This window comes from Bradyrhizobium sp. JR4.1, assembly GCF_040548605.1.
In the GTDB taxonomy this organism is placed as follows: domain Bacteria; phylum Pseudomonadota; class Alphaproteobacteria; order Rhizobiales; family Xanthobacteraceae; genus Bradyrhizobium; species Bradyrhizobium canariense.
Genome location: NZ_JBEPRY010000021.1, coordinates 1 through 57,671, shown reverse-complemented (window position 1 = coordinate 57,671; position 57,671 = coordinate 1). Strand labels below are relative to the sequence as shown.

At 61.2% G+C, this 57,671-nt stretch carries 44 protein-coding genes and 5 pseudogenes (1 of these 49 running past the window's edge); 17 read left to right on the top strand and 32 right to left on the bottom strand.

Translation table 11 applies throughout. The features are described from left to right. The 4 genes from ABIB90_RS31070 to ABIB90_RS31055 form a co-directional block, all read right to left on the bottom strand. Positions 1-681, bottom strand: the 5' portion of a protein-coding gene (locus ABIB90_RS31070; protein ID WP_354167159.1) for a hypothetical protein. The gene continues 342 nt to the left of window position 1, outside the view; only the first 681 of its 1,023 coding nucleotides appear in the window; it begins with the start codon at positions 679-681; its stop codon lies off the left edge, out of view. Between the two features lie 234 nt (positions 682-915). After that, a complete protein-coding gene (locus ABIB90_RS31065; protein WP_009859394.1) occupies positions 916-1,317 on the bottom strand; it encodes an SPW repeat domain-containing protein in 402 nt (133 codons plus the stop codon). Between the two features lie 296 nt (positions 1,318-1,613). Continuing rightward, positions 1,614-4,787, bottom strand: coding sequence for an efflux RND transporter permease subunit (locus ABIB90_RS31060; RefSeq protein ID WP_009859395.1), 3,174 nt, complete (start codon positions 4,785-4,787; stop codon positions 1,614-1,616). Further along, positions 4,784-6,025, bottom strand: a complete 1,242-nt coding sequence (locus ABIB90_RS31055; protein WP_009859396.1) for an efflux RND transporter periplasmic adaptor subunit — start codon at positions 6,023-6,025, stop codon at positions 4,784-4,786. Before ABIB90_RS31055 ends, ABIB90_RS31060 begins: the two co-directional genes overlap by 4 nt. Positions 6,026-6,775: 750 nt before the next feature. Here ABIB90_RS31055 and ABIB90_RS31050 point away from each other — a divergent pair. From ABIB90_RS31050 to ABIB90_RS31030, 5 genes are all read left to right on the top strand, one after another. Then, the gene (locus ABIB90_RS31050; RefSeq protein ID WP_157158507.1) at positions 6,776-7,267 is read left to right on the top strand and encodes an OsmC family protein; all 492 of its coding nucleotides are present in this window, start codon (positions 6,776-6,778) and stop codon (positions 7,265-7,267) included. 245 nt (positions 7,268-7,512) lie between these two features. Beyond that, entirely contained in the window at positions 7,513-8,433 is a 921-nt protein-coding gene (locus ABIB90_RS31045; protein WP_354202045.1) for an NADP-dependent oxidoreductase, read from the top strand. A gap of 188 nt (positions 8,434-8,621) precedes the next feature. Next, positions 8,622-9,239, top strand: coding sequence for a nitroreductase family protein (locus ABIB90_RS31040; RefSeq protein WP_009859398.1), 618 nt, complete (start codon positions 8,622-8,624; stop codon positions 9,237-9,239). 34 nt (positions 9,240-9,273) lie between these two features. Beyond that, a complete protein-coding gene (locus tag ABIB90_RS31035; RefSeq protein WP_009859399.1) occupies positions 9,274-9,819 on the top strand; it encodes a carboxymuconolactone decarboxylase family protein in 546 nt (181 codons plus the stop codon). A gap of 773 nt (positions 9,820-10,592) precedes the next feature. After that, positions 10,593-10,964 (top strand): hypothetical protein, encoded by a 372-nt coding sequence (locus ABIB90_RS31030; RefSeq protein ID WP_009859400.1) that lies wholly within the window; start codon positions 10,593-10,595, stop codon positions 10,962-10,964. 623 nt (positions 10,965-11,587) lie between these two features. Here ABIB90_RS31030 and ABIB90_RS31025 read toward each other — a convergent pair. Then, positions 11,588-12,952: an MFS transporter gene (locus ABIB90_RS31025; protein WP_157158508.1), complete on the bottom strand. Its 1,365-nt coding sequence runs from the start codon at positions 12,950-12,952 to the stop codon at positions 11,588-11,590. 1,899 nt (positions 12,953-14,851) lie between these two features. Between ABIB90_RS31025 and ABIB90_RS31020 the strand changes: the two genes are divergently transcribed. Continuing rightward, positions 14,852-15,289, top strand: a complete 438-nt coding sequence (locus ABIB90_RS31020) for a hypothetical protein (protein WP_009859402.1) — start codon at positions 14,852-14,854, stop codon at positions 15,287-15,289. A gap of 106 nt (positions 15,290-15,395) precedes the next feature. Here the strand turns inward: ABIB90_RS31020 and ABIB90_RS31015 are convergent. After that, a pseudogene (locus tag ABIB90_RS31015) lies at positions 15,396-16,237 on the bottom strand (transposase). 207 nt (positions 16,238-16,444) lie between these two features. Here ABIB90_RS31015 and ABIB90_RS31010 point away from each other — a divergent pair. Next, entirely contained in the window at positions 16,445-16,846 is a 402-nt protein-coding gene (locus ABIB90_RS31010) for a hypothetical protein (protein WP_354202001.1), read from the top strand. A 930-nt stretch (positions 16,847-17,776) separates the two neighbouring features. Here ABIB90_RS31010 and ABIB90_RS31005 read toward each other — a convergent pair. The 7 genes from ABIB90_RS31005 to ABIB90_RS30975 all read right to left on the bottom strand — a co-directional run bounded on the left by ABIB90_RS31005 (position 17,777) and on the right by ABIB90_RS30975 (position 25,017). After that, positions 17,777-18,319: a cytochrome b gene (locus ABIB90_RS31005; protein WP_354202044.1), complete on the bottom strand. Its 543-nt coding sequence runs from the start codon at positions 18,317-18,319 to the stop codon at positions 17,777-17,779. A 363-nt stretch (positions 18,320-18,682) separates the two neighbouring features. Further along, a complete protein-coding gene (locus ABIB90_RS31000) occupies positions 18,683-18,892 on the bottom strand; it encodes a hypothetical protein (protein WP_354202000.1) in 210 nt (69 codons plus the stop codon). Between the two features lie 1,674 nt (positions 18,893-20,566). Further along, entirely contained in the window at positions 20,567-21,601 is a 1,035-nt protein-coding gene (hemE, locus tag ABIB90_RS30995; RefSeq protein WP_354201999.1) for a uroporphyrinogen decarboxylase, read from the bottom strand. Positions 21,602-21,899: 298 nt separating this feature from the next. After that, complete coding sequence (locus ABIB90_RS30990; protein WP_354201998.1) at positions 21,900-22,730, bottom strand: FTR1 family iron permease; 831 nt, start codon at positions 22,728-22,730, stop codon at positions 21,900-21,902. A gap of 11 nt (positions 22,731-22,741) precedes the next feature. Then, positions 22,742-23,074: a cupredoxin domain-containing protein gene (locus tag ABIB90_RS30985; RefSeq protein WP_157158512.1), complete on the bottom strand. Its 333-nt coding sequence runs from the start codon at positions 23,072-23,074 to the stop codon at positions 22,742-22,744. A gap of 38 nt (positions 23,075-23,112) precedes the next feature. Continuing rightward, entirely contained in the window at positions 23,113-23,985 is an 873-nt protein-coding gene (locus ABIB90_RS30980; protein WP_354201997.1) for a DUF6662 family protein, read from the bottom strand. Positions 23,986-24,603: 618 nt separating this feature from the next. Beyond that, complete coding sequence (locus tag ABIB90_RS30975) at positions 24,604-25,017, bottom strand: cupin domain-containing protein (RefSeq protein ID WP_009859413.1); 414 nt, start codon at positions 25,015-25,017, stop codon at positions 24,604-24,606. A gap of 333 nt (positions 25,018-25,350) precedes the next feature. Between ABIB90_RS30975 and ABIB90_RS30970 the strand changes: the two are divergent. Next, positions 25,351-25,717, top strand: a pseudogene (locus tag ABIB90_RS30970) (hypothetical protein). A gap of 846 nt (positions 25,718-26,563) precedes the next feature. Here the strand turns inward: ABIB90_RS30970 and ABIB90_RS30965 are convergent. Beyond that, positions 26,564-27,418, bottom strand: coding sequence for an SDR family NAD(P)-dependent oxidoreductase (locus tag ABIB90_RS30965; RefSeq protein ID WP_009859414.1), 855 nt, complete (start codon positions 27,416-27,418; stop codon positions 26,564-26,566). Positions 27,419-27,706: 288 nt separating this feature from the next. Between ABIB90_RS30965 and ABIB90_RS41680 the strand changes: the two are divergent. Together ABIB90_RS41680 and ABIB90_RS30950 are read left to right on the top strand one after the other, a co-directional pair. After that, a pseudogene (locus ABIB90_RS41680) lies at positions 27,707-28,415 on the top strand (ABC transporter substrate-binding protein); the annotation flags it as partial. A 347-nt stretch (positions 28,416-28,762) separates the two neighbouring features. Then, positions 28,763-34,291: a trifunctional serine/threonine-protein kinase/ATP-binding protein/sensor histidine kinase gene (locus ABIB90_RS30950; protein ID WP_354201995.1), complete on the top strand. Its 5,529-nt coding sequence runs from the start codon at positions 28,763-28,765 to the stop codon at positions 34,289-34,291. 1,045 nt (positions 34,292-35,336) lie between these two features. Here the strand turns inward: ABIB90_RS30950 and ABIB90_RS30945 are convergent. The 15 genes from ABIB90_RS30945 to ABIB90_RS30875 form a co-directional block, all read right to left on the bottom strand. Then, entirely contained in the window at positions 35,337-36,947 is a 1,611-nt protein-coding gene (locus tag ABIB90_RS30945; RefSeq protein ID WP_247480437.1) for an OprO/OprP family phosphate-selective porin, read from the bottom strand. A 376-nt stretch (positions 36,948-37,323) separates the two neighbouring features. Beyond that, on the bottom strand, positions 37,324-38,496 hold the full coding sequence (locus tag ABIB90_RS30940) for an LPD7 domain-containing protein (protein ID WP_354167207.1): 1,173 nt from the start codon (positions 38,494-38,496) through the stop codon (positions 37,324-37,326). Then, on the bottom strand, positions 38,480-40,078 hold the full coding sequence (locus tag ABIB90_RS30935; RefSeq protein WP_502918247.1) for a type IV secretory system conjugative DNA transfer family protein: 1,599 nt from the start codon (positions 40,076-40,078) through the stop codon (positions 38,480-38,482). Before ABIB90_RS30935 ends, ABIB90_RS30940 begins: the two co-directional genes overlap by 17 nt. 313 nt (positions 40,079-40,391) lie before the next feature. Continuing rightward, positions 40,392-41,423, bottom strand: a complete 1,032-nt coding sequence (gene virB11, locus ABIB90_RS30930) for a P-type DNA transfer ATPase VirB11 (protein ID WP_354201993.1) — start codon at positions 41,421-41,423, stop codon at positions 40,392-40,394. Continuing rightward, the gene (gene virB10, locus ABIB90_RS30925; RefSeq protein ID WP_354201992.1) at positions 41,420-42,562 is read right to left on the bottom strand and encodes a type IV secretion system protein VirB10; all 1,143 of its coding nucleotides are present in this window, start codon (positions 42,560-42,562) and stop codon (positions 41,420-41,422) included. The genes virB11 and virB10 overlap by 4 nt, the downstream gene beginning before the upstream one ends. Before the next feature lie 11 nt (positions 42,563-42,573). Then, complete coding sequence (gene virB9, locus ABIB90_RS30920; RefSeq protein ID WP_354167217.1) at positions 42,574-43,425, bottom strand: P-type conjugative transfer protein VirB9; 852 nt, start codon at positions 43,423-43,425, stop codon at positions 42,574-42,576. Then, positions 43,422-44,093 (bottom strand): VirB8 family type IV secretion system protein, encoded by a 672-nt coding sequence (locus ABIB90_RS30915; protein ID WP_354201991.1) that lies wholly within the window; start codon positions 44,091-44,093, stop codon positions 43,422-43,424. Before ABIB90_RS30915 ends, virB9 begins: the two co-directional genes overlap by 4 nt. Positions 44,094-44,443: 350 nt before the next feature. Further along, positions 44,444-45,430, bottom strand: coding sequence for a TrbL/VirB6 family protein (locus ABIB90_RS30910; RefSeq protein ID WP_354201990.1), 987 nt, complete (start codon positions 45,428-45,430; stop codon positions 44,444-44,446). Positions 45,431-45,441: 11 nt separating this feature from the next. Then, the gene (locus ABIB90_RS30905; RefSeq protein WP_009859425.1) at positions 45,442-45,687 is read right to left on the bottom strand and encodes an EexN family lipoprotein; all 246 of its coding nucleotides are present in this window, start codon (positions 45,685-45,687) and stop codon (positions 45,442-45,444) included. Then, positions 45,684-46,406, bottom strand: coding sequence for a TrbJ/VirB5 family protein (locus ABIB90_RS30900; RefSeq protein ID WP_354201989.1), 723 nt, complete (start codon positions 46,404-46,406; stop codon positions 45,684-45,686). Before ABIB90_RS30900 ends, ABIB90_RS30905 begins: the two co-directional genes overlap by 4 nt. Further along, positions 46,403-48,769 (bottom strand): VirB4 family type IV secretion/conjugal transfer ATPase, encoded by a 2,367-nt coding sequence (locus ABIB90_RS30895; protein ID WP_354201987.1) that lies wholly within the window; start codon positions 48,767-48,769, stop codon positions 46,403-46,405. The genes ABIB90_RS30900 and ABIB90_RS30895 overlap by 4 nt, the downstream gene beginning before the upstream one ends. Next, complete coding sequence (locus tag ABIB90_RS30890) at positions 48,762-49,100, bottom strand: VirB3 family type IV secretion system protein (protein ID WP_009859428.1); 339 nt, start codon at positions 49,098-49,100, stop codon at positions 48,762-48,764. Before ABIB90_RS30890 ends, ABIB90_RS30895 begins: the two co-directional genes overlap by 8 nt. After that, the gene (locus tag ABIB90_RS30885; protein ID WP_009859429.1) at positions 49,100-49,396 is read right to left on the bottom strand and encodes a TrbC/VirB2 family protein; all 297 of its coding nucleotides are present in this window, start codon (positions 49,394-49,396) and stop codon (positions 49,100-49,102) included. The genes ABIB90_RS30890 and ABIB90_RS30885 overlap by 1 nt, the downstream gene beginning before the upstream one ends. Positions 49,397-49,474: 78 nt before the next feature. Next, a complete protein-coding gene (locus tag ABIB90_RS30880; protein WP_354201986.1) occupies positions 49,475-50,044 on the bottom strand; it encodes a lysozyme family protein in 570 nt (189 codons plus the stop codon). 39 nt (positions 50,045-50,083) lie between these two features. Next, a complete protein-coding gene (locus tag ABIB90_RS30875) occupies positions 50,084-50,719 on the bottom strand; it encodes an acyl-homoserine-lactone synthase (RefSeq protein ID WP_354201985.1) in 636 nt (211 codons plus the stop codon). Between the two features lie 426 nt (positions 50,720-51,145). Here ABIB90_RS30875 and ABIB90_RS30870 point away from each other — a divergent pair, with 426 nt between their 5' ends. Continuing rightward, positions 51,146-51,877, top strand: a complete 732-nt coding sequence (locus ABIB90_RS30870) for an autoinducer binding domain-containing protein (RefSeq protein WP_354201984.1) — start codon at positions 51,146-51,148, stop codon at positions 51,875-51,877. 78 nt (positions 51,878-51,955) lie between these two features. On the opposite strand, the gene ABIB90_RS30865 is transcribed toward ABIB90_RS30870, so the two are convergent. After that, on the bottom strand, positions 51,956-52,156 hold the full coding sequence (locus tag ABIB90_RS30865; protein WP_502918246.1) for a WGR domain-containing protein: 201 nt from the start codon (positions 52,154-52,156) through the stop codon (positions 51,956-51,958). A 703-nt stretch (positions 52,157-52,859) separates the two neighbouring features. On the opposite strand from ABIB90_RS30865, the gene ABIB90_RS30860 reads away from it, so the two are divergent. After that, positions 52,860-53,036, top strand: coding sequence for a hypothetical protein (locus ABIB90_RS30860; protein ID WP_354201982.1), 177 nt, complete (start codon positions 52,860-52,862; stop codon positions 53,034-53,036). Positions 53,037-53,242: 206 nt separating this feature from the next. Continuing rightward, a complete protein-coding gene (locus ABIB90_RS30855) occupies positions 53,243-54,202 on the top strand; it encodes a DUF3991 and toprim domain-containing protein (RefSeq protein ID WP_354202042.1) in 960 nt (319 codons plus the stop codon). 147 nt (positions 54,203-54,349) lie between these two features. Here ABIB90_RS30855 and ABIB90_RS30850 read toward each other — a convergent pair whose 3' ends face one another. Continuing rightward, the gene (locus ABIB90_RS30850; protein WP_354202050.1) at positions 54,350-54,562 is read right to left on the bottom strand and encodes a hypothetical protein; all 213 of its coding nucleotides are present in this window, start codon (positions 54,560-54,562) and stop codon (positions 54,350-54,352) included. On the opposite strand from ABIB90_RS30850, the pseudogene ABIB90_RS30845 reads away from it, so the two are divergent. The 3 genes and pseudogenes from ABIB90_RS30845 (at position 54,458) to ABIB90_RS30835 (ending at position 56,490) form a co-directional block, all read left to right on the top strand. Continuing rightward, positions 54,458-55,004 (top strand): annotated as a pseudogene (locus tag ABIB90_RS30845) (DUF1419 domain-containing protein). The gene ABIB90_RS30850 and the pseudogene ABIB90_RS30845 overlap by 105 nt on opposite strands. 103 nt (positions 55,005-55,107) lie before the next feature. Further along, positions 55,108-55,512, top strand: coding sequence for a hypothetical protein (locus tag ABIB90_RS30840; RefSeq protein ID WP_354201981.1), 405 nt, complete (start codon positions 55,108-55,110; stop codon positions 55,510-55,512). Between the two features lie 390 nt (positions 55,513-55,902). After that, positions 55,903-56,490 (top strand): hypothetical protein, encoded by a 588-nt coding sequence (locus ABIB90_RS30835; RefSeq protein ID WP_354201980.1) that lies wholly within the window; start codon positions 55,903-55,905, stop codon positions 56,488-56,490. A 36-nt stretch (positions 56,491-56,526) separates the two neighbouring features. Here ABIB90_RS30835 and ABIB90_RS30830 read toward each other — a convergent pair whose 3' ends face one another. Further along, positions 56,527-56,748: a hypothetical protein gene (locus tag ABIB90_RS30830; protein ID WP_354201979.1), complete on the bottom strand. Its 222-nt coding sequence runs from the start codon at positions 56,746-56,748 to the stop codon at positions 56,527-56,529. Between the two features lie 82 nt (positions 56,749-56,830). On the opposite strand from ABIB90_RS30830, the pseudogene ABIB90_RS30825 reads away from it, so the two are divergent. Next, positions 56,831-57,460: pseudogene (locus ABIB90_RS30825) on the top strand (ArdC family protein); the annotation flags it as partial. Between the last annotated feature and the right edge of the window lie 211 nt (positions 57,461-57,671).

Genomic DNA, 57,671 nt, shown 5'->3' with positions numbered 1-57,671 from the left:
AAATGTCCGATGGAAGCCCTGCGGGGCGGCACTCCAATGCCATGCCAGAAACAGCCCGGTGCCAATCTGGAAAAGCATCGCCACGACCAACAGCGGTTCACCCACGCCAGAGCGGTAGACAAGGCGGCCGATCTTCATGACGGCCGCATGTGCGTCGGGGCCGATCAAGCCAAACAGATGATTGGCTAGATGGAAAGCCACGTATAGGCACAAGACCCCCGCCGTTATTCCGTGGACAATGCGCCAGCGCCCCACGGTTGGCCCCGTTGCCGCGGCGCGATTGCCGGCGGTCTGTGGCCAAATGGCGATCGTAAGCCAAAGCGCGCACCACACGAGTTCGTCAGGGAATGGGCTATGAATCAGGACCTGAACGACGCCAAGAAAGACGAAGAGCGTTGGGGTCGCCACGCCGGCATAGGCGAGCCGCCGCGTCACGGGATCGGCGTCAGGCCGGCAAGCGAGCGCGAACGCGAGGAACGGCACGACGAACGCCATGGCCAGAATCAAGGTCGCGCCGGCAATTGCGAATGGCGAGGGCGTTGCGGCCTGCGTGACGACGACGGCATGAAAGGCCCGGAGTAGAAAAGGGTAGCAAACGGCCGCCGCTGCGGGAGTCAGCGCCAAATGGTCAAGGCGTGGCCCGAACGCGGCGCTTCGGTCCGGCGGCTGAGCAAACGCCATCTTGAGTCTCCTGAATATCAAGCGCGCGATGCGGCCGAACCGCCCGAAGGCTTGCAAAGTGCAAGCCCCCACCATCGGCGTTATGAAGAATGACCCCAGCCCAGGTTCCAAGCGTATCGCTCTCGGGAGAATCGCTAGGGCGGCTGTGAATACCACGCTCCGCGCGGGTTCGTGACGGACTGCCGCAGACCAACACCGGCAACATTTCGACTCTCAACCACGGAGCCGCCGCCTTCACGCCGCTGTGCGCCTGCCCAATCTCGAACGGACCGTGACCGGATCCTCAGGTGCGTTCAAGACCGACGTCGTGAACAGGACAGCGGCAGCGAGGATCCAATAATACCAGGCGTCGATCCCATCGAATTTGCAGGCAAAGGGTGCGATGACAAACACCACCCCGACTGCGCGATCCACCCAAAGGTGCAGCCAGTAGGGAATGATGCGGACGAACCCGGTGGGATGGTCGGTCAGGCCGGCCAAGAGCAGCGCGGCCACACCGACGACAGCCGAAAGCCACATTGCGAGCGGTCCGCTCTGGCCGAGGTTCAGCACGAACGGCATTGCAATTAACACGATCGCGACGGGATAATCGATGAGGTAGGCGTGGATAGACTTGGTGATGAAGCGGAATGACATCGGTGTCTCCTACGTGTTTCGTTGCTACAGTGGGTCCTTGCGACGCGGAGAGTGCATCGACCCAAGCGGACGACTCGGCGGTCCTCTGCTGGCGAGCGCTCGCTAAAACAGTCACGGGACAGCTCAGCTGAGGAACGGTAAGCCAGCACGCCAACCATTAGGAATGCCGGGTCGTTATCGTTTCCATTCCACTCGCCTGGTGCAATAGAAGCGGGTTAGTCGGCAGAAGTGAACGCATCCGCTCCTCGCATGCGCTGAAAAGTTGCAGCTTCGTCGCGGATTGGCGCCACTGCCTGTCACCCTGCCCCAGCCGCGGTTATCTGAGTCGGCTTGCCTTCGTTCTTTCCTTCCGCGAGGTTGCGGACCACCACATAGAAGATGGGTGTGAAGATCAGGCCGAACAGCGTAACACCTAGCATGCCGAAAAAGACCGCAACCCCGACCGCCTGGCGCATCTCCGAGCCGGAACCGGTTGACACCACGAGCGGCAGCACGCCTAGGATGAAGGCGAACGAGGTCATCAGGATCGGCCGCAGGCGGAGCCGGCAGGCCTCGATCACCGCCTCCAGCCGCGGCTTGCCCTCGAGCTCGATATCACGCGCGAACTCGACGATCAGGATCGCGTTCTTGGCGGCCAGGCCCACCAGCACCACAAAGCCGATCTGTGTCAGGATGTTGACGTCCTGGCCCAGGATACGCACACCGATCGTCGCGGCAAACAGGCACATCGGCACGATCAGGATCACCGCAAACGGCAACGTCCAGCTGCCATATTGCGCGGCGAGCACGAGATAGACGAACAGCACGCAGATCGGGAACACATAGAGACCGGCATTGCCGCCCGTCACTTGTTGATAGGATAGATCGGTCCATTCGAGGGAAAAACCGCTCGGCAACGTTTCGTCGGCGACCTTCTGGATGGTGTCGAGCGCGGTCGTCGAGCTCACACCTGGCGCGGGCTCACCTTGTACCTCGGACGCTGAGTATAGATTGTACCGCGCGACACGGTCGGGCCCGGAAATGTCCTTGAAGTCCACGATGCTACCGAGCATCACCATGTCGCCGACAGCGTTGCGGGTGCGCAGCCGCGCAAGATCGCTGGTCTCCTTCCGGAACGGCAGGTCGGCCTGCGCCGTGACGTGGTAGGTCCGCCCGAACAGGTTAAAGTCGTTGACATAGGTCGAGCCAAAGTACGTTTCAATCGTGTCGGTGATGCTGGCGATGGGCACGCCGAGCTTCTGCGCCTTTACGCGATCGACATCGACGAACAGCTGCGGTGTGTTCGCCGAATAAGGCGAGAACACGGAGGTCAGCTTTGGCGACTTCTGCGCGGCTCTGACGAGTTCGTTGGTCGCAGCCGCGAGCAGTTCGGGACCGCGCCCTTGTCGATCCTGGATGCGGATAGCGAAGCCGCCGCCGGTGCCAATGCCCGGCACCGCGGGCGGTGGAATGACGATGATGAAAGCGCCCTGGAGCGTCGACAGCCGCTTGCGCAGATCGGCCGTGATTGCAATCGCCGTCAACCCCTTCTTCTGCCGTGCCTCCGGCTCGTCGAACACCGGGAACAACGCCGCGGCGTTGCCGGCCTGCGTGCGAGTTGCGCCGGAAAAGCCGCTGAACGCCGCGACCCGGACGACACCCGGCGTATCCAGTGCAATCCGCTCGATCTCGCGCACGATCGCAGCGGTTCGCGCAAGCGACGCGGCGCCCGGCAACTGCACCGAGATGATGAGGTAACCGCGATCCTGCGCAGGGATAAAGCCCTGCGAGGTGGTCGCGAGCAGCCAGCCGGCGCTGCCGATCAACGCGACATAGAGCAACAGCATCGGCGCGGAATGCCGGATCCCCAGGAATGCCACAGCCGCATAGCCATTCGACAGCCAATCGAACACACGGTTGAAGACACCAGTGAAGGCCGACCAGCCGCGCGCGATTAGGTTCCAACGCGCAGCCGACCGCTTCTCCTCATGCGGGACCAGGATCTGCGAGGCTAGCGCGGGTGAGAGCGTCAGGGAGCAGAAGCAGGAGATCGCGGTTGCGACCGCGATGGTGACAGCGAACTGCTGGAAGAACTGCCCGGAGATGCCACCGAGGAAAGCTGTCGGCACGAACACCGCGCAGAGCACCAGTGCGATCGAAACCAGTGCGCCGCCGACCTCCCCCATGGTCTTAAGCGCCGCCTCGCGCCGGCTCATACGATTCCGGAGATGTCGCTCGACATTCTCGACCACCACGATCGCGTCATCGACCACGATGCCAACGGCGAGTACAAGCCCGAACAGCGTCAGATTGTTGATTGAGAATCCGAGCGCGGCCATTACCGCGAAGGTACCTACCAGAGACACCGGGATCGCGATGATCGGGATGATCGCAGGTCGCCAGCCCTGCAGGAATACCAGCACCACGATGACGACGAGCGCCATCGCCTCGTAGACCGTCTTGATCAGCTCGTGTACCGACTGGGCGATGAATTCGGTGGGGTTGTAGCCAATATTGTAGTCGAGCCCCTTCGGGAACCTCTCCTTCAGCTTTACCATAGTCGTAGAGATTGCCTTCGCCGTGGCAAGCGCGTTCGATCCGGGCCGTTGGGTCACTACCATTGCAACCGCCGGCTTGCGCAGGATGCGGCTGCTGGTGGCATAGGAGAGCGCACCGAGTTCGACGCGGGCAATGTCGCGCAGCCGCACCGTGCGGCCGTCCGAGCCGGCCTTCACCACGATGTCCTCGAACTGCCTGATGTCCTTGAGGCGGCCGGTGAAGACGAGATTTGGCTGGAACGCGCGATCGGCGATCGGCGGCTCCGCGATCTGGCCGCCAGCGATCTGCAGGTTCTGCGCCCGAATCGCCGCCATTACTTCGGTCGAGGTCAGGCCGAGATTGGCGATCCTCTCCGAGTCGAGCCACAGCCGCATCGAGTAGTCGCGCGCACCGAACATCTGAATGTCACCGACGCCGTCGAGCCGCAACAGCTGGTCGCGGACCTGCAGCAGCGTGTAATTTGAGATGTAGAGCTGGTCGAAACTCTCGTCGGGGGACAGCATGAACACGACCATCAGGATGTCGGGCGAGTTCTTGCGGGTGACGACGCCGTTGCGCTGGACTTCCTCCGGCAAACGGGGCTGCGCGATTGCGACCCGGTTCTGCACCAGCACCTGGGCCTTGTCGAGATCGGTGCCGAGCTTGAAGGTGACGGTAATCGTGAGCTGACCATTAGAGGTCGCCTGGCTGTAGAGATAGAGCATGTCCTCGACCCCGTTGATCTCCTGCTCGATTGGAGCAGCAACGGTGTCGGAAACGGTCTGCGCCGAGGCGCCAGGATATTGCGTGGTCACAGTGACGGTCGGTGGCACTGCTTGCGGATATTCCGACACCGGCAGCGTCTGATAGGCGATCGTGCCGACGATCAGAAGCACGATCGACAGCACCATCGCGAGGATAGGCTGGTTGATGGAAAGTCTTCCGAGATTCATGGCGTGGCACCTGGCGGAGTCTTGTCGCCCCCCAGCGTTTGCGACATGATTGGCGTCACCTTGGCGCCGACGCGGGCGCGCTGAATGCCGTTGATGATGACGTGGTCCTCCGGGTTCAGGCCCTCGCGAATCACCCGCAGGCCGTCATCTAGAGGCCCGAGCACCACCGGCCTTGCCTCCACCCTATTGTCGTCCTTGACCACGAACACGATCTTCCGCGACTGGTCGGTTGCGACCGCGACGTCCGGAATCAGCAGCGCCTCATAGGGCGCGCTGCCGATCAGGCGAACGCGGCCGAACTGGCCGGGTAGGATCGAGAGATCTTTGTTGGGGATGATGGCGCGGCTGCGCAGCGTCGCGGTGGAGACGTCGAGCCGGTTGTCCAGGAAGTCCATCTTGCCCTCATGTGAGGGTTTCGTTTCGCCGGTCAACGACACCTGCACCGGGTTCGCGGTGTCGCGCGAACTCGGCCGCCTGCCTTGAAACCACAGTTTGCTGTTGCGTTGATAGGTCGGCTCGTCGACATCGAAATAAATGTAGATCGGATCGAGCGACACGATCGAGGTCAGCAGGGTCGCGCCGCTTTCGCTCCCCTGCACCAGATTGCCCGGGGTCACTAGATGACGGCTGACGCGGCCGGTGATCGGCGCCAGCACATGGGTGAATTCGACGTTGAGCTGGGCGGCCTTCAATGTACCCTCGGCCTGCGTCTCAGCCGCATGAGCCGCCTGCAACGCCTGACGGCGCTGGTCGACGACCTGCTGCGAGACCGCGCTAGTTTGAACCAGGGTCAGGCCACGGTCGAGTTCACGCTTCGCAAGCTCTTCCTTGGCCCGCGCGTCGTCGAGTTGACCCTGGGCTTGCAACGCGACCGCCTCAAACGGGCGTGGATCGATGATGTAAAGCAGATCGCCTGCATGAACGATCGCACCATCCGTGAACGCGACCCTGTCAATGAAGCCGCCGACGCGAGCGCGGACCTGAACCTCCTCGATCGCCTCGAACCGGCCGGTGAACTCATCCCAGTCGGTGACTGTTCGTTTCACCGGTTGCGCGACTGTCACCGACGGTGGCGGAGGCGCGGCCGCCTGCGATTGCGCCTTGTCTTGGCAGCCAACGAGCGCCAACGCAAGCAGCAGAACGATCGGCGCGCCGCTGCACCGAAGGCGACGAAACGAACTACACACGGGAGGTTCCGCCGCCGCTAAGGACGGAGGTCGCAGTGTCAGCGTGCCCATGGAGCGAGGATTTCGAATACATCGTTGCTTAGCATGTCGACCCACTCTCAAAGATTCCCATGTTGGTCCGGGTGCCGAACCTCGAAACCGTAAATATCCCTCGACGATACTTTGGAGAGTGACCTTGCAACGTCGGCGACTGAAATCACCTCTTGCTATGGAGTTGATAAACGGCCGTTATTGCCGCTCGACCCGCGAGCACGACGCCTAGCGAGGGACCTCAGAAGCCGCACCGCACTCGAGGGCGCCGCGTTACTCTGCAGAGGCTTCCAGGCCGCGTGCAGTCATCGGGTATCGATGCCGCCGCGAAGTCGCGTCAAGGGCTCCGAGCAAAGCTCGTACGACGGGCTTCGTTGCGTCCTCCTGAGACTTAACTGGCGCAACCATCACTGAAGAAGGTCACGCATCGTTTGAGGACCGAGTGTGGAAAGCGGTGTGCTCGTCCACGTTCTGGGACTTCGGCTGACTGGAACTTAATGCATTCTTCGTGACCGGACGGACCCTAGGCCCGCCACGCGCATTGATGCAGTTGTTCACCCGGACGTCGATACGCTCGACGGAGCATTCCTGGCGATTATGGAAATGATAACTTTACCTGAAGGACCTTCGGACTTACCTGCTGAACGCGCTCGCTTGCGTGGACGCAAGGCTGGGATCTCCCACCACAGCTAACATCTATTTCCTGCGGTCACTGGCGGACAAGCTCGTCGAAGTCGATGGATCAATCATTCGAAGGATCGGGACCTAATCGTGACCAAGATTCGCGAAGTTGTTGTCGCAACCGACCCCACCAATCATAGCGCGCTGATTTGCCATGTCGGCGAATCTCGGTTTGCTGTCGGCGGCCCAGATGGCATCGGCCACAATTCTTGTGGACCCAATCCTTACGACCTTCTCAGCGCGTCTCTTGCCGCATGCAGTGCTATGAGCGTTCGTTTCCAGGCTCAGCGCCAGAAACTACCGCTGGAGCGCGTGAAGGTGGGTGTCAGCTTCCATCACGGCTCCCGAGGCAAAAAGGATTCGTTCGAGCGCACCGTGGTGCTTGAAGGAGACCTCGACGCGCAGCAGCGCACATTCTTGCTGGAAGCCGCAAACCTCTGTCCCGTAGGCCAAATTCTCGGTTCTGGTGCGGATATTACCACACGTCTGGACGTTACAACCTCCGGCCACCTAGAAAGCCCTCAGGCCAGCTACGAGGATGACGTGGCTCTGCTCCCGATTCCGAATATTACTCCGGATTGACCGTCTCTCGTGCCGTCGATCACAGCACCGGGGCATCGCAGTCTGTCATACCCGCAGGGTCTTCAATTCGCGGCGCGCGATGCCCCGCGGGGCATTCGCTCCGCCGACGCGCTCTGGGCTTTCGCGTCCATGGCATCGATTGCATAGCCACCCGTCATTAGACCATCGATTTTTCACGACCGTACTTTTGCTCGTCAGCAAGAGAACTTGAAAATGACGACACACCACACACAGGGAGGCCGATGATGAAGGCAATTGTCGTAACGGACCAGGCGGCGGGAACTGCGGGTATGAGGCTCGTGGATCGGCCCCAGCCGCGAGCGGCGATCAACGACGTCATCGTTCAAGTTCATGCGTCGGGATTCGTCCCGACTGAGCTGGAGTGGCCCTCTACATGGACCGACCGCCTCGATCGTGACCGAACACCGTCGATTCCCGGACACGAGCTGGCCGGAGTGGTCGCCGCCCTCGGCTATGGCACAACGGGGTTGTCGGTTGGACAGCGGGTGTTCGGCCTCGCCGACTGGTATCGCGATGGCACCCTGGCGGAGTATGTAGCAATGGAGGCGCGCAACCTCGCCCCGCTCCCCGGTGACGTCGACTTCATAGTAGGCGCGAGTCTGCCAATCTCGGGCCTCACGGCGTGGCAGGGGCTCTTTGTGCACGGCCGCCTTCAGGCAGGGCAGAGCGTTCTCGTGCACGGCGCGGCCGGCGCAGTCGGATCAATCGTGACACAGCTCGCACGAGAGGTCGGCGCTTACGTCATCGGCACCGGGCGTGGCGCTCATCGTCAGAAGGCGCTCGACTTCGGCGCGAATGAGTTCGTTAGCCTCGACAACGACGTCCTGGAAGACGTCGGCGGAGTCGATCTGGTGTTCGACGTAATCGGTGGCGACATCGGGAAGCGTTCCGCCCGCCTGATCCGAGCCGGAGGAACGCTGGTGTCCATCGTCGGGCCGAGCGAGGCGTCGCGCGCTGCCGACGCCTTGGCGGTCGACTTCGTCGTCGAATCCGATCGTGCCCAACTGATTGAAATCGTCCAGCGGGTGCGGGACGGGCGACTGCGGACGAACATCGGCACCGTCTCGATCCTCGATGACGCCGTCGCCGCTTTCAATCCGACCGAGCGCATCGACGGGAAGACGATCATCCGCACTCGCCCCTGAACGACGTGCGCCTTCGATGCACGTGGCCGGGCGCGTCCTATCGGAAGAGCCGGAGCAACGTGGGAAACTACCGAGCGGGCTCCGTAGCATTTCCAGTAAAAGGAGCAAAAGCCCTCATTATCTCAGCCTATTCCCTCACGCAGAACAACAACTTGACCAACGGAATCACTATGACCAGCAGAAGAACTATGACCAATGAGGTCATCGAATGCATCCTGAGCCGCCGGGCCACGAAGTACTACGACCCTGCCGCCACGTTGAGCGACGACCAAATCCGCGAGTTGGTTCGAATCGGGACCACCGCGCCGACATCCTTCCACTTGCAGAACTGGCGCTTCATCGCGGTGCGCACGCCGGAAGCCAAGGCTCGCCTCAGTCCGATCGCTTGGAGCCAGCCCGCGATCACCGAGGCGGCTGTTACTTTCATCATCTGCGGCCAGTTGGCCGACTCTAGCGTAGTACCCGACCGTCTGGCACCGCTGGTAAAAGAGGGCATCATGCCGGCAAAGATGGTGCCGGAATGGGAGATCCCCGCACGGGACCTGTACATGGAATACCCGCAGCGCCAGCGCGACGAGGCCGTACGCACCGGCACCTTCGGCGCGGCGGCGATGATTTATGCGGCCCGCTCGCTAGGCCTGGGTTCGACCCCGATGATCGGTTTCGATGCGGAAGCAGTGCACCGCGAGTTCGCGCTTACGAAGGATGAAGTACCGGTCATGCTGTTGTCCGTAGGGGCCGAGCGTCCGGGAAACTGGCCACAGAAGCCGCGGCGGCCTTTGGCTGAAGTGTTGAATCTGGTCTGATTATTAGTGAAGCCACCGAAATACAGAGAACATGATGCCCAGGATTGCAGCTCTAAAGCCGGAACAAGTGCCACCCGAATCGAAACCGACCCTCGACATGTTCACCAAGAACATCGGGTTCACGCCGAACATGATGGCGACTTTCGCGGCAAGCCCGATCGCGTTCAACGCATGGGCCGCCCTGCTCGGCTCCTTGAGCAAGTCGCTCGACGTGAAGACGCGTGACAGCATCGGTCTCGCTGTGTCCGAAGTGAATGGCTGCGACTATTGCCTGACGGTTCATAGTTTTACGGCCGATCATATGGCCAAGCTGCCGGCCAATGAAATAATTCTCGCTCGGATGGGTCACGCCAGCGACCCGAAGCGGGACGCCGGGATCCAGTTCGCGCGCAAAGTCGCCGAGACCCGCGGCAAGATCAGCGACGCCGATCTGAAGACCGTCCGCAATGCCGGCTACACGGATGCGAATGTCATTGAGATCGTCGCGCTCGTGGCCATGTACTCCCTGACGAACTTTTTCAACAATGTGTTCGATCCCGAGAAGGACTTTCCCGCCGTTGCGCCGGCTGGCTCGGTCTAAACTCCATCCGGTCGTATCGAACACCTCCGAGAGTGCTCGGAGCGTTCATGTGATGCGAACGCAACACCACTGCCCGGATGCGCCCAGGAAAAATGGTGGGAGCGCCTCCGGGCGTTTTGGTACGTGCCGACGAGGAGTTTACGAAAAGCCAGAACGGCGATTGTCACTATGAGGGACAGCTTGGCAAGTGCGAAGGAACACAGGATCGGCGCGATACCGAGAAGAGGCCGGGCTCGCTCATAGGATCGGAATTGTTATCAGCTCGAAGCCTTAGCGAAACGGCAAACTGGCACTCGCGACATGAAGCGAAGGAACGATAGCAGAATCGGAGAAGACCGTTGATGTGAAACAGTACGTCTCGTCCGCCTCCCTCAATAGGCAATATCTTAGGCCGAGCAAGATGGGCGTAACCCTCAACAGCGGCACAAAAGCGGAAAACGCGGGAGGTGGCCGAAGGGCCGAGTGCGACGTAACGTCCGGGTCTGCTCGGATCGAGTGGTGGGTCGGGGACCTAGCTCCGTGCTACCGCTAGACCTGGGTATGAAAGAACAGCTTCATTGTTAACCGCGTCACCGCAATATGCAGAGTTAAAAATGGGACTCGATCGCGGCAATGGAAGTATTTGCAGACGCAGTCGTTGAGAGTCCTCGTTCGGGCATCATGCGGCGCGGCGGCAATAATGATCGTCTATCGACTCTATGGCCAGAGGTGATTTCCCTCGCCGGCCTTGCAACGTCATTCTTGCCGGGGGGTAGAACGAACAGGAGCTACTCATGAAGATTCAAGTCCGCAGCCTCGCGATTGCCCTCGCGATTGCTGTACCTCTTGCAGTGACCGCCACCGCCCAGTCGTCTGCTGCGCCGATTAATGGTACGTCGATTAGAGCGGCGGGACCGGCCCTGACGATGGACGTGCGCTATCAGGCGCGGCGGGGTCATCCTGATCCTTCGTACTCGGGCTATCCGACCGATGATGCGAACTGGGGTTATCCCGCCTATAGTTCGTATTGGGGCGATCCAATCTATAATTCATATTATCGAGCCTACGGCTACGGATATTACAGGTCAGGTTGTGCGCCCGGACCGCGCGTCGGCGCCTTTGCGACAGCCCCCTGGGCCGACTTGCCGACTTGTCCGCCGTATTGACAAAGTCCTCTGCGCTCCCGAGGGTTTGCGCCTGCAGGTAAGGAAGTCGGCGCCGACCTCCGGACGATCCACGATCAGATCACCGCCGTCGATGACACCCCAAGGATTGGCGATGATATTGGAGCTATCCTACCATTACTGTCCGAGCTTCTCTTAGGGTCCGGCTGGCCACGCTCGTCGTGACCCCAAAGCTTGGCGGCGTGCGGCTCCTCACGCCGCCGCTGGCCAACATGTATTTGAAAGAGTTTAGCGTCCCTCGGTCATCCAGATGACTAACTAGGAAGGCAACTGCCACCCCTCTATGATCGTTCAGCATTCCCCCTGAGGATGCGATGGCGTGAGTGCATCTGCCCGTCAACGCACCGATCTTCTTGAAGTCCAGCAGACCTTCCGGCCGAGGCCTGCGGCTAACGAATCCGGTAATCAAGTCCGAGGATGGCGTTCACGGCGCCAGCGTCAAAGGCTCGCGGCGTCGCGAACATCGCGATAGTCCGGCTTCCGGGCAACTCGTGTTCCAGCGCCTGGTGCGTCTGAGCCTGGATCGAGACACTCCGCTCCGAATGGCTCGGCGAACTTGAGGGCATCTGGCAAGCCAATATCGAATCTAGTTGAATTCCATGGGTCTAGACGCCTCCCGAGCCGGCCGCTTTCGTGTCGGCCGGCATGGCGATTATTGCGGCTGTAAAAGCTCCGCAGATTGAGGTCCCAGCGGCTACGGCGAGACCGATCTCGTAGCCGGAGTCGAAAGACGCGGCACCGGCGGCTAATGCCGCACCTGCAAGCTGCGCAACCCGGCTCGCTGCATTGTTGATGCCGGAGGCGAGCCCTTCATCCGTCTGGTCAACGCTCGACATGACGGACGCGGTGAGCGGTGCCACGAGCACCGCGAAGGACAGGCCAAGCAGCGTCATGGGTACGATCACGCCGAGCATCAAAGATTCTTTCTGACCGAGCGCCAACCAGACATAGGCGAGCGCGGCACCTGCCGGTCCCGCGATAAGCATGGTCCGCGTGCCAATCTTGTCGGCCAACCCGCCGAAGACATTCGACAACAGCCCCACGCCGAGCGTGAAAGGCAGGAACGCCAGCCCGGCATCGGTCGACGACAGGGCGCGGCGGTCGACGAGGTCAAAAGGTAGAAGGAAGAACACGATCGAAATCCCCATATAGATCATCAGCGTCGCAACGTTCAGCCCGAGAAAGGTGCGGTTCTCCACCAGGCGGGGTGGCGTCATCGGATGCTCGCTTCTGCGCTCCCACAACGCGTAGACGGCGAACCCGAGAACGCCGAACCCGGCGACTATCGTGAGCACCGTCACGGATTGGGCTGGTGCGTTTGCAGCGGCCCGAGCTTGACTTGGTCCGATCTGGCTCAGCGCCCAGGTGAGTGTCCCGAGCGCTAAAGCAAGGATCGCTGCGCCAATCCCGTCGAACCGGCGCTGGATAAGGTCATCTCTGCCCGCGAAGACTAGCAGAACTCCCACTGCTACGAACGCGAGCGGCGGGTTGATCCAGAACACGGATGGCCAGCCAAAGGTCTCGGTCAGCCAGCCGCCCAGGACAGGACCTCCGGCGGTGGTGAGAGCGGATGCCGCTGCCCATGCGCCGATCGCCCGGTTCCGCTCTGCGCGCGGATAGGTTGCTCCGATCAGGGCGAGACTTGCAGGTGTGACGATCGCTGCGGCCGCTCCCTGCGCCACCCGGGCAGTGATCAGCCATGCGGGCGAAGGCGCCAACGCGCAAGCCGCGGACGCCAGAGCGAACAGGACGCAACCGAGGGTGAGCATGCGCGCCTTGCCATAAACATCCGCGAGCGCCCCGCCGATCAATGTCAGGGAGGCGAGCGCCAGCATATACCCGTTGAGAACCCATTGGACGGAGACGAGGTCAGCACCGAAATCGGCGCGCAATATCGGCAGCACGACGGGCAGCGCTGTCCCATCGATGAACGCCATCGACGACGCGAGCACACAGGCCGTGAGCACCATGCGTCGGCATGGAGCCGGCGCTTTCCGCCCGAACTCTCGAGGGCAGGGGTCTGGATCGATAACGCCGCAGCTGCGGCACTCTACATGTTTTTGCGCCATTCATTCACCTTCGCCATAGTTTGCCGCTGCTCCTCACTAGTTTTGCCGAAGGCTTGAGGTCGCGGGCCAGACCCAGACGGCCGAATAGACGGAGTCACGATCCGGCTCTTGGGATTGAGAACAAAGCTGGTTGCCTGGAGATAGAGGGATCGTCATTGGCGATGCTCCGGTGACTACGGAGACCACCGGCGCATCGGAGCCGTAGGCGATCATGAAGCTGAGCTTTTCAACAAGCGCCTCCGTGTTTTCCCGACCGTCCAACGATACTGCTTCGATTTGCCCCGGCCGCATTGTCCACCGTCGCAAAAAGCTGCAGGCGGTTACAGGATGGCGCCGACCCGCTCGCCTGATCGCTAAGCAAATGGATTTAGCCGCCACAGCGCATGCAAAAGCAAGAGAGACGTCGCTAGTCTGCAGCCTCAGTATCGCACTCCTCATTGCGGTATCTGGCGATCAAAGCGCCGGACGATCCTCCACTGCCTTTGCCACAAATGCGGTCTCACACGATGGCGGTCGCCCAGCGGTGAGGGAAATCATCTCGCGGCATAGAGTTGATAGACCATGGTTATTGCGGTTCTGCGGGCAGCGTGCTGCAGCAACGGACTGCGCAACTCGCCTCGACCTAGAATGGATTGAGGAACGGCACCGTGCCATTCCCAGTTTCCATGCTATACGCATGTGCAATTGGCAATGTTCGTCCAGCGTTGGGATTGCAGCGCGGGCCGGAAGCGATAGCGGTTTAGGAAGAGTCTGCTTGAGGTTGCATTGATGCCGAGAGAGTGATTTGTCAAGGGATGCGGCGGCCCGGCTTCAAGCTGTTGGCCAATGAATTCGCGCCCGCGAAGCGCTCGACTTAAACCTGAAGGATTACGTCGTGAGCAGCGCGTCCCTGATGCCGGCCGACCACCGCCTGCCGCTCTAAAAGCCTAGGCCGTCGGGCACAGCACAAACGTGCTCTCCGCATGCAGCGCGGGCAACTGCCTTATGTTCGTCAGGAGCGCCGTCATCATGGTCCCCTCGCGGCGATTGGCGGACATGGCCCTGTCGCCGTTCCAAGTGCACTGGCTGATGAACGCCGAACTGCGCGGACCGTCCTCGCGGGGCCGATCTCCACGCCTCGGCGCCACCGTGGTTGGCTCCGCGCCGGCTCATCGTCGGCCGGTCACTGCAAGGTTTGGGCGAAGGCTTGATCCTGCCTGACGGCCTTTCGGTGCACGAGCAGCGATTGCCCACTGACAAGAGAGTCCGTGCGGTAGGCATCTGGTCCGGCGCCACGGCTGTCGCTAGCGGCGTTGCGCCCGCGGTGGCCGGTGTGGCATGCGGCTGACCCGCTGGTTGCCTCGAGCAAGTTGCAGTTCACGCGATGTTTTCAGATCGACGATGGCGGCGCCCGGAGTAACTGACCGGTGACAAAAAGAGTGCGACTTTGGATCAACTGTGAACACGCGTTCAGAACGAGATTTGCTCAAAATCGATGGGATGGAAGGCCCCTGCCCCGCCGGTGCTACGTTCGCACGACTTAGCGTGGCAACCCGGGAGCGTTCGAGCGGAAGAGATTTCTACTCGAGCGCTGGTCTAACCGACCGCGCGGGGCGCCCTGGCGTCTGAAAGCTTTAGAGCGGGCGGCTGGAGATAATGAAAACGATAACGATCCGACATTTCTAACCTCGCGCGGACGGGAATACGCTCTTTATACGCCTTATCGATATTTGGTGGCAGCACGGGTCGCCCAGATCACAAGCCCCTATTTTCGATGTCCCGACAACTCGATCTAGCAGCCCAGCATGCAGGAGTTCCGCCATGTCATTCCGCTTCATCACAAAATCTATCCGCACGTACCTAATCGACTGTCCTGTCGCCGTCGTTTTAATTGTTGCGCCATTCCTGCTCAAGCTAGGCAAGAGCAGTCCCGTCGCGCTGTGGCTTTCGGTGGTGACCCGCGTCTCACTGCTGCTGTCGGCATTCACGGACCACTCGACGGCGCTCGTCCGAGTCCTCCGTGCCTCGCTACAATGGGTGGACCGCGCATTGGGTGTGATCTCCATCAATGCCCCCTCCGCTTTCCATGTCACTGGGCCAGACGCCGGCTATTTCTGGGTTTTCGCCGCAGCAGTCTTGCTGACGACCTCAGCTCTCAACGCGCCCGAGGTGAGCGCCGCCCAGAGAGCGAACCTCAACATGCGGACCCGCAGGCGGGGATCGGTTCGTCTTACCGGGTCAAAAGAGCAAACCCAATGACAGACTATGCTCGATGTTCTGTGCTGGGGGGCAAGCTACTTGCGGAGCTCGAACTGCCGCGATCGGCGGGATGACAGACTGTCGCGCGGGCTACGCCAGCAGGCGCTCAAGATGCAAGAGTGGCGCTGTGGTGCCGTAGATGCTCGCGTTCGAGATCAACGATTCGCGGCTCAACATCCGGCACTGTGGCCGCTGTTTGAGCGGTTATTCGGCGATGCGCAGCAGTTTGGAAGCAATAACCCCCGTTGGAGACCCCACACACCTTCTTTAATGTTGATCGAAACCCGTGCTGCAAATCGATTGGTGTGGTCCCGGCATCCCTATCCAGCACGGCGAGCCCTTCGAAGTGGAAATACGATCCGCTACGATGCCGCGCAACGCAATGTGCCCATTGCGTCCCGTGGTGTGGTTTAGCTGGCGGCGGATCACCGCGTTTCCGGCGAGAGCCGGGCAGGTCAGCTGGCGAGAGCCGTGAGGCTGACGCTCGAATCATCGCGCAACGGCGACTGCTTCCATTGTCATAACGGGCACAGTGAACCGCCCATTCTTCGTTTTGTTCGAGCAGGATCGCGCCGATGAGGCGAACGACGGCGTTCTCGTTGGGGAAGATGCCGGCCACCTCGGTGCGCCGCTTGATCACGCCGTTGAGGCCTCAATCGGGTTGGTGGAGTGCAGCTTGGTCCGGTGCTGCGGCGGGAGGTCGTGTAGGCGAGCACGTCGGTCTCCGCCGCCTCGAAAAGGCGCAAGCTTCGGCAGCTTGTGGCGGAACTGATCGGCGACCTCGCGCCACTGCGGCTTGGCAGCCTCGGCATCGTCCCGGGCAAACAGTTTGGAAGGTGGAGACGACGCGCCGTCCGGTCTTGCGGCATGCGCCAATGCATCGCGCATGAAGTCGAAACAGCAGCGCTGCCAGCCGGATTTAAGCAGATTTGCGACGGTGGCCTTCATGCCCTCGTGGGCATTGGACACACGAACTGAACGCCTCTGGCGGCGTGCCCCGAGCGAGTGGAATGGAAACCATAACGACCAGGCACTTCTAATGCTTGGCGTACTGTCATAGGTTTCCTGTGTGTCTAACGGGCTGACCCTTGACGATTGTGCAGAGTGCTTGCTGGCATACGGCGGCACGAGCAGCAAAGCACGTAGGAGTCACTGATGTCGTTCCGCTTCATAACCAAATCTGTCCACGCTTACCTGATCGACTATCCCGCCGCGATCGTCCTGATCGCAGCGCCATTCGTGCTGAACCTGGGCCAGAGCGAACCACTCGCGATGTGGCTTTCCGTTGTCGTAGGTGTTGCCGCGCTGCTCTTGGCCGCTGCAACCGACCATCCCACCGGTCTCGTCCGTATCATCCCCTACTGGCTGCACCTTCGGCTCGATCGCGCCCTTGGGGTGGTGTTTGTGATCCTACCCTTTGCCCTCAAATTCGGTTGGCTCGACGCGTCGTATTACTGGATCCTCGCTGCCGCTGTCCTGCTCACGACGTCAATCTTTGACGCGCCTGAAGAGCCGGTCGTGAGGCGTCCGGGATTGCACACGCGCACAGCGGGTTAGGCATGAGGCCCCCCGCGCCGTGCAGCAAACCTTGCGCCGCGTTTGAATGCAAGTCCCGGGATGCTGCAGCAGCGCCGGCTTGCTAAGCGTCGAGCTATTCAGCCACGTGAAGGCATGCATCGACCACAACCCCGTCGCCCGAGCGCCTCCTCCGGAAAGGCGGCCGGCTCAAGCGTGGCCGATCGTCGGGGTGGGTCGCGGTCTTCCCGCCCAGAAGATGTTCCAGGAGTTCAGGTTGCGGCTCTTTGTGAATTTTCCTCACGTCGGAGGCTATGCATCTCCGTTTCGAGTCTGCCTTCTCGCTCGTCGAAGCGACCGATGAACCGCCGTAAATCGGGCCGGCATCGGAGTAACGAGCGAGTTTAAGACAAGGTATGAGGGCCCTCGCACTTTGGCAGTTCGGGACTTTTTCTAGATGACAATAAACGGCAGCCGAAGCGTTTTACCCTCATTGTCACCGGCTCAGCTCTCTTCGGCGCCGATGTTCATTTTACTCTCCGTCACTGCTAGGTTCAATCACCAGATCGCGATTGAAGATCACGTTGACTCTGCTGTCGGGTCTGGCTCAGAAAATTTTCCGTACCCGATCGAAGCGCCTGGACGACGGCCTGTTATACGCGCCAGCGCTGAGCTCTGACCCAGCGCCCAGGACCGTAGGCAACAGCCCTGCCCTTACAATTCGAAGCCGATTTAGTCCTCAAGACCAGAGTGACGGCCGAGTCGGCGCCCTCCTGTCGCTCCGAAAAGATCGCGCGACCGTTTGACGTTATTAGCCGCGTCCACACCCGCAGCACGCGTCACTGCTCGAATGTGACCGTGGTAGGTTCCGTCAAACGCATTCGCTCTCGATCTAGCTGCGGGCGGTAGGGGTTTCAAAATGATCTCTCTACTTGCGCGGCCATGGCTTGATCTAAGCGGCAAGACAATCATTCATGCGCCCGGAGTCATCGATTGAAGAACGTCGTCGCGCAAATAGAAGTGGTGGAAGAGAGCCGCGGCTGTATGCACAGCGGCAATCCAGAGGATGGCGTTGCCGAGGGTGGTGTGTATTTTCATGATCAGCTGCCCAAGTCCATGCGCCTTCGCGATCAGGGGGGCGATGTCGAATCCGGGAAGGGTGACGGGAATCCCCTCCAGCCAAGTGCCGAGCACCGCGGTTGCCGGAATTGCGATGAGGAGCGCGTAAAGCGCGAAGTGAACGAGCTTTGCGGCCGCAGCCATCCATGGCAACATCGGCTGCTTCGCGGGCGTAGTCTCGATCAAGCGCCATAGCAGCCGCAGCACGACGACAATGAACAGGACAACCCCAAGCGCCTCATGAACCCTGCGGAGCCCGTCCGCGGCCGCGGCATAGAGCGAATAGCCGTCGCCGGTGCTCAGCACATAAGCGGCGAGAACTAGCATGACGGTCAGCCAATGCAGGACTTTGGCCCCGGCGCCGTGGCGAGAGGAATTGCTGCGCAAGCCGATCACCTCGCTCCGATCCCGCCACACGGTTGGTGAACCGTCGCGGCGTCTAGCCAGAGATTTGGGCAGTGGTAAGCCGGCCGGTTGCCCCGGCGATCAACTTTACCTCCGGCCCATTGCCCAGGGGCGCAAAATGGGGCGTCTGAGCCTCTGGTGATATTTAACCCAGACTGCAAGCGGGAGATGATCATCGCCAGGGCCGCGGAGATTGGAGGGGAGGTCGTAAAAAAAGAACCGCCGATTAGCTTCGTTCCGTCGTGCTCACAACTGGCGTGATAAGCGCAGAGCGTAGTTGTCTTCGCTCCCGCATTGACGGAAAGCATGTTCGCCGGATTCTCGGAGGACGGCCAGCGAACGCCGCCTTCTAATCTAAGCGCCCCTGCCATCCCGTCTTCCAATTACGCAGCGCCATGCGGCCAAGCGCTCGGCCGGATGCTGATTCATCCAGTCGGCGAGCTGCGGCGCGCCCATCAGGCAGGACTGCATCGAGACCTCGGCGAAGTCCGAGTTGGTGACAATTTGCTCGTGGCAATTTGCCGGAGAGGAAAGACTGCAGAGCACGGCGATGATCTTGATCATGATAACTCGCCCTCGTCACCAGGGGTGCCGCCTACTTGGTGACTTGTCAGTGCCTTGTCCTGCTGCTCCGGCGGGAAGATACTGTCGTGGATCGCGCGAGCCTCCCGAATCGGGCGAACTCGCTCGCGCTCAGATTGTGGGACAAACGCAATGACTTCGCCCATATTCCCTCCGAAAAGCTCCCTCGTGAATCAGCTTCGCTATGATATGACCATACTCATTTCATTCAGATCTACCATCTGAGCTCCAACTTTGAAGCCGTGCGGGCGGTTCAATAAAACTGCTCGTGACCGGGGTCGCGCGCCGGACGTTCGAAAGATCGCCTCGATTTCTTCCGAAGACGAGCGACGAAGCAGCCCGTCAGGTCATGCACGCCACTCACCTCAGTTGTTGGCAACCGATCGAGCCGATGCCGTTGGGTTGATCGAGACGCGAACGTTTTCATCCTGCGACTGGTAGTCGTCGGCAAGGGACTTGAGCCGGGCCGCAATCACAGAGTCAATCACCGCTTGAGCCGTGCGGAGCAAAGTCCGCCCTGCTTCCAAGCACACGGTGCCGCATTGCGAGCTCCGGAGCGTCATGATGGCCCCGGCCGTTTCTCTGGCAGTTGGTTGAAGGCGATCGGGAGCCAGCTTACCCAGTCGCGGTCACTTTCCCTGCGAGCTCTGAAGCGATCGACGCATTTCTTGGAACATAGCCCGGTTCGCCACGAATAGTGTCGGACGAGACCAAACTTGCCGTCACAAACTGCGCATCGCGCGGCTCTGCCAGACTTAGGAGTTTCGGAGCAATAGGGCATCGCAGTCTCCTTCTGGTTTTAGTACAGTTGTTCCTCGATCCTCTTTTTTCCTCATCGCACTTCATAAACTCGTGTGCGCTCCAACACATGCAGCCTAAGACCATCGGGGCCAGCAGCTCAATCGGACATAGGTAATCATCGGACACCAATAAGGGGGCACGGAACGATACGAAGGTTTATGGTGTTCGTCTTTGAGTCGACGGCTCCACTTTGCTCGATTCGCGCTGAAAAACTGCGACGGCCGGAAGGAGGTTTGTTCGGCTCCCGATCTCAGTCAGGTGGACAGCGAGTTCGGCGGCGCGCTCGTAGCAACCCGTTGGTTTACAGTTCGACTGCGAGCTGGGCCACCAACCGGCCGCAGCGGGGCGTTCTATCCCGCGGGGCGCCCGCTTGTCAGCGGAGGAACGCACTCGATCGCCTAGAGCGTGGCGGGTCGCTCGAAGCATCCGAGCACGAAAAGATTTTCTGGTCGGAAGCGCGCATGCACCCGAGAATATCCTTGAGCACCTTGAACCGAGAGGATGCGGAACGTTGATCGAATAACCGCCGAGCTCAGCGGAGCTGGTTCGTTACACACACAATTGTTGCCTATGCGGTTACGCTCGCGGCGAGTTCATTGGTCACTGTGGGTCTTAGGGCCATGCCAGACGAAATCCTACAATGCTTTCTACCTTGCATGGCGTTGGTTTCGCGTTCGTTTCGGTGAAGGCAGTCGGTTTCCACGGCATCATGGTTCAAGACGCGCCGTAAGGCGGCGCTCCTCACCATGAGGGTCTTGTGTTTCAGCGCCCTTTTCTCCGCAAAACAAGTCCTCATCTGAGGAGCTCGCCTCAAGCGGGCGTCTCGAAGGACGCTCCGCAAGGAAGAATCTCTCTTCAGCCCCGCACGCGCCTCAGCATCTGCTCCACGTGGGCGATCGGCGTCTCCGGCTGGATGCCGTGGCCGAGATTGAAGATGAAGCGGCCTTGCGCAAAAGTCGCCATCACATTGTCGACCGCGCGGTCGAGCGCTGTGCCGCCCGTGATCAGCACCAGCGGATCGAGATTGCCCTGCACGGCGACGCGTGATTGCACGCGCTCACGGATGAAGGCCGGCTCCGCGGTCCAGTCGATGCTGACGGCGTTGACGCCGGTGGCTTCGACGTAACCAGGCAATTGCGCGCCAGCGCCACGCGGGAAGCCGATGATCTTTGCGTCCGGCACCTTGGCGCGCACGCCTTCGATGATGCGCCGCGTCGGTTCGACCGACCAGCGCGCGAATTCGGCGGGTGGCAGCACGCCGGCCCAGGTGTCGAAGATCTGCAACACATCGGCGCCTGCGGCGAGCTGCGCCAGCAGATACTCGATCGAATTGTCGACCAGCACGTCGATGATTTTCGCAAAGGCCTCCGGATGCCGGTAGGCCATCATCCGCGCCGGCGCCTGGTCGGGCGTGCCGTGGCCCGCGACCATGTAGGTCGCCACCGTCCAAGGGGCGCCGCAGAAGCCGATCAGTGCAATCTTGGGATCGAGCGCCCCGCGCACGATGCTGAGCGCCTCGAACACCGGCGCGAGCTTGCCGAAGTCGGCCTGCGTGGCGAGCGTTCCGACCTTCGCCGGATCATCCAGCGGCTCGAGCCGCGGGCCTTCGCCGACCTCGAACCGCACCGAGCGGCCGAGCGTGTAGGGGATCACCAGAATGTCGGAGAAGATGATCGCCGCATCGAAGCCGAACCGGCGGATCGGTTGCAGCGTGACTTCGGCGGCCAGCTCCGGATTGAAGCAGAGATCGAGGAAGCCGCCGGCCTTGGCGCGGATCTCGCGATATTCCGGCAGGTAACGGCCGGCCTGCCGCATCATCCAGACCGGCGGGATAGCCTGTCGCTCGCCGGAGAGCACGTCGCTGAAAGGCTTGGTCGGAGATTGGGGCACGAACCGTCCTGTTGCAGATTGAGGTTCCTGATACACCGGCGAGGGCCCGAGCGGAAAAGGGGAACCAGCGGTGCGACTATGCCGGGCTTCAACTCGGCTCAGCTTGCCACGTTGAAGAGTAACTCCTTGGACCTTCCAGAACTTCCCTCGCCCGCTTCATGGAATGTCGTGGGTGGCCGGGTAAACTTCATCCACGCGCCTATGTAGCCGTTGCGGCCTCCAGAAAGACGTTAACTTCCAGTTATCCGCGCGCGAAGCTACATTGTAAGCGCCGGGCCCTGAACCCATCTCACGCTCATTAGGCTGGTGCGATAGCGTTCTCACCGCGCACCCGCGCGGTCAGCCGCATCAGAAGACCAGTAACCGTGATAACTACAAGGTAGACGATGAGCTGCATTTGCGTCGGTTGATCACTATAGCCGATCAGCGTGTGCAAGGCGCGGCCAGGAATGCTGGCTTCGGATAAGAACCAGCCCGAGTCCCACACGACGCTGTCGAGCGACGTTAGCCAGTTCGCCCGCTCCAGGAAGGCGACGGCCTGCGCCGCCATACCCGCCGCCAGGAGGGTGATCAAAACAGTCGTCGTTGCGAACAACGCGCGCGGTGGAATCCGCACCAGGCCCAAATAGGTCAGCAGGCAAACCGCGACCCCGAGCAACAGGCCGAGGCAGCCGCCGAAGGTAAGGCCCAGGGCCGAGCCGCCGTCGGAGGTCCCGACCCCATAGAGAAACAGCGCGACCTCGCTGCCTTCGCGCAGCACCGCGACGCCGACCACAACCGCCAGTGCCCCTAGCGGCTTGCTGCCCTCGGCCACCGCGTGGCCGACCGCGCGCATTTCGAGGGCAATCTCGCGGCCATGGCTCGCCATCCACACATTGTGCCAGGTCAGCATCACGACGGCGATTCCGAGGATGGCGGCGTTGAACAGTTCCTGTCCCATGCCTGCGAACAGCTGCGATAAGCCGCCGGCAAATGCCGCGACAAGACAAGCTCCCCCGATTCCCGCTAGCACGCCGCCGACAATCCAGCGACCGCGGTGGACGACATCACGCGTGACCGCGAGCACGATGCCGACGATGAGGCCAGCCTCGAAAACCTCGCGGAAAACGATTATGAGCGCGGCGAGCACGAGACGTGGGCCTATTCGACGACAAGAACGCCACGCGCGCTCTCGTTAAAATCGTCGTAGAACTCATAGCGTCCTGGCTTCAGAGGGCGGACGTTGATAACACCTTGGCTTTTGGCGGCTACGACCTTTTCCACTCTTAGTGAGGTGCTTTCAAACTCCATCGCCTTGCCCTCGAGATTCCTGATCCGGAATAGGACAGGCTTGTCTGCTGGGGCACGCACCTCGCGGGGCTGAAACTGCCCGTTGGAGTAGGAGATCTGGATTTCGGTCGCCTGCTGCGCCGATGCTGTAGAGAACGGCAGCATAGCCGTACAGAGCGTTGCGAAGACCAGCTTCCTGCTCATGGTCAAAACGTACATTCTGAGCCCTGGATTTGAGGGAATTAGAACTCGATGGCGAATTTGAGTTTGGCGCGATTCCGCTGGAATTCGGCAAGATTGAGCGAGAACGGACTGCTGACTTCGCGACCCCATACTTGCGTATTCCACGCCGCTGTCATGAACATCTTTGGCGTAAACCGCACGAAAAGCGTCGGACCGAGCATCACGGCATCACCCGTAAAGGCCGAGAGCGCGAAGTCGTCATAATGACGCAGATACCAGACTTCCGCTCCGATGAGGACGTTCGGCGTGAGGCGGAACGACAGCGCGGCGGAGCCGCCGAGCTTCGTTTCCCGGATGGTCTCGTCAAGCAGGGTGTGGGTGTATTCAGGCTCATACAGGAGATTGAAGCCGGCGAAGAGCCGGTTTCTGACCAGCTCGAGGTCAGCATTGAGAGTGGTCTCGAATTCGTAGTTGTGAACCCGCTCACCACTTGTCTCATCGACTAGCCGAACCGTCGGTTCGAATGCAAGCGTCACCGACAGCGGGTTGTTCGACGTCCGCTCAAGCGCAAGGTAACGGAATTCACCAAACCCGCCGCTGAACGCAACTTGGCGACGGTCGTCGAGATCAGTAGCATTCCGGATGTCATGGGTCGATCCAAGCGCCCCAAATTCGATTTGCACGAATTGAGACGGGGTGAATTCGAACTCGTACTTCGTCTCCGTCGCACTGTAGCGTCCGCCGCGCTTGCCAAACCGGCCGATCGTGTCGGTCGTGAACTCCTTTTCGCCTTCAATCCCGATACCTGAGCCGGTGGTAAATCCGAAAATGTATTTTGTCTCGATCTCGCGCCATGAGCTTGCATCCGAGCTGGCGGGGTCGCCAGCGCGCGCAAATCCGCTGAGACCAATCAGCACAATGAACGCGCCCATTAGCGCGCTCGAATGCCGTACACGTCCAATTGTTTGGCGCATTCCGTCGGCCCTAGCCTATTCGGCTGCATTGATTAGCGGATTACAGCACTCGATCCAAAGAGATTCCCGTCCCGCTAATTTGGAATGCTTCAAAAGCGGGCGTCAACACGCTAAGCCGGTGTGCGATGGATAAGAAAGGTTCCGGCCAAGCATGGAGTTCCGCGCGACGAATGAGAAATGACGTCACGCCATGAAGTTGATAACCCCGCGTTATGATGCCCGTAGGCACCTGAACTCCGCTCCGCGGTTGCCTATGCGAACCGGCGCAGTCCCACTGCATCGTCCTCTGCTATTCCGACAATTGGCGGCTATCGGCTTTTTCTCGGGTGTTTGGCGACGCTGCCACGAATATGCAAGACACCAGCGGCGCGACCGACTTGTCGGTCCCCCGTGTGTACTCTTCGGCCAGCGGGATTCTTGCAGACGACCAGGCGCATTAGCGCATTTCACCGCTCCGCGCGCTAGTTGGTTTGAACCGGGAGACCGCTGGCGCACTCGGCCGGCGCGGGTCGCGCGCGGCCTGTCGCCGGGCCGAGCGGGCGCACGGCCGCGGGCTCCGCGCGGCCGGTCCCCGCCCTAGGGGAACGTCAGGCCGAAAGCAGCCGGATCGAGCTGCTCGCCTTTGCGAGGGACCAAGAAGCGCTCCAGCCCACCCGGCACGAAGCTGAGCAGCAGGATGGCCTGATCGCCGACCACCTCTATTGTATGCGGCACACCGCGGGGAAGAGCCGCGTAGGCGCCCTGCCCCACCTCAATGCGGGCATCGCCGACTCGCGCGATCAGCTGCCCCTCCACAACGAAGAGCAGCTCGTCCTCGTGCGAGTGGGTGTGCAGCGGCGGCTCCTCCCCGGCCCGCACCGTCCACAGGACGGTGCCATATTCGCCTCCAGTCTGGCTGCTCTCCACCTTGATCTCGTGCGTTGAGCCCCCGCTCGACGTCACCGTCTCACCGCCGTGGGGCGGCGTAAGAACCGGCTGCTTCACTGCCATTTGTAGCCTCCTGATTGTGGACCCTTTGCTCGGGTCTCGGAGTGGCGACGTAAGTTGCCGCTCACACTCGTCAGCATGAGATTGCGCGCGGCGTATGGGAAATGACGTCACGCCATGAAGTCGATAGCCGCGCGTTATAGTGGCCGGGAGCACGTGAACGTCTCTTCGCGGTCGCGGAGAGTTGCGTTTCAGGGATTGTGGATCCCCTGCGCCACCCAGTTTGGTCTGCAAGATCCTCGAAGCCGCAAAGACCCGGCGAACGACACCGGACAAGCTGCGGGAGACCGGCCGAAAAGCCCTGACACACGTGGCCTTGATCGGGCGAGGTGCGGGTTGAACTTGCAGGTGACGGTGTTGAAGATCTTGGTGAGCTACCCGGACAGGTTCGCTGTGGTGGCGGACCTCAACCGCATGTGGCGATCCTCGCCACCAGCGGCCGGAGTGGGCCGAGCGCACCAAGCGACTGGCCGCGCGCGTGCCCGGACTGGACATCTTTTCGGACGGCCTCGTTGAGCGTCAAAATGGCGCGTAGAGGGTCACTGCCAAAGGGCGAGCCGTGCTCGAACGCATGGAGGCGCACCGAAGCCAAGACCCTGCGATTGAGAAGGACCCAACAGAAACGGCTGGCGCGCCGGTGCCTGCGTTGCCGCAGCCGATAGAGCGAGCGAAGCGCCGACGCGAACGTCGCCAGCGTCGCTGAGAAGCCCGTGAACGCGCGAGGGCGCATGCATCATAAACGTGGGGGCGGCGCTCAGATTGTCGATTCCGTCACACTCCGCTCAACCGTCAGTCTGCCGAGCGGCTATTTTTCCCAACTGTTCTGGGAAACGCATCCGTCTCTCCTCGTGGAATGCGCGATCCGTGGCCGGCTAACTCGCCCGAAATCCATTGTATCAGACGAATCTTGAGCAGTTCGCGACTAGAATCCCCTTGGAATGGGTCGCGGTCGTGATCTCCCTCCGATCGGGCGTGGCGCCGAAGAGCTGGTCGCCGAGCCCAATGTGCCAGCTGGTCTGCTGACTGGGGTTATCGCTGTACTGATCCAGCCAAGGATCACGTTCAGCGAGGGCTAGTTCGTGCGCCTCTCGGTCCGTCAGCGCCTTGGGTCCGGCGCTCAGATTAGCCCAGCGGACCTCAAGTCCAGGGAGCACCTTGAGCCGACGGAACGCTGGTGAGTCAAAGCAGGCGGCTGATAGCCCCGCTGGCCCATCAACGAAGTAGTAGCACGCGCCATCGGCATGGGCAGGATGGATCGACAGGCGATCGGCGCTAAGTCCCACCGTCCGCCGCCCGCATGCGGCATCGCCACGAGCACAAGGAGACCTAAATGCAGTATTCGTCTTTCAACAGATCGGCGCTGCCGCGGCTCGATTGACTTGATCGGGATCAAGCAGCATTAGGGTGGGCATGTCAGACAATCCCGGGATCCACCGTTGATCTCGACAGCTGGCATGATCTTCGTCGCCTCATCTTCCGGAAACAGACTTCCACGGCGCTCCGCGCTCAGGTCGGCAGGGGGCCACCAGGCTGTGAGCAGATGCGAGAGCTAGTGTCGCGGCGTTCGTCCGCGTATACGGTCGAAGCCCTGCTTGATCGCTGCGAAGCGGTCGTCGATGAACGATTCGTGCTCGGTATCCGTGAAAATGTAGGGCCAGTCGTTTTCGATGGCCTCGCGAACCAGTTCGCCCACATACAGCGGATCAATGCCGTGGTTGATCCGTTCCTGTAATGCTTTGATGAAGTTGGCGCGGGGTCCTTCTGTCGGCGGAGGGGGGCCGACAGCCAAAGCAAATCGCTGCGGCACGTTGCGCCGAGAGTTCATGATCTGCGTGCGGATGACGCCCGGACACAGAACGGAGACCCCAATCTTCCTCGGCGCGAGCACGTTACGCATCCCCTCGGACAGCGCCACCACTCCATATTTGCTCACATCGTACGCCAAACTTGGTCCCGCAATCAGCCCGGCGACGGAGGCCGTGGAGACAACCTGTCCTCCTTCGCCGTGCGCTTCGATCAGCGGACCGAAAATCTCGAAGCCCCAGATCACCGACATCAGGTTGACGCCGAGGACCCAGTTCCAGCCTGCATCAGTCCACTCACCATAGGTGCCGCCGCCGCCCACGCCCGCATTGTTGACCAATATGTGGATTCTGCCGTACCGGGCGACGGTCGCGTCCGCTGCCGCCTGAAGTTCGCCTTTGAGCGAGACGTCGGCGTTCACGCCGTCGACATCGACGTCGGTCCGTGTCTTCAGGTCCGCGACCGCTTTTTTCAGCGCCTCTTGTTCGATATCGCAGAGCATAACCTTCACCCCGGCCTGTGACAGCGCGGTCGCGATCCCCAGTCCGATCCCCGAGGCAGCGCCTGTCACGAATGCGGTCTGTCCAGCCAAGTCTCTCATGCGCTTTCCACCTTGCTTTCACTCAACAAATTCACCCGCCAGGCCGCGCCGCAGAGTGGCACAATGAACGCGGCGTGGTCTAATGTTCCGCGCCCCCGCGCCAAGCCTAGAAATAACCGGTCGCGAGTTTCAAACTAGCACATTGGAAACCACTGGATAACGAGGGTCAGGGTCGGCTTTTGGAAGCGCTGGCTCCACAATAACGATAGACACATTCATTGGTTCATAAGGAGAAGCGAGACGTCCTTCGTCGCACGACGATTGGCGGCGTTTTCGACCGCCATTATAATGCTTGCTGCCAGCGGAGGCAGCGTATTTGCCAGAAGAAATACGATGCCGGCGCAACCGACACCGAAATCAAGATCGGCAACATCACCTCTACAGCGGCGTCGGCTTACGGTACTACAGGCAAGACCGAGGCCGCCTACTTTCGCGAGATCAACTGCGAAGGCGGCATCAACGGCCGCAAAATCAACTTCATTTCCTATGACGACGGTTACAGTCCACTAAAAGCGGTCGAGCGGGCGCGCAGACTGGTTGAGAGCGAAGAGGTTTTCCTCATCTTCGGTGCGCTTGGCACGCCGTCCAACACCGCCACACAGAAATACATGAACGCGAAAAAGGTGCCGCAACTGTTCGTGCAGACCGGCGCGACCAAATGGAATAATCCGCAGAACTTCCCGTGCACTTTAGGTTAGTCGCCCAACTATCAAAACGAGGCGCGGATCTAGGCGAGGTATATTTTGAAGGAAAAGCCGAACGCCTAGTCGCCGTTCTCTACCAGAACGACGACTACGGCAAGGATTACCTCAAACGCCTGAAGGATGGCCTCGGCGCCAAGGCTGCGTCGATGATCGTTGCCGAAGACGCCTATGAGGTGGCCGAGCCGACCATCGACTCGCACGCGGTCAAGATGAAGTCGCTCAATGCCGACGTATTCGTTGACATCGCCACGCCAAAGTTCACGGCGCAAGCCATCAGGAAGGCGGCTGAGATCAGCTGCGTTGGAACTCCTGGGGCCCTGCGACGCACTCGCCTCTGCCGAGGCCAGTGCGCACGCCGGCATCGGAAGGACTTCCTTTCCAAGGTCGGTGAGCTGCGTCAGCTGGCGCTCGCGGTACAGCAACGGGTCGCCGAGTTCCAGCTCGCGCCGGGCAAATCGCTCGTAATCGTGCTAAACGAACAAGGATCTACGTCCGCCCTACCCGGCAAGACAAAGGGAAGGCTGGCATTTCTCTGGTGATGGAGTACGATTTCTCGAGGCGGAGAGAGGCCGCGCGCGTGGCGCGCGAAGAGCTTGATCAGCCGACTTCAAGCCGAAGCCCCCACGGCGGAGTTTGACGGATGGTGCAGCAGTCGCTGAACGTCACGTACTCGGACGGCGGCTCTGAGGTGTTGTGGGAGGACGGCGAGCGCGTGTTCAGTCGCGGCTGGCGACTGGACGACAATGGCAACCGGCTCGCCGTGCTACTTGTTGCGCCTGCCGCCGACCACCCGGCCCGGGCGAGACTCGATCGCCTCACGCACGAATACGAGCTGAAAGATGAACTCGACGGGGCATGGGCGGCGCGGCCGCTCGCCCTCATGCGCGACGCCGGTCGGACCGTACTGGTGCTCGATGATCTCGGTGGCGGGGAGCCGCTCGATCGTTTGCTCGGGGGGCCCATGGAGGTAGGACGCTTCTTGCGCCTTGCTATCGCTGTTACCTCTGCTCTGGACAAGGTTCATCAGCGCGGGCTCATCCACAAAGACATCAAGCCAGCTAATATTGTAGTGGACTGCGCGGATCAACACGTGCGGCTCACTGGGTTTGGCATCGCATCGCGCCTGTCCCGCGAGCGGCAGGCGCCCGAGCCGCCCGAGACCATCGCAGGTACGCTTGCCTACATGGCACCCGAACAAACCGGGCGGATGAATCGCTCGATCGACGCCCGCAGCGATCTCTACGCCCTCGGCGTCACGCTGTACCAGATGCTCACGGGCGTTCTGCCCTTCACGGCGGCTGATCCGATGGAATGGGTGCACTGCCATATTGCCAGAAAACCAGTGCCGCCAGGGGAACGGCTAGAGGATGTCCCAGCGCCCGTCTCGGCGATCATTATGAAGCTGCTCGCCAAGACTCCCGAGGATCGTTACCAAACCGCCGGCGGTGTCGAGCGCGATCTGCGACGCTGCCTGGCGGAATGGGAAGCGCGCCGCCGTATCGATGACTTTCCGCTCGGCCTGCTGGACACGCCGAACCGGCTGCTCATCCCCGAAAAGCTGTACGGACGAGATCGTGAGATCGCCACGTTGCTTTCCTGCTTCGATCGCATCGTCAAGACCGGTGTACCAGAGTTGGTGCTGGTCTCCGGATATTCCGGTATCGGCAAGTCCTCTGTCGTCAATGAGCTGCACAAGGTGCTCGTACCGCCCCGCGGTCTTTTTGCATCGGGTAAGTTCGACCAATACAAACGCGACATCCCGTATACCACGTTCGCGCAGGCCTTCGGCAGCCTTGTCCGCCCGCTTCTCGGCAAGGAGGAAGAGGAGCTGAGCATCTGGCGCGATGCCTTTCGCCAAGCGTTGGGGCCAAACGCGGAGCTTATCATCGATCTTGTCCCGGAATTGAAACTAATCATCGGAGAACAGCCTCCGGTTCCTGTCCTTCCGCCATTGGATGCGCAACGCCGATTCCAATTGGTATTCGGGCGATTCATCGCCGTATTCGCGCGGCCGGAGCACCCGCTTACGCTGTTCCTCGACGACTTGCAGTGGCTCGATGCAGCAACGCTCGATTTGCTCGAAGATCTTCTGAGCCGGCAGGACCTGCGGTACATGATGTTGATCTGCGCCTACCGAGACAACGAAGTGGACTCCGCCCATCCTCTGACGCGCAGGCTCGAATCAATCCGCAAAGCTGGCGCGCTAGTGCAGGAGATCACCCTCGCGCCCCTGGCCTGTGAACACTTGGGACAATTGATTGCGGACTCCCTTCATTGCGAGCCGGAGCGCGCCACATCGTTGGCGCAACTAGTTCACGAGAAGACTGCTGGCAATCCATTCTTCGCTAACCAGTTTATTTATGCGCTTGCCGAGGAGGCGTTACTGAGTTTTGACCACTGCAACGCGCGATGGTCTTGGGATGTAAATCGCATTCACGCAAAGGGTTACACTGATAACGTGGTGGAGCTCATGGTCGGGAAGCTGACTCGGCTGCCCGTTCGAACTCAGAACGCATTGCAGCAGCTTGCCTGCCTAGGCAACAGCGCGGATTTCGCACTACTTACGAAGGTTTACGGAGGCTCGAAAGATGTAGTGCATCGAGATCTGCTGGAAGCGGTCCGAGTTGGGCTCGTTCTCCACTCCGAAAGCGCGTATAGCTTTCTGCATGATCGTGTCCAGGAAGCGGCTTATTCACTAATACCTGAAACGGCCCGCGCCGAAGCTCATATTCGAATCGGCCGCCTCCTCGCAGTCGGCATTCCGCCAACGCAGATCGAAGAGAAGATCTTCGATATCGTAAACCAGCTCAATCGTGGCTCTCATCTCATAGTGTCAGATCAGGAGCGTGAGCGGGTCGCAGAATTGAATCTAATTGCAGGTAGACGCGCGAAGATCTCAACTGCGTATACTTCAGCGCTTTCGTATCTCGCCGTTGGGCGGGCGTTTTTGACCGAGCAGAGTTGGGACGACAACTACGAGCTCATCTTCGCCATCGAATGTCTCACAGCCGAGTGCGAATTACTGACCGCGAGTAAGGTGGCAGCCGAAACTCGACTTTCGATGCTGGCGCGTCGTGCTAGAAGCGGCCCCGACACCGCCGCCGTCACACGTTTGCGGCTCACGCTTTATACCACTTTGGACCGGAGCGATCGCGGCCTCGAGATATGCCTTGAATACCTCCAGCGCGGAGGCATTGATTGGTCACTTCATCCGACTCGTATCGAAGTACAACGCGAATACGATCGAATCTGGTCCCAGCTTGGAAGTCGACAAATCGAGGAACTCGTCGACTTGCCTTTGATGAGCGATCCGGACTTACTCGCTACTCTAGATATATTAGCCGAGTTTCCGGCAATGCATATCGAGGAGAACTTATCTTCGCTCGTTGTTTGTCGAATGGTGAATCTGAGCCTCGAGTATGGCAACAGCGATGGGTCATGCTTCGCTTATGTATGGTTCGCCCAGATCGCGGGACCTCGCTTCAGCAACTATCAGGACGGTTTTCGTTTCGGCCGGCTTGGCTATGAACTGGTAGAAAAGCGCGGCTTGAAGCGCTATCAAGCTCGAACGTACATGTCCTTTGGTAACATTGTCATGCCGTGGGCAAAACATGTCTTAGAGGGACGTGATCTGGTACGTCGCGCCTTTGCTACTGCTGACCGCACAGGGGACGTCACATTTGCGGGTTATAGCTGTAATCACTTGATAACCAACTTTTTGGCAGCGGGAGACCCGCTTGCCGAGGTGCAGCGGGAAGCCGAGAGGGGTTTCGAGTATGCGCAGAAGGTTCGGTTCGGTTTCGTCATTGACAATCTCGCCATGCTGCTCGGATTTATTCGGACGCTTAGCGGACTGACTCCGACGTTTGGCTCCTTCAACCACGAGAGTTTCGATGAGCTTCGATTCGAGCGCCACCTAGCGAGTAATCCGGTCTTGAAGCTGCTCGAGTTTCGATATTGGGTCCGTAAGTTACAAGCACGGATCTTCGCTGCGGATTATGCTTCCGCCATGGATGCGTCATTGAGAGCGCAACAGCTACTTTGGACCTCACCATCACATTTCGAAACGGCTGAGTATTGCTTCTATAGTGCGCTCGGCCACGCGGCAGCATGGAATTCTGCATCGCCGGACGAGAAACAGGAACATTGTGAGGCTCTTGTGGCCCACCGCAATCAACTCGAAGTATGGGCGGCGCGCTGTGCGGAAAACTTCGAGAACCGCGCTGCCTTGGTCGGTGCCGAGATCGCCCGCATGGAGGGCCGCGTATTGAACGCTGAGGAGCTGTACGACAAGGCGATCCGCGAGGCCCGCAAACATGGGTTCGTGCACAACCAGGCCATTGCCAACGAGATTGCCGGGCGTTTCTACGCGGAGCGCGGTCAAGAGAAGATCGCTGCGACCTATTTGCGGGCCGCGCGGGCCTGCTACCTGCGCTGGGGAGCCGACGGAAAGGTTCGCCACCTCGAGGAACTTTATCCGCACCTTAAAGTGGACAAGGAGTCCCCGGCGACGATAGTGACACCCTTCGAGCAACTCGATTTGGCTACCGTAATCAGAGTTTCGGAAGCGGTGTCAGGCGAGATCGTTTTCGAGAAGCTAATCAACACGCTCATGAGTGCGGCAATCGAACACGCGGGTGCCGATCGAGGTCTCTTGATTCTTCCGCGAGCCGATAAATATCAAATCGAAGCGGAGGCCATAGCCAGCAGTGACAACGTGACCGTGGTCCTGAAACAGGCGCGCGTCACGACCGCAGATCTACCAAGCTCGGTGTTTCACTACGTGCTTCGCACAAAAACAAGCGTTCTCCTGCACGATGCGTCCAGTCAGAACCCGTTTTCAGCGGACGACTATATTCGCGACCGTCGCTCACGGTCAGTGCTCTGCCTGCCGATACTGAAACAGACCAGGTTGATTGGCCTGCTGTACTTGGAGAATACGCTTACGACTGCCGCATTTACTCCTACTCGAATGGCGGTGCTCACGCTGCTCGCCTCCCAGGCGGCTATCTCAATAGAGAACGCTAACCTGTACCGCGAGCTGGCCGAGCGGGAGGCGAGGATCCGACGGCTAGTGGATGCCAATATAATCGGCATCCTCTTCTGGGATATAGACGGCCGGATCATCGATGCTAACGAAGCGTTTCTCCGCATCACCGGATACGGCCGCGACGATGTTGTCTCCGGTCGACTGCGCTGGCGGGATCTGACGCCCACCGAATGGCGCGATGCCGACGACCGACGAATGGCGGAGCTCGAGGCGACCGGAACGGCGCTACCCTACGAGAAGGAGTACTTCCGGAAAAGCGGCAGCCGCGTACCGGTGCTGGTCGGGGCAGCGACGTTCGGCGGGCGGTCCGACCAGGGCGTGGCCTTCGTGGTAGACTTAACTGAGCGCAAGCGAGCAGAGCAGGAAATTCGCGAAAGCGAGCGGCGCTATGGCGAGGTGCAGATGGAGCTCGTGCACGCAAATCGAGTCGCGACACTGGGGCAGCTCTCGGCTTCGATTGCCCATGAAATCAACCAGCCGATCGGGGCGACGCTCAACAATACTTCCGCTGCGTTGCACTGGCTGAGCAAAGAACCGGCAGATTTGGAGAAAGCTCGGCAGGCTCTCAACCGGATCTTTGCAAACGGCAATCGCGTCAGCGACGTCGTCGCTCGGATGCGCGCCCTTTTCAAAAAAGCACCTCTACGGAAAGAAGACGTGGACATTAACGCTGCAATTCTCGAGGTCATCACCCTGACCCGTGGCGAGATCGTGAAGAACGGCATTTCGGTCAAGACGCAGCTTGCGGACGACTTGCCGCTTATTCAAGGAGATCGGGTTCAGCTGCAACAAGTGATCATGAACCTGATCATCAACGCCGTCGAAGCGTTGAGTGCGGTCAGCGAGGGGGCGCGAGAATTGGTGATCACCACTCACACCGGAGAGCCCTCCGGCGTGCTCGTCGTGGTGCGGGATTCGGGTCCAGGTCTCAGTTCAGAGGGTCTCGAGCGTATCTTTGACGCCTTCAACACCACAAAGCCTGGCGGCTTGGGGATGGGTCTGTCGATTTGCCGCACCATCATTGAAGCGCATGGAGGGGGACTCTGGGCCACCGCTGCCCAGCCCCAGGGCGCAAGTTTTCAATTCACGGTGCCCGACCAGTCAAATGAGGCAGCGTAAATTGAACATCTGCAGCAGGCCATCACCGGAGCGAGCGCCTACAGAACTGACGAATCTCGATATGATTCTTGCAGTTTTGTGATTTCAAGCACGCGGCATTGCCCGCGACCGGTTCGCAGCAACTATGCTGCAAAACCGGACACAAATGTGCCTCTCGTCTAGCCACCCTGATGAATGGTGGAGAAACTGAAGGATGCCTGGAGTCGTCTCGTCTCCGCATGCGGAGCGAATGACGGGTCCTTCGGATTCGCTTGAAGAAGCAGACGAAGAGTCGGGGAGCCACCTGCAAAAAGTGGTGCGGGCTTGAGCCTCCCGATGGGAGAACCGAAGATCGACGCCGAGATCGAGGAGCTGATCGAAGACGCCGCGAAAACCGACAGTCGCCATCGAATCGCGGCCGCTGGCTTACGACACGCGCGGGGCGGCGCTAGGTGGTCGGAAGCCGGGAGACCACTAGGCGCACCCGACCGGGGCGTGAAATCAATCATCCGACGCTCGCGCGCGGCCCGTAGGCCGGGCCCGAGCGGGCGCACGGTCGCCGTTCAGCGAAAATGCGCCGCCGACAATCGGGCACCTCGCAATCGAACCTCCGCGTGATCACGCAAAGGCGCATTTTCCTTGCCTGTATAGGCCAAATCCGCAGCCTGTCGGTCGTATGGGCTATGATTCTTGATCTCGCCCGCACGATGCGCACGCGGCCACGCCGCTTTCCGCTCGGGCCGCTGCAACAATCGAGTCACATGAATCACCTGCGCTCTGGATAACTGACCCACTCCTCACAAAGAAGGAAATCCAAATGCTAGCTTGCATGAGCCTGAGTCCTCCGCTGGAGAAACGCAAGCTCGGCAGAAACATCGTCGGATCTGAGTCCGACCCAATGTTCGAGGCCGATACACACTCAGTGCCTGCGGAACGACTGAACCGGTTACGGCGAATGAGACACGCGCCCGCTCGTATTATTGAGGCGTCTCTGGGTCGACGCGACGGAAACAGGGCCGGACGCGCATAAAAACAAGCCGACAAAACACTCCTGCAAGAGATTGCGTCAGAAGGCAAACTGCGTGCGCATCGCCACGGCATCGAATTTCGAGCCGACATCGGCAGTCGAGACCGGCGAGGCCTGCTTGGAGATATTGCCATGCAGGTAGTCGAGCATGAAGCGGACGTTGCCGTTGACATACCAGTTGAGCGCGAGCGTGTAGACGGTCTGGCGTCCGCCGGCGATGCCATTGGCGGTCGCGAGCTGATCGTTGAGGTCGATCTGGCTCACGCGTCCGGCGACTTCCCAAGCACCCCAGCCGCCGCCATCCAGCGAGAACGGATGCGCCGGCTTGACGCCGTTATAGGCCGCGTTCGCCGCATTGTAGCTACGACCTTCGCCGGTCAGCACGTAGCCGGCCTGCGCGTAACCGCCCTGGAACTTCAGGCTCGACGCACCGACCAGCGGCACGCCGGTGTTGGCGGTGCGATCGACATTGTACCAGAAATACTCGCCCTGGAGGATCAGTGGTCCATAGGTGGCGGCCGCCTCGAGACTGTAGACCTGCGCGCCCGAGACATTGGCGATCGCACCGGTGGACACCAGCGTCGTCGGGTCCAGACGCAATTCCGGACGGTCGCTCAGCGTGACCGTCTGTGTGTTGGCGATGAGATTACGCGGCGGCTGGATCAGCCACTGCGCGTCGGCACCGATATGCACCGAATAGTCCTTGCCGCTGATGGGGTTGCCTGCAACGCGCGCCACGGCGCCATATTGCTCGCTGGTGCCGGCTGGCGCGGCGCTCGAGGCGGAGTGGATCGCGCCCGTCGCTGGTCCGGTGACATAGCCGCCGACCCAGAGCTGGTCGTTGTACCACCGCGTGCCGGCCGCGGAGCGGAAGTCGCCGGCGGCAATGTTGGTGGCGATGATGCCCGGCGAGGCCCGCTCCATGAACATGATGTCGTTGGAACTCGTGGCCTCATCGAGAGTGTAAGGCAGGTCCATGATGCCGGCTTCGACTGCCATCCTTCCGCCGAACGGCTTCAAACCGGTGTAGCTGAGATAGGCATTCTCGAGGCCGGAGACGCCGCCGCCGGGCAGCGATCCCGGAGCTGCGCCGCCAAATCCATCGGAGGTGCCGCCGAAATCGTAGACCAGTGCGAAATTCCAGTCGTTGAAGAATTTGCCGGCGAGCCCGATGCGGGCGCGGCGGACGTTCTCGCCGCTGTCGAGCTTCTGCGGCACCGTGGCCGCGGTGTTGGGACGATAGTCGTAGCCGCCGACATCCCAATGCACGCGGCCAGTGATGGCGACGCAGTTCGCTCCATCGGCGGTGCAGATGGTTGGCCGGTTGTTCGGCATCGTTACGACAACGCCGGATGCCGGTGCAGGGCCCTTGAGCGGGATCGCAGCACTTGCGTTGGCGACGACAGCCTTGGCCTCCGACCGCGCTTCGGCCTTTGCCTCTGCCCTTGCTTCGACTTTGGCCTTCGCCGTGGCGGCCGTGTTCGCGGCAGTCTGGCTCTGGAGCTTATCGAGCTTCTGCTCCAGCATCTTCAATTGCTGCTTCAGGAGCGCGATCTCCTGCTCGCTGTTGCCTGCCGACTCGGCATGAGCTTGCGATATCATGAGGGCACCGGCGATGCCCAGTGCCGTTGCAAATGCTTTCCTGAGCATTTCACATCCCCTGCTTTCCATGAGACGTCCACCCTCATTCAACAGCCCGAGCGCCAGGATCACATAAACTACGTCGGTCGCTCGGAGCCGTCGTCAATTCCTCCGACGCACACACCTGCAATAACGTTGCGCCGAGTGAGCTCAAATGCCGTCGAAGAATTGTCGCACTACTTGACCATAAACTAGACCTTGTGGCCAAGAGCGCTAGACGCGATGCCGATCCTGTCGTGCGCCCCCGTGCTGATCGATGCGACCTTCGCAGGAATTCTCTGTCACATCAAGGTATCTGTCGTCATGATTAAGCGGCTACCGGCGCGGTGCCGAAGCACTATAACGAAGGATGCAGAGCAGTTCGAAGAAGGCTTGAACCCTCCGTTCAGCGCTCTCGCTCTTGCAGTCTGACATGTTCACTCTTGTGGGTTTGATAATCCCCGTGCTTGTCACGGCCCAGTTTTTCACCGCGAACGGGTTCCATTACTGTCGCGCGCCTGAACGAATGCCCCTTCTCGAGGTGTTGGGCGATGCGCTCCTTTGCGGCTGCAATGATGCTCTCACGTGCGCGCTCGTCCTTTGGGAACGCGCGTGCTAGCAGCTTCTCGATGATGGCGACTTGCGACCGTGCCGCGACCAGATCGGGATCCCGGGCGGCCGTAGGTCGGTCGGTTACGCGAAATTTCTCCGCGGTCACACGCCAGCGGTTTCGCGGCACCTGCCGCCTTTCCGTTCGCGCACCTCCGGCTGCATCGATGACCTTGATAGTTTTGAGGACGCGCTCGACGCCCTCCCGGCGCAGTTGGATTTGGTCGCCGGGCCCTGCCTTGCTGTCGGCGATCGCCTTTTCCAGACCCACGCCCCACACTTTATGCCGCTGGCCGTTGTCGAGCTCGATGGCCAAGTAGGCCGTTGTCTCGGCGTTGCTCCGATTGCCGTAGGGTGCCTGGCCGAAGTCGATCAAACGCCCCGAAATGCCTTTGTCGTAGTCGAGCCTTGCCGTGGGCGCGTCCTTGTCAACATTTGAACGAGTCTCGACCTCACGCGTGCGAGGGTATGTTCGATTCCGGACTTCTCTTCGGTCGGCCAGCGCCTGCCGATCGAGATCGGTCGGCTGATACCCCTGAACTTCGATTCCGCGCGCACCAGCCTCAAGCCAGGCCTCGCGTCGGAATTCCGCGGAGCCGCGGACGTGAAGTGCCTCCCATTGGCGATGTTGTGCCACGCTGACCATGTCCCGGATTACTTCCGCTGCGGCCAGCCGGGTGACCAGTCGATCTTCCGTGATTTTGAAGGCCAGATACTCGCCACGTTCGTCGGCATAGAAGCGCGTTTCCCCGCTATGCCGGTCTCTTCCGGTCTCATTTGAAATGACGTAATATTTGCGACTGATACGCTCGGGGAGCGCATTGTCATCAACTATCGCGGCGGACGACCTCGCAGCCGACTTTGACTTCGCTTGCGCCTGGTCGCCCGGTTCGTTTCTCCCCGGATCGCGCCCGGCGCGACGTTGCCGCTCCAGGCTGAATTCCTCGCCAGCGTCATGCTTGTCGTTCATGCTGCTCACCCTTCTGCCTGCGGCCGGCCCGCCGCGGCGGCGGAATGACCTGAGCGTCGATGTAGTTCAGGGTCCAGGCCTTTAACTCGTCTTCGGAGAGCCCTTCGAGGTCCACGTCCACGTCCCCGAAATCGAAACTGGCACCGGCAGGAATGGTGGAGGGGTCGGCCACCTCCTCGTCGGTCATCGGTCGCGACCGAAATACCATGCGGAGCTCAGCGACTTCGGACCGAAGCTCTTTGATCTCTGCCTCAATCAGCGCATTCGAACGGCCTTTGGCCATCTCCGAAACAGGCGGCGGGAGCAGACGCCGCAGGAAAGCCTTGTCTTCGTGATACACGATCTTGTCGGCGATGACGGGCGGCAGCCCCGAGGCTAGGATGAAGGCTTTGGACCTAGGCAAGAGTTTCAGTTCCTGCGGCAGCATCAGGGCGCGGCGATGCTCGGAGACGGTCTCGCTGGTCGCGCGCCTCGCCAGCCCTTTTGGTCCGCTCCGGCTGCGCGCCTTCACCGTGTCGTAGCCAATGCGCTCTGACAGCTCATTGGCGACATCCTGTTCCTTCGGCGCAAAAACGACCTCGACGGCGTGGTTGGTCATGAAGTTACGGGCGGCGTCCACGCCGTAAATTGCGCGAAGCTGAGCCGGACTTTGGACCACCGTGAGAAGGCGGATGCCATATCCGGCAATGAAGGCGACCGATTTCGCAAGCACATTGACATTGCCGAGCGCCGGAAACTCATCGAGTAACAGCAGCACCTTGCGATCGAGTTTGGGATTCTGCTCCGGCAGTTCGCGGGTGTTAAGATCGACCACCTGCTGGAAAAACAGATTGAGAAGCGGCGCCATACGGTCGAGATTGTCTGGCGTGACCCCGAGATAGATCGACATCGGCCGTTGCCGCAGCTCCCGCAAATCGAAATCGTTGGTCGAGGTCGCGGCATCGATGCGAGGGTTGAGCCAGAGACCAAGCCGCGCCGTCACGGTCTTGCGCACCGAGTTCATGGTGTTTTCGGAAGCGGCGAGGAAGTCGTTTAATGCCGTTATGCAATGCCGCGACAGTTGCGAAGGGCCTGACTTGCGAGCGGAGATGATTTTCTCGAAATGAGACTTGAGGTCGCTTGCTGCCGAGAGCTGGTGCAGGATCTCGCCAATCGTCAAGGGCAGGCCAGGCGTTTCCGCGACATAACCGCCAATCGCCACAAAGGCCGAACGTGCCGCCTCGAACCAGAATGGGTCGCCCCGGCTTTCTGCCGGAAACAGCATCACCGCGATGCGCTGCAGATCGTCATAGAGATCGGCGGGATCGCTGCGGACATAGCCCAGCGGGTTGTAGCGTGCGGTCCGACCGTTCTCGTCAAGCGGGTCAAACAGATGGACCTCTTGCCCGTGGGCTGCGCGAAATCCCGCCGAGCGATCCCAGTTCTCCTTTTTCACATCCAGCACGACAACTGAATCCGGCCAGTTGAGCAGGTTCGGAATGACATAGCCGACGCCCTTGCCCGCCCGAGTTGGGGCGTAGACCAGGACATGCTCCGATCCGCCAAAGCAGAGCAGTTTGGCGTCCTTGCGGCCGAGCAGCACGCCCTCCTTGGATCGCAGGCCGGCGGCCTTGATCTCGCGCTCCGAGGCGAAACGGGCGCTGCCATGAAGCGGCAGACATCGCTGCCGGAGGATAGCGCCGAGCAGGCCAAAGACGACGATCACCCCGGCTAGAGTTGAGAGCGTCAGCCAGCGGTCAAAGCGTGGGTCAGTACCGTACCGGGGCCAGCCGGTGGCGATTTCGGACCAATGGATGCCTCCGTCGTGATGCCTGAGCCCGAGCAGCAGAATATTTGAGGCGACCAGCAGAAACAGCCCGATGGCGCCGACCGCAAGCGCAGTACCGAGCGCGAACCTAGTGGGCGTGGTCGCGTTTGCGAACGGGGTCATAATAGATTTCCGAGATGCGATAGCGGCCGTCGCGCTTCTGCATCTGGACGACGACGTCGACCAGAAGCAGCAGCAGCGAGCGGATATCGTCGCGATGAAGGTCGCGGCCTTCCGCGCTTTCCTTCACCAACAGGGTCAGTTGCTCGAAGGCGAGCGGGGCACTGTCGGCATGGACCGTTGTGATGGACCCTGGATGTCCGGAGTTCACGTTCCTCAAATAGAAGAACGCCGTCCCATCCCGAAGCTCCTGCAGCAGGATCCGATCTGGCCGCATCCGCAAGCACGACTCGAGCAGTTCGCGCGGTCCAATCTTGGCGACGCCCTGCCCGTCCTTGGCATAGAGCAGCCGCACGCAATTCTGATGAGGGATGACAAGCTCGGCGGTATCCTCAATCGTGATGAGCCGCTCGTGCGGCGGGATCGCCGCGATCAGCGCCTTGGACAGGGTGGTCTTGCCGGAACCGGTTGCGCCAGAAATGAGAATGTTGCGGCGAGCTCTCACGGCCAGCTCGAGGAACTCGCGCCATGCGCCGGCTTCCTTCAGGGCAAGTAAGCGATGCTCGTCAGGGCTGAGCTCATTGCCGGTGACACGGATCTCGTCGAACAGTTTTGCCTGTTCGAAGGCGTCAAGCGTCATGGTCAGGGTCGAGGGCTTGCGGATCGTCAGACTGATCGTCCCGGTCGGTACAGCCGGCGGGACCACGATCTGACAGCGCTCCTCGCCGATCAAGCTGGTCGAGACGACCGGATGCTCTGGACCGACGTCCTGACGGGTGTGACCGGCGGCGGCAGTTGCCAGATGCGACAGATAAGCGTGCGTCAACGCCGGCGCCTCATGCCGGGTCCAACCGCCCGGCCCTTCCACGAAGATCTCGCCCGGGCGGTTGACGACGATTTCGGTCAGGGTCTTGTCCGCCAAGTATGATGCCAGCGGCTCCAGATAGCGCTCCAGGACCAGGCGGCCACCGTCGCGTTCGCTCGGTACACCCGCGCTCATTTCGTCACCACAGCCGGTGCTGCGACGTTCCCGGGAATGGTGCGGTCGAGAATCTGGGTCCGGGTCTCAATTCGCCGAAGTTGATAGACCGAGGAGAAATCGACGTCGCGTACGACAAAGATATTGACGAGTTCGCCCTGGTTCTTGTTCAGCGTCGGCGGGATGTTGATCGACTGCTCGACAGCGATAGCGGCGGCCGTATTGGTGGCCCCCGCGGTGTTGTTGATTTGGATGGAGCCGTCCTGCATCTGCTGACGGCCGATCGATGAGGCATCGCTGACGATCGAGAGCAGGAGCGCCGAGCCAAACCGCTCAAAGAAGTGGGTGTCAATGTCACCGTCGAAGCCGGCGCGGCCCAGCGCATCGGTGGCCGGCGAGGCCAGTGCTGCAATCACGCCGGTCGGCGTCTTGGCGCGCGTCCATAGCACGAACAGGCGTTTTGAACCGCGCCGCACATTGCCGCGATACTCGCCAACCACCTGCGTGCCTTTCTCCATGAGCACCACGTTGCCGGAATCCGACATCACGTCCCGTATGACGACGCAGGAGACGAAGCCGGCCACGTCTGACGACATCGCAGTTTCTAGTACGCACGGAATTGAAGTGCCCTGGGTGACGAGCAGATTGCGGTTGGGAAGCCGCGCGGCGCGCACGCCCTCGATCGGAGTGGGCTTCAGCCTGTCGGCAAGATCGTTGCGCGGCTCGCTCCGTCCAAACTCATAGGGCTCGGTCAGGACGCTTCCGGTGGCGCTATCGCGGGCGGGGCGCCCGGAAGAAATCGGCCGATTATAAGCGAGTACCGGCGCCCGCCGCGCGCTCTCTAGGAGCTGGTCGGACGGAGGTGCCGGTGCCGCTGGGGCGGCTGCGACCGGTATCGCTATCGAGGCTGTGGTGATCGGCGCCGACGGCTGTTCCGGGGCGGGTTCGAAGGCCGCCGCCGGCCGGATCATCAGCTTGCGAGCGGAGTCGCTCACCGGCTTATCGCTCTTCCAGGTGCTCCAGATAATCAGAAAGGCAAAGGCGGTCAGCGCCAGCGCGCCGAAGCCGCGCTTGAGCATCGCCGTTCGACCATTGTCCCCTCCTCCCACGGGGGTAATGCCGCGGTCGCCGGCAATCGTCTCGTCATCATGCTCGGTCATGTCGCGCCCGCCTATCGTGACTTCAGGGTTGGAGGTGATTTCTTCGCCCGCCGCTCAATCGAGGGGCTGGTGGTATTGGTACCCGGGTTGATTCCCACCGCGTCGAACGCCTCGTTGAAAATGCAGAGCACGTTCTCGCCCTTGCGCAGCCGAAACTCCCGCGCCGTGGCATGAACGACCACGAGCTCGCCGCGGACATCCTTGGGCACCAGGCTTTCCGAGCCGTCTGAGTTGATCAGGTAGATCGCTGGAACTTCGCGGTTGCCGGCGAAGCGGAACGTGGTCTCCTTGCCGTCGTCGAACACGGCTTCCGGCTCGAGGTCGATCGAGCCCTGGGCCGAAAACCGCCAGTTGCGCGCCCCATAGGCATGATGCAGATCAAAGGTCTGCTCGATCAGTGCCCCTTCCCGCTCGGCGCCGCGCGCGGCAGCTTCCATGCGCCGGCGCTCGATCTCGTCACCGGGATAGGCGAAGCGCACAACGAAATAACTGTCCGCCAGCGTGGTCTCGGCGATCGACAGTTCGAACTGGTAAGAGCGCTTGCGGCCGTCAGGACGGGTGGTCACGACCTGCAGATTGGTCGGCGGATGCTTTTCGCGCGGCTTGAGGAATAGGATCGAACCCGCCGGTGCGACTTCCCATGCGACCGAGTCGCCGATCGCGACATGCGCGACCTCCTCGTCATCGGCAAACAAAATCTGGGTTGAAGCCCGGATGACACCATTGACCCGCACAACGTTGGCCGGATCGTAAGTGACCGTGCGCACGCGAGCGTCGCGTTGACCAGGCGCGGGCTGCTGCAGTGCCAGCACCGGCCCCGCGAATCCCAGCGCAAAGGAGATCAAAAGGAGGAAACGTTTCATGGCACCACCTCCGGATCGGCGCGATATTCCGAGACCAGGAAGCCGAGGGGATTGATGAGACGGTCGGCGGAGGACATGGGCGCACTGGCATAGGAGAACGTCAGGGTCGAGACCCAATGGGTGATGCGGGTTTCCTCGCCTTTGCGGCTCTCCTTCATGAACCGTACGGAGGCGACATTGTCGGCCAGGAGCGAGATCGCCTTGATGCGTACGGTGGCGACCCCGAAACGGCCTTGAACGACCTGCGGGCTTTCGGGATTGGAGCCGCGGTACCACGCCGCGAAGCGGGCTTGCTCGCCCGCCCCGGACAGCAAGGAAATGGTTCGAAAGTTGGTTTCCGCCTCCGGATAGCTGTAGCCCTCGCGCGCACGCACATAGCGGCCGAGAAAATACTTGGTCACGGCTTCATCGTAGCGCGCCGGCGTCGATTTGAGCGCGGAGACCGTATCAACAATGCCGGTGGCATTATCGACCCGGATGACGAACGGCTCGACTGTCTTGAGTGGCGCAAGTGCTGCCACCGCACCGACCGAGGCGGCCGCCAATACACAGGCACCCGCGGCGATCACCCATGCCGTTCGGCGCGAACGATGGGCCGACAGCAACAGATCCTGTTCCCACCGGCGCGCGTTGTCGAAATAGGTCTTCAGATCATCCTGCCGGACCATCTCACGCCTCCTTGCCGCAGGCGCGGTAAGAGGCTGCAATGTCCAACCGAGAGCTCGAATTGGCGGTATGGCTGGATGGCGCTGACGGCCCGATCTCGCCTTTGCGGATGATGGGTGGTGGTGCGGATGGCGGAATTGGCGGCTCGGGTGCTGCCAATGGCGTGCCGTTCTCCCAATCCCAAAGTGAACGATTGAGCGGTCGGCGTGTCAGACCGTCACAGGACGGCGGCCCCTTTGACCAGTTCGCGCAGCCCCCAAGCTGCCATGCGATAACGCAAATGATGAATAGTCGACGCCACATCGTTCTGATGCCCCTGTCTTTCTTGTCGCCTGATGCCGGCGATCTTTGCTTACGCTGTCGTAGTGCCCTGGGATCGGACCCGCCGCATACTGCCGCCCTGCCGGCTGGCTCTGACTGCAGCAAGACCCCGGCTTGCCGACCAGCGTGCGCCGGCATAAGCGCCGCCGGCTGCGGCCGTGGCATTGGCAATCAGGGGACTGGTGACCAACCGGCTTGCGAGCGACGCGCCACCCCCGGCGAGACCGCCTGCGATGATCGGCAATTGCAGCGCGATGTATGCGGACAGGCCGAGCACCGCGCTGATCGCGACGGCCGCCACCACCATCTCGCCGGCTGTCCCCGCGCTGGCTGCGAACCTGTCGATAAAGCCACTTACAGTTGTTAGCATCAGCCCGACCAGCGCGACCACCAGCACCAACAGGATGACGAAATTCGCGACCTGCCGAAGCCAGGCCTCCGTAAACGGTCGTGTGGCCTCAAATAGCCCGAGCGCAATGAAGATCGGTCCGAGAGCGATAACGATACCGAGTCCGACCTTCGCATAGAGCAGGATGGCAAACTGCAAGAAGGAAGCAACCGCCACGAAGACCAGGAGAATGGCGGCAATCAGCGCCGGCGCGATGTTGGTCAGACCGGCCTGTTTGTAGATTCTATTGGCGACATCGATTCCCTTGATCAAAAGCTGATCGAATGGAACCCCGGAATTGGTGTTCAGTCCCGAGCCCGCTAAGGCGTTGCCGATTTCCTTTGGCAAGGAGTCAAAGAACAGCCCCGTGACGTATTGCTGGAACGCGCTTGAATTCGTCGCGAGCAGAACCACGACCACGATCCGCATCGCCCGCCAGGCGAACTCCATGATCGGCTCGGAAATCGCGCCGCGCATCACGGCAAAACCGTAGAGGATCACATAGAGCATCACGGCGACGCGCAGCGGACCATCGATGTACGAGGCGAGATTCGACACCGAGGTGGACACGAATGCTGTAATCGGTTGCTCGAATTCCTTCAGGAAAGTGTCAAAGACGTTTATGGCCATCGCGGCGGTCCTTACTTCAGGGCGTCTTCCATCTCTTGGATGGTAATTTTGTTTCGAGCCTCATTGGCATTGATGCAGTTCGGCGTGCTCGCGAAGTCTCCCGGATTGTCGCCGCACACATTTAGCGCGATCGCAAGCTCGTCCCGATGGTCGAGATACCAGCCGACCGATTTTGTCTGCTGACTCTTGTCGGTTTCCTTGCAGCCCACAAGAGCTGCGGCGGCTCCGATCAGGATGATGGATGTCTTCAATTTCATTGCAGCGCCGCCTTCATCTCATCAATCAGTTGTTCTTGCTTTTCACGCTCCCGCTGCCCGTCCATGTCCGTGCGGGCCTGCTGGATCATCGCGAGGCCCTGCATCCGGAGCACATCGTTCTGGAGCAGCGCCTGTTCGGCCTGCAGCCGGGCTGACAAGTCCAATGTCTCCTTGACGTCGGTGGCCGTGCTGATGCGAGTTCTGAGTTCTTCAAGTGCGTCGATACGCTGCGAGGCGGTATCGTACACAGCCTGGCCCATGGAGTGCTTGGCGCCGGTCTGCCGCGCGATCCGGTCGAGCTCGCTCTGGTAATACGAATTGCCGCTGTTGCCGGCATATGCGCGGTTCTGTGACAGATAGTGGTCGATCGCGTCGGCAAAGTTGCCGCCACCCTGCCCCGCGACGAGACGTTCGATCTCTGAGAATTGCTGGGGCAGAACTTTGCGGAACTGCGGTGTGTTCAAGAGCGACCCGATGTCGTTGGCGTTGGTCCGCTTGTTGAAGCTCTCATAGAGCTGCTTGGCCTGGTTCAATTGGTCCTGCGCCACCTTGAGCTGCGACGTCAGGGTATCGACCTGCTTCTTCAGCTCCGTCAGTTGCTCGAATTGCCGTGCAAAGACGTTGGGGTCGAACACAATCTCGGCTCCTGCCGGAGACGCGATCAGGAGGGCCGCGACCGACGCGGAGGCAAACATCGCCGCCATGCGCTGAACCATCATCGGGCTTTCCTCCGCTCCGCGTGAAATACCGGCAGCCACTGGGCCGGATCGTCGCCGACCTCGCTGCGAATGCGATCGAGCAGCTCGACCGTTTCCGTCCGTCCCGACAACACGGCGAGTGCATCGTCGAAACCGCCAAGGTCAAGTTCTGCCACCACTGAGTTATGTCCTTGCTTGACCAGGAACCGCCGGCTTTCGGGAGCGAGCTCCTCCTTGATCAGGCGGAATTCAGTGTCGGTCAGATGGAAGCCGTCGACATAGTCCGAACGCGTTCCCCGCGCATTCGGCAGGAAGATCTGCGTCGGGCATTGCTCGACAATGGTGTGCGCGATCGGGGAGGCCAGCGCGTCGCGCGGCGACTGCGTGCCGAACACCATGACGCCATTCTGCTTGCGGATGGTTTTGAGCTTGTTGTTGGCGAGATCCCGAAATGCCTCATCGCCGAGCGCCTTCCAGAACTCGTCGATGTCGATGATCAGACGCCGCCCGTCAATCAGCCGCTCGACCCGATGGAAGAGATACATCATCAGCGGCGTGCGAACGGTTGGATGATCCAGGAGGTCGGTCATGTCGAACCCGATGAACCTGGCGTCCAGCCCGATGGCATCTTGGTCGCCATCGAGCACCCAGCCGAACGGCGCGCCCCGGCACCATCGCTCCAGCCGCGCTCCAATGCCCTCGCGATCCTGCTGGCCGAGGAAGGCCCGCAGCGTCCCGAACGAGCGTTCCGCCTGCCGCAGTTGGCCAAGAGCTCTTAACCCGGAATCGATCCGTTCCTCCTCGGTCACCGTCAGCGGCCGGTTTTCCGGTGTGACGAGTTTCCGGACAAGTGCGCCGAGGAAAGACAGGTTCGCTGGCGTCAGCTCCAGCGCCTTGAGCGGCGCGCAGCCGGTTGCAATGCCGTTGTGGAGCGTCAGATACGTCCCGCCCGCGGCGCGGGCGAAGAGTTCTGCGCCACGGTCCTTGTCGAAGAAGACGTAAGTAGCGCCAAGCCGCTCGGCCTGCGACAGCAGGAAGTTCTGCACGACGGTCTTGCCGGACCCGGACGGGCCGCAGATGAAGGTGTTGCCGAGATCGCCGTGATGGAACGAGAAGTAGAACGGCGAGCCGGAGGCTGTTTTGAGCATCGCAACTGCCGGACCCCAATGGTTGCCGGCAGCCCTCCCCGTCGGATAGGTGTGGAACGGGGAGAACGCCGCGAAGTTACGTGAGCTGATCGCTCCAGTTCGGGCCCGATATTTGAACAGCCCGGGGAGCTGGGCCCAATAAGCCGCTTCAAGTCCAAGATCTTCGCGCGCGACCACGCTACCGGCATCGGCCAGTGCGCGTCGCGCTACGCTCATGTGCTCCTGTAGCTCCGAAGGCGTTTCCGCATAGATCAGAAGCGAGAGTTGATGATCGCCGAGCGCAAATCTGTTGGATTCGAGATCGTCGAGCGCGTCAGCGAGTTCGTCGATCTGCGAGGCCGCCGGATCCTGAGCCGACACCAGCTGGTTCTGCTTGCGCGTCAGGACCGTCTTGGCGTCGGCCTTGGACAAAAACGCGAAGGATTGCGTGAGGATGGTCTCGAAGGGCGCGGAAAGCAGCGCGTTCAACAGCCCAGGTCTGGTGGACGCCGGATATTCCTTGATTCCGAACATGCCAGCGAAGCGCGATCCGCCGGCACCCCGGATTTCGATGGCTTCGCGGCCGAAGATGACACGGTTCGAATAGAGCGCGGGGCCGATCGGTCCTTGCGGCAAAGCGACCGGCAGCCACTCCCCACTTGTGATGGCGTGGAGCAGTTCCATGGGTTCTGAAAACACGATCCCGTTGCGCTCGACTAATCCCATGGTCTGGGCACCGTAACGCTCCAGGGCCGCGACCATGTCGCGCCTGGCATCCTCGAGCCGCTTCAACGCGTCGCTGTCGACCTCGACCATGTGTGCAACGCTTCGGCCAAGCTGCTTGAAGAACGCTGCGGCCACGTCCGTGGTGGCACGGCCGGGATGCCAGACCAGTGTCAGATAGAGATCATTACGAAAGAGCGCTTCGTGACGAAGCCGATCGCGATATTGCGCGTCAAGCGCGGCTGCAAATGTCGATCGGAATGTACCGGCCGGATAATCGGACGTGCGGCGGCGCACCAGATGGGTCCATAACGCCAGCCGTGGATCCGCAACGTTGCGCAGTGTGAGGTTCAGCTTGGCGTGAAGGTCGTTCAGATCCGCCGTTTCGGCGGTTTCGAACGAAGTTCCGTCAAGCCTGATCACCGTGAGCAGCGCTCGTGTCGTGAGACTGATCACCGTATCCGTGACATGCCGGCCGAACGGCAGGTAGACGTCAGGCCCGATCTCTCTGGTCTTGAGCGCTGCGTTACGCATATCCAAGGTCTCTTGTTCGATATCGCCGAACGAGCTTGAGCGGCGTGCAGGACGATCCACCCCAAAATGACGTGTTGCGCGTGCGCCCTCGCGTTTCGATCCAGGCCAGCAGAATCCTGAACATGTTGGGGTCGTGCCGGCAGATGATGCGGCAAAGCCCATGGATGGGAATCGCGACCAAACCGTAGAGAATGCTGCCAGCTACTAGAAACAGGATGCAGGAAAACATCACGTTGAGCGCCATAGCCTCCATCGTCACGCCGGCGACCATGGCCGGACGCGTGCAGGCCAGGAACAAGGTGTCCTCCGTGAGACGCGCGGACTCGGTCATCAATGACCCCCGGTCAAGGTCGAAACCACCTCGGAGGCGCCGAACGTGATGGCGACGCCGAGCACGACATAGGCCGCCTTGCGCAGATCGAGATACCCGAACATCCAGGCGATGCCGACGATAATGACCGCTAGCGTCGCCAGCAGGCGGGCGACGTTGCCGGTCAGCATGTTGACGATGTTTTGCAGCACGCCTTCGATGTTCGCCGTCTGCGCGAACGCCGGCTCAACCAAGGCGACGCTGAGAACGGCGCCCAAGCAAAGGAGCGCAGCGGAGTGTTTAACAGGAGAAGTCATGGCACGGCTCCGATTGGCACTGCAGCCGGACCCCAGCAGCCCGGACCGCGGCAGTGAGTTGAGAAAAAACGGCGATCCTCATCGTTCGTAAACAAAGGCTGACGTGCCTATTCCCGAGCGATAGACGTCCCAGGGCCGGCGCTCGCTGGCAGACCCTGCGGGTGGATTGACTATCGTATCGCCGGTGGGGCGATCACGACCGGTGGTCGCCATCGGCTCGACACGAGGCTCCGAGAGCTGACCGGAAGCCTTGGGCGCGAAGCTCGCGATGACTTCGGCAATTGCCTGGTCGCGGTCTGCGCGTTTTACGCTCGCCGCTTGCAGTCGCGCGTCGAACAATCTGCCAAGCCCGGCAATGTGCTGACACGCATCGAAGGTGGTACTAGCGGTCAGCCCGGCCTTTCGTGTTTCCTCCGCATCAAGTTGACCGAGACCCGTTCGGACCTGCTGACCGGTCGCGATGGCCTCGGTTGCGAGCTGGATGGCTTCGTCCCGGTCGGTTGCCTGAATCGGAATCGGCTTGCGCTCCTGAATCGTGATGAGCAGCGGCTCGAAGGAGCTCGCCTGCCGGACGAGTTCCGTCAGCGGCCGAGCCATTGCCGTGGGGGCGCATCGTTCGACCAGAGCCGCGAATGCAGCTGGATCCATGGTTGAGAGCCTTTCTCTCAGCAGCTGAGATGTTCGATGCTAGGCGGCGATCGCCAGGCTTGATGGCGCGTCAATTGCGCAGCTTGAGATCTGCCCGGCCGCTCGGATCGCGCCGAGAGCCTCCTCGGTAATCGGCAACAATCCGGCGACGGCTTTGGTCGCCCCGATTTGACGAGGCGTGCCGAGGCGATCGAGATGCCATCCGGCCCGACGCAGGATGCGTTCCATGCGCAGATCAGTGACGGTTGCGATGGCCTGAAGATTGTGCTGCTGACCCCATTCGATCATGGCCGCAAGCAACAGGAACGTCGCTTTGCGCAGACCATTCTCTGCTGTTGCCGCGACGGTCTTTGTATCAACGCAAAAGCGCGAGCTCTCCCAAATCGTGGTCGCCTTCGGCGCCGGGTTGCCATCCAGCAACACCGGGAACGTATCCGCGAGCATGTTGCGCCCTGTGGTGGGCAGCAGACGAACACAACCAACAACGTCGTTCTGCTCGAGTGCGAGGAGATAAGTTGGCTTGAAGGTGTCGTACTGATCGATCTCCAATCCGTTGCAGACAGAGACGTCCCAGTCGAGCCGTTCCTTGAACACACGCCCACGCAGGCGGTGCATTCCTAGCGTTAGTTCGGAGTCGCGCATGAGTGCCGCACGGCTACGCACAATGACCTTCATTCTTAACCTCAAACTTACGAATCACAGCTTCGAGATCAGGAAAGCAGCCACGGTCACGGCGTTGCGCTGTCAGTTCTGACAGGGCGCTATGGATCTGCTGGGTCACGAACCGTGTTCGCAAGGCACGGTTATCCGCGCGCGCACTTTGGAAAATGTATAAATTCCGCGATGCGCGGATCTAATAGCGCAGAGAAGGAAATTCCTTAGCCTCTACCAAGAGGAGAAAATATTTTGTTTAGAGTGGCTGCAGTCAGAGGTTGTTCTCCTCCGTCGTATGTGCGCGTTGCTGCTGTAGGTTTGAAAGGGGCGATATCGAATTGTTCGTGCCGCAAAGCTGCCGCAACGTCGCAATAAATGCCTGCACGTGGAGCGCGAATCATCAAAATGTTCGCGTTGTGGGAACTAAGAAAAGACTGAAGTGGCGCAATGAAAGACGTCAAAAGAGCATGCGATGAATTTGTCGATTGTCTGCACGCTGCCCATACGGAAGATGATTTTCGGCGTGTTGCGGAACGAGCTGCGCATGCCCTGGGATTCCGGTGGTTTGCCTATTTTGGTCAGCGCGCCAATGGCCCCATTCTGATCTCATCCTATCCGAAGAGCTGGACCAGCCACTATTTTCGCGAAGGCTATCACAACATCGATCCCGTTCTTCAGGAGCCGCGAAACACGAGCCGTGTGTTCCTGTGGGATGGACGTGAGGCGCGAAGCGCAAAGTCGGCGAAAGAGCGCCGCCTGTTCGATGATGCGCTCAGCTTCAAGATCAGGACCGGCCTGACCATTCGCATTCCCTCAAGCCAAAACCGGTTCGCGGCGTTCACGCTGGCGGTGGATGAGCGCAGCCTTGACCTCGATCGCTTCGTCGAGAGCTCGCAAGATATGTTGCAAATGGTGGGGCTCACCTACCATGCCCATGTGAGCGCTGCCGGAATTGGACGGACGCCTCGGTATGCTCAGCAGGTCTACACCTTGACCCAGCGTGAAAGGCAATGCTTGGGTTGGATCTCCGAGGGCAAGACGATGCAGGATATTGCGCAGCTCCTCGGTGTTCGCCCGCGGGGTGTAAAATTTCATCTGGACAATGCCCGGCGGAATCTTGCTGCATTAACCCTCCCGCACGCTGTGGCTCTCGCGCTTCGGCAGGGATTGCTCCCGTAATGCGCAAAACAGCTGTCCGGCTTGCAAGAAGTTGCGAAGATCGACGGTTCAAGCAGGTGGGAATACTGGGCGCTGCACTCAGGGCACGGGATTCTTTGGTACATAACCACGGCGTGCTTTGCGGACGAGCCAAGCCTCGAGTGCTTCGATGGCCTGGACCCTCCCGGCAAACAGATCCATCCGCCGGCGGCCGCGTTGGCCCAGACGTCCCCATTCGCGCACCAATGCCGTATCACCGAACAGAGTCGGTTCGATCGTGAGGACATAGAACCTGGCCATATTGCGGGCCGGTTCACACCGTTGGAGCACGAGGTATGGCACTGTGAGTTCTGACATGCGCAAGAATCGCAACTGTCGAAACCAGCGTCCAATTAATTTATCGAATCGATCAGGCCTCTCGATTCAGAAGTTTAATAGGGGTGATGAAAGCCATTGAGGTGTTCAGCGAGCGGTCTCCAAAACTATAGGGTGTTGTGCGCCTCTGACTGCGAAGAAAGTGGGCGTCGCCCTGCGGGTCGGGCTGGAGGCTGCGCTGAAGCCCCGCGAGCGGGTCTTCCCCCTTACGGGCTGCCATCCCTGACGCGAAACGGCCCGAGTCCCCGAACAAGACAGCTGCTGAGTCATCGAAAGCTACGGCATATTCGCGTCGGACCTTTCGCAGAGCAACCTCCAGGTGGGCAAATCCACTTTCGCTCCCGACAAAAGGACGGCGGCAGTTCTCGCTCTCAATCAGACTAACACTGCGTCCGCTGGACGAAAGATGTGCGCCCTGGCTCGCCATGCTTTTCGGTGATGGACCAACCCCGCTCTCGACTGGGCTTTCCTTGGTTCTGGTGCGGCCTTCCACGATCAACCCGCAAGGGGTTCGCTACGCAAGCGTGCGACCTCTTCGGCTTCGCCTGCGAGGTGACCGCAGCCACCCCCGAACACGTCGGCGCCTGTCGAGCGGGGATGGTCCCCGCCGCAAGACGGGAGCCTTTCGATGTCGCACGATCTCACCCTCGCTCAGAACCACGCTTTCGATCTGGCCCGCACGCTGATGGTGCCGATCATCCTTTTCCAGGCTGAGAGCGAATTCGGTGTGACGGTCTCCAGCGAATACGACGGCGACCAGGACGCCATCGTCCATGAATACGACCCCTGGTGCCCGGCTCATTGAGCCGGGTGACCGGCTGCCGCTGGCGCCATGCCGGCTGCAAGGGAAGCTACGCCGCGCCCGGCTATCTGACGAATTCGACAGCTCGTACGCGCGCCCTTGCATTCGGCAGGCTTCGCGGCCGGTCGGGGATGTGCCGCAAGGCCAGGAACAAGTGAGACCAACAGAAGAAGGGGCCGGACGCCGCGTGCGCGACGCCGGTGCAAACAATGGAAAAGAGAGAAATCGAAGAGCTGCGCGAAAACGTTAGCTGCGGAGCCATGCTGGAGAAAGACGGTTGGAAGGTCGATCTCAAGGAAAGTACCCGGCGTGCGATCAAGTATCGCCGCGACACCAACATCATCATTGTCATCCACCAGGGCCGCGGCTGGTTCGATCCCCTGTCGCCGGCAAAAGGGGACGTGTTTTCGCTTGCCCAACATCTTGGCGCCGTTGGATTCGCTGACGCGTATCATCGCGTTTCCGGCGTCGTCGGCTTCATGCCCAGCGCGCCCGCCTGGCGACCTGCCGCAAAGCCAAAACCGCTCGCCTCGACCGCGCAGCGTTGGCGTCGCCGATCCGAACCTCGGCCCGGCTCCGCGAGCTGGCGCTATCTGGTCGACGAGCGGCATATCCCCGAACGGATCATCGTCGCAGCCATTGCCGAAGGACGACTTCGCGAGGGCCCGCAAGGCAGCATGTGGGCGGCACACAGCGATTCCGCCGGCGTCATCACCGGCTGGGAGGAGCGTGGCCCGAACTGGCGCGGGTTTGCGACGGGCGGTGCGAAAGAGCTGTTCCGCCTGGGCGCCGCCGATAACTTACGCATCTGTGTGACGGAAGCCGCAGTCGATGCGATGAGCCTTGCCGCTCTCGAAGAGCTGCGTGATGACACTCTGTATATCAGCACGGGCGGGGGATGGGCGCCGGCAACAGAGACGGCGGTCCGCGCTTTGGCCGGGCGCGCCAATGCCGTCATTGTCGCCGCGACCGATAACAATCGGCAGGGCGAAGTGTACGCCCGCCGGATTCGGGAGATCGCGGACGAGGCCGGCTCTCGTTTCCTGCGGTCGCAGCCGCGCACCGACGATTGGAACGAGGACCTCAGGGCCGCCCGAATCGGAGGTGGACAGGAAGGCACGGCATGGTTCCGTGCTGTATGTCGTCCGCGCGAAGGCGAACGAATATGAGGAATGAGAAAAAGCGAGGGATCGCTGCCGCATGCCCGGCCGGCGCGTCAAGGGTGAAGCTTCGCCCGCGTGCCGCGGCCCTTGACCCGTCGGACCGGAGAGGCGGCTGCCGAGGAGGTGTGACGAAGGACTGAAGTGATGAGGAGATCAGGCGGATCGCTCGCGCTTCAGCCCGGTCAGGCTGAAAAGGAGCCGCCGATGCACACCTCCCCCAGCATCCGCAAAGTCTTCGAAGGCGTTGCGACGCGCCACGAGATGCACCGCTTGTTTAACCGCCATCGTGGTGACCCCGCGATGGCCGTAGGTGAAGGCCAGCATCTCTTTGCCCGCGAGTGGTTCGAGATCGCGGAATGCGATCATGATTATATGCTCGAGATCCTGCCGCCGCTATGGATGCGCGCCGACGTGTTCGCGATGCGCGAATTCATGACCGGCAGCGTCACCAGCATCTTCTTCGCGCTCACCATCGACGGCAGGCGGCGCTGGTTCCACAGCTATTGCGACTTGTCTGACCGGGGGTCGCCGGAGCGGATGAAGGCAGAGATCATTGAGCGCGAATCGCGGCCGGTCCGCGCCATGACGCGCGACGAGCGGCTCGAGCACATCTGGTCGTGCACGCATGACGACTATCGCGGCTATGCCGGCGAGCGCTGGCCCGCGCCGATGTGCGGTCGCCGCACCGTGCTTGTCTACGCCCTGCGCGGGCACGGTCCTGAAGCTTCTCGACGACCTCTGCGAGGCGGAGATCGCGGCCAAGCTGCCGGTGCAGCTCCGCCATCTGCCGGAGACGGTCGCGGCCTAGCCTGACCCTTCCCTTCCCGACCGCGAGCAGCCCGGCCGCGCGCCGGGCTTCGCATTCCCACATCCGGCCGTCGCGCCGGTCCTCCCGTCAATCCAGCAACGCCATGCCGTCCGTCGCCGCTCGCGGCGGCGGTTGGCCGCGCGTGGAGGAGGCGCGCCGCCAGACGCAGCGCCAGCTCGACATGATCGACCGGCAGATCATCCGACGCATGACGACGCTGATCCCGCAGCTCGGTCGCAAGCGCTCGGGATACCGCCGCGGCATGCCGCCCGACCCGAGTGCGTTCCTCGAACGTTACCGTTCGAACCTTGCGGCGATCACCGCAGAGCGCCAGCCGGAGATCGATGCCCTCTCGCGCAAGCTCGCCCGGCAGGATGCCGCAATCGATACGCTGCAGGCTCGATGCACGTCAGAGTCTGGCCCCGCTGGTGACGACCCGGAATGCACATCGCGCGGACGAATGTCGCACTCCTGTCGTCTGGGGAAGCAGCATGGCACCGCGGCATAGCAGGACCAACCGACCTTGCGGCTCGCTCAGGCGAACGTCTCGATCATGGCGCTGCGGCGGCGGTCTGCCAGGGCGAACCTTTCGGGTATCGCCACCCGCCCGTACTCTGTCGCCTCTCCCCTCGGGTTTGCTGCGGTCTACGCCCCCGACGGTCTGCTTCAAGGCCAAGTCGCAAGCAACCGGAGACCGCCGATCTCGGCAAGGCCCGGCCGCATCCGGCGCAGGGCCCAGTAGCGTGGCCCCGCTTGTCCGCAACCGAACCTCGCTCGCCTGGCGGTGCCCGGACCTTGAAGCGGCCCTCATCCCGGCGGCGCCGGGCGACCGCACCCGAGGGGAGAGCCGGCAGGGGCCGGACCGAACCCGACGGCGAAACCAGAAAAGGACTTCACCATGACCAAGACCGCTCGCGCACCCCGCACCAACGCCCGCGTCGTCCCGCTTCGCCGCGGCACCACCATCGAAATGGTCCGGCTCGTTTGCCCGGACGCCGCCCAGGCCACCCGCATCGCCGAGAGCTTCGGCCTCCCCGTCCTCGACAGCGACGGCATCCGCGATCTCCATCAGCGGCTCATCAGCGAGACCGCCGACGCGCTCGGCGAAAGCGTCAACGAACGCGCCATGCAGATCCACCTGCAGCGGATCGTCGGCTCCTATGTCGGCTCAGCCCACGGCGCCGGGCAGTTCTACAGCCGCGCGGTCACCGAAGCGCGCGAGGCGACGGCAAAGCTCGCCAACGACACGCGCGACGAGGACCTCGACGGACCTGTCGGCTTCGAATCCGCGGCCCAGCGCAAGCGCGAATTCGCCGCCGAGGTCGCCGTTCAGGCACACGCACTGCGCATGGCGGCCGAAGGCGCCGCCGCAGCCTACGAGCACGTCGTCGGCGAGAGCTGGAAGCCGTTCGAGCGCCAGCCCGAACAACCCGGCGAGACCGTCAGCCGCAAGGCGGCCGAGGTTCAGATGGCGGCGTTCGGGTGACGCCGCCGGCGGGGCTTCGGCTCCGCCTTTGCTCGTTCACAATCCGAAGTCGGCCGGCCCCTGCGGGCCGGCCGTTTTCATGTCGCACATCGCGACGGCGCAAAAGCGCAAAGAGAAATGACACGGGATGGAGCGCACGTCGCGGCCCGTACCGGCTTTCGGTCCATGCTCCGGCCGGCGCGGCAGCGCAACGGCTTTGCCGTCCTCCACTGCGTTCCGGTCCGGCGTCTCTCCCCTCACCCCGACGACCAGCGTCACCGGATGCGCGACCCCGCAGGCCGTCGCAGCGGACCGCCGTGACGGGCCGCGACGGGCGCGGCCTCCAACGGAGGTTAGGATCATGACCGATAAGGAAACCAAACCCCGCGCCGACATCTATGCGCGGATCACCGATCGCGTCGTCGCAGACCTTGAGCGCGGTGTGCGTCCGTGGGTCAAGCCATGGAATGCGGCCAACGCGGCTGGGCGCATCACGCGTCCACTGCGTCACAACGGCATGCCCTACCAGGGCATTAACGTCGTGCTGCTGTGGTCGGAAGCCGTCGCGCGCGGCTTCACGTCGCCGATCTGGATGACGTTCAAGCAGGCGCTCGAACTCGGCGGCCATATCCGCAAGGGTGAGACCGGAACGATGGTGGTCTATGCCAACAAGATCACCAAGACCGAGACCGATGAGCATGGCGACGACGTCGAACGGACCGTTCCGTTCCTGCGCGCCTATACCGTGTTTTGCGTCGACCAGATCGACGACCTTCCGGATCACTATTACGGGCACCCAACTCCGAGCATCGCACCGGCGCAGCGTCTGGCGCATGTCGACGCCTTCTTCGCCAAAACCGGTGCGAACATACGGCACGGCGGCGACAAAGCATTCTTCGCGCCGGCGCTCGACCTGATCCAAATGCCGCCATTCGAGAGTTTCCGTGACGCCGAGAGCTATGCCGCCACGCTCGCGCATGAATGCGTGCATAATGCCGCGATCCAGATTATGCCGCATGGCCTCTGTTGGAGGCTGGATATCCCGGTGTTGGCTCCGTGCGGCTGTTCGGCATAATCAGAGCCCTTCAAGGAACGCGAGCAGTTTGCCGTCCGGCCGGAACCGACCCGGCGGCGCGGATGGTGCGGCGACGAGAGCGAGCGCCTTTTCCTTCATCCGCATATCGGCGTGGATGTAGATCTGG

Excerpts from the sequence above, each read along its gene's own strand:
- ABIB90_RS31065 (WP_009859394.1), bottom strand. The coding sequence starts at position 1,317 with ATGTCATTCCGCTTCATCACCAAGTCTATCCACGCCTACCTCATCGAT.
- ABIB90_RS31060 (WP_009859395.1), bottom strand. The coding sequence starts at position 4,787 with ATGAATCTCGGAAGACTTTCCATCAACCAGCCTATCCTCGCGATGGTG.
- ABIB90_RS31055 (WP_009859396.1), bottom strand. The coding sequence starts at position 6,025 with ATGGGCACGCTGACACTGCGACCTCCGTCCTTAGCGGCGGCGGAACCT.
- ABIB90_RS31045 (WP_354202045.1), top strand. The coding sequence starts at position 7,513 with ATGAAGGCAATTGTCGTAACGGACCAGGCGGCGGGAACTGCGGGTATG.
- ABIB90_RS31040 (WP_009859398.1), top strand. The coding sequence starts at position 8,622 with ATGACCAATGAGGTCATCGAATGCATCCTGAGCCGCCGGGCCACGAAG.
- ABIB90_RS31035 (WP_009859399.1), top strand. The coding sequence starts at position 9,274 with ATGCCCAGGATTGCAGCTCTAAAGCCGGAACAAGTGCCACCCGAATCG.
- ABIB90_RS31030 (WP_009859400.1), top strand. The coding sequence starts at position 10,593 with ATGAAGATTCAAGTCCGCAGCCTCGCGATTGCCCTCGCGATTGCTGTA.
- ABIB90_RS31025 (WP_157158508.1), bottom strand. The coding sequence starts at position 12,952 with ATGGTGCTCACGGCCTGTGTGCTCGCGTCGTCGATGGCGTTCATCGAT.
- ABIB90_RS31020 (WP_009859402.1), top strand. The coding sequence starts at position 14,852 with ATGTCATTCCGCTTCATCACAAAATCTATCCGCACGTACCTAATCGAC.
- ABIB90_RS31010 (WP_354202001.1), top strand. The coding sequence starts at position 16,445 with ATGTCGTTCCGCTTCATAACCAAATCTGTCCACGCTTACCTGATCGAC.
- ABIB90_RS31000 (WP_354202000.1), bottom strand. The coding sequence starts at position 18,892 with ATGATCAAGATCATCGCCGTGCTCTGCAGTCTTTCCTCTCCGGCAAAT.
- ABIB90_RS30985 (WP_157158512.1), bottom strand. The coding sequence starts at position 23,074 with ATGAGCAGGAAGCTGGTCTTCGCAACGCTCTGTACGGCTATGCTGCCG.
- ABIB90_RS30980 (WP_354201997.1), bottom strand. The coding sequence starts at position 23,985 with ATGGGCGCGTTCATTGTGCTGATTGGTCTCAGCGGATTTGCGCGCGCT.
- ABIB90_RS30975 (WP_009859413.1), bottom strand. The coding sequence starts at position 25,017 with ATGGCAGTGAAGCAGCCGGTTCTTACGCCGCCCCACGGCGGTGAGACG.
- ABIB90_RS30965 (WP_009859414.1), bottom strand. The coding sequence starts at position 27,418 with ATGAGAGACTTGGCTGGACAGACCGCATTCGTGACAGGCGCTGCCTCG.
- ABIB90_RS30950 (WP_354201995.1), top strand. The coding sequence starts at position 28,763 with ATGGTGCAGCAGTCGCTGAACGTCACGTACTCGGACGGCGGCTCTGAG.
- ABIB90_RS30945 (WP_247480437.1), bottom strand. The coding sequence starts at position 36,947 with ATGCTCAGGAAAGCATTTGCAACGGCACTGGGCATCGCCGGTGCCCTC.
- ABIB90_RS30940 (WP_354167207.1), bottom strand. The coding sequence starts at position 38,496 with ATGAACGACAAGCATGACGCTGGCGAGGAATTCAGCCTGGAGCGGCAA.
- virB11 (WP_354201993.1), bottom strand. The coding sequence starts at position 41,423 with ATGAGCGCGGGTGTACCGAGCGAACGCGACGGTGGCCGCCTGGTCCTG.
- virB10 (WP_354201992.1), bottom strand. The coding sequence starts at position 42,562 with ATGACCGAGCATGATGACGAGACGATTGCCGGCGACCGCGGCATTACC.
- virB9 (WP_354167217.1), bottom strand. The coding sequence starts at position 43,425 with ATGAAACGTTTCCTCCTTTTGATCTCCTTTGCGCTGGGATTCGCGGGG.
- ABIB90_RS30915 (WP_354201991.1), bottom strand. The coding sequence starts at position 44,093 with ATGGTCCGGCAGGATGATCTGAAGACCTATTTCGACAACGCGCGCCGG.
- ABIB90_RS30910 (WP_354201990.1), bottom strand. The coding sequence starts at position 45,430 with ATGGCCATAAACGTCTTTGACACTTTCCTGAAGGAATTCGAGCAACCG.
- ABIB90_RS30905 (WP_009859425.1), bottom strand. The coding sequence starts at position 45,687 with ATGAAATTGAAGACATCCATCATCCTGATCGGAGCCGCCGCAGCTCTT.
- ABIB90_RS30900 (WP_354201989.1), bottom strand. The coding sequence starts at position 46,406 with ATGATGGTTCAGCGCATGGCGGCGATGTTTGCCTCCGCGTCGGTCGCG.
- ABIB90_RS30895 (WP_354201987.1), bottom strand. The coding sequence starts at position 48,769 with ATGCGTAACGCAGCGCTCAAGACCAGAGAGATCGGGCCTGACGTCTAC.
- ABIB90_RS30890 (WP_009859428.1), bottom strand. The coding sequence starts at position 49,100 with ATGACCGAGTCCGCGCGTCTCACGGAGGACACCTTGTTCCTGGCCTGC.
- ABIB90_RS30885 (WP_009859429.1), bottom strand. The coding sequence starts at position 49,396 with ATGACTTCTCCTGTTAAACACTCCGCTGCGCTCCTTTGCTTGGGCGCC.
- ABIB90_RS30880 (WP_354201986.1), bottom strand. The coding sequence starts at position 50,044 with ATGGATCCAGCTGCATTCGCGGCTCTGGTCGAACGATGCGCCCCCACG.
- ABIB90_RS30875 (WP_354201985.1), bottom strand. The coding sequence starts at position 50,719 with ATGAAGGTCATTGTGCGTAGCCGTGCGGCACTCATGCGCGACTCCGAA.
- ABIB90_RS30870 (WP_354201984.1), top strand. The coding sequence starts at position 51,146 with ATGAAAGACGTCAAAAGAGCATGCGATGAATTTGTCGATTGTCTGCAC.
- ABIB90_RS30865 (WP_502918246.1), bottom strand. The coding sequence starts at position 52,156 with ATGGCCAGGTTCTATGTCCTCACGATCGAACCGACTCTGTTCGGTGAT.
- ABIB90_RS30860 (WP_354201982.1), top strand. The coding sequence starts at position 52,860 with ATGTCGCACGATCTCACCCTCGCTCAGAACCACGCTTTCGATCTGGCC.
- ABIB90_RS30855 (WP_354202042.1), top strand. The coding sequence starts at position 53,243 with ATGGAAAAGAGAGAAATCGAAGAGCTGCGCGAAAACGTTAGCTGCGGA.
- ABIB90_RS30850 (WP_354202050.1), bottom strand. The coding sequence starts at position 54,562 with ATGATCGCATTCCGCGATCTCGAACCACTCGCGGGCAAAGAGATGCTG.
- ABIB90_RS30840 (WP_354201981.1), top strand. The coding sequence starts at position 55,108 with ATGCCGTCCGTCGCCGCTCGCGGCGGCGGTTGGCCGCGCGTGGAGGAG.
- ABIB90_RS30835 (WP_354201980.1), top strand. The coding sequence starts at position 55,903 with ATGACCAAGACCGCTCGCGCACCCCGCACCAACGCCCGCGTCGTCCCG.